Consider the following 57,671-nt stretch of genomic DNA (forward strand, 5'->3'; position numbering starts at 1 on the left):
AATTAATGAAAATAGCGAAGGAAACGAAGCTTAGTCCTGCAAACTTGTCAAAAATCATTCAATTTAGTCAATCGCATCCATCATTGAAATTTACAGCGGCGGATCTTTCTGAGTACTTACAAGTGACTCGGCGATCGACGGAAAGGCTGTTAAAGAAATTAGTTGATTACAGATATGCCAATATTTGCGGCGAGGAAATGCCCTATCAACAAGGGCGCCCTCGTGCAATATATGAGCTAAATTTACCGTTGTATTCGTTTCAAAAATTTTAACCTTCTAGTTGTGCTTTTTGTTTTTTCAGTAGGTCTGCTTTTTCAATATCAGATAGCTTCGTAATTGTGAAGCCAGTTATACCATAAATGATTGAGATAATAGGTACGATGAAATTCAATATAGCATAAGGAGCATATTCGAATGCACCGACTCCAAGTGTTGCGAGTATAAATACACCACATGTATTCCAAGGTACGAAAACAGAAGTTAATGTTCCACCATCTTCTAATGCTCTGGATAAATTTTTAGAATGTAGTCCTTTTTCTGTGTACGCATTTGCATACATTCTTGAAGGAACAACAATCGAAATATATTGTTCAGAGCAAGTAAGATTCGTTGCAAAGCAAGATGCGATGGTAGAAGCGATAAGTCCTTTTGATGATGTCGCTAATTTTAAAATTTGATTTACAATTGAGCGAAGAATGCCAGTATGTTCTAGTACTCCGCCGAAAGTCATAGCGACAATTGTCATAGAAACTGTATTCATCATAGAGCTTAAGCCACCACGGTTAAATAGTTCATCTACTAGCTTGTTTCCAGTGTCTATGACAAATCCACTTTGGAGTGCACCGACAGCTGATGAGACAGAGCCACCTTGAATAAAGACTTGTGATAAGAATCCTAAAATAACACCTACGAGAATAGCTGGTATGGCAGGGACTTTTTTAGCGACCAATACCATAACGACTACGGGTATAATTAATAGGAAAGGCGAAATAACAAAGTTTTGTTGCAATACTTGTAACGTTTGATCGATGCTTTTTGCATCGATATTGTTATCGCTGAAGCTTCTTCCTAAGAAAGCATAGACGATAAGAGTAATAATTAAACCTGGAATTGTAGTAAATAACATATGACGAATATGTGTGAATAAATCTGTATTTGTTAATCCCGCTGCTAAGTTTGTCGTGTCTGAAAGCGGTGACATTTTATCGCCAAAATAAGAACCGGAAATTATAGCGCCAGCAACCATTGGAGCTGGGATTCCCATACTTAGGCCAATTCCCATTCCAGCAACACCGATTGTTCCCATTGTAGACCAAGAGCTACCGATTGCTAATGCAACGATAGAACAAATAATTGTAATTGAAACTAAAAATAGTGATGGAGTTAAAAGTTTTAAGCCGTAATAAATCATAGTAGCGACGATTCCGCCGCCAATCCAAGCACCGATCGTTAAACCTACAAGAATAATGATAACGATAGCGGGTAATGCAAGGCGAATTCCTTTATACATCGATTCTTCAATGTCATTCCATTTGTAACCGTACCGCCAAGCGACGATCGAAGCAACGGTTGTACCGATAATAAGTGGGACGTGAGGGCTTTGTTCTAATACAACAATTGTAACCATCATAACTGCAACTGTAATGATAATAGGGATTATTGCTATGCCAAAAGGTATTTCTCTTTTCATAAACTGCCTCCTCATTATGTATGTTTGTATTTTTAGAATTGTCGCAAAATAGACGTTATTAAGTTATAATAACTAAAAATAGATGTAAGCGTCAATATAGAAACAGAAAATATCGAATCTTCTATTTGTATGGGTATCTTTATAAGATGAGTTGAAATCGGGTATTAACGGTATTAAAAAATAAACAATTGACTTTTTTCTTAAAATTCAATATGTTCATAAAAACATCTGTTTTTCATAAGTATAATTAATCTGAATGGTTTGTAATTAGGGGAAGGAGAATGAAGCTTTGAAAACATTAGAACTACAAGAGCGTTTAACTGAAATTTTTCAGCATTTACATGAAAACCCTGAAGTAAGCTGGAAGGAATATGAAACGACAGCTTATATTACTAACTTTCTAAAAGAAGAAGGAATTTCATATAAAATATTTGATGATTGCCCTGGCGTGATTGCTGAAATCGGAAGAGGGAATCCAGTTATCGCGATTCGTGCTGATATGGATGCACTATGGCAAGAAGTAGACGGAGAATTTAAAGCGAATCACTCGTGCGGCCACGATGCTCATATGACAATTGTGATGGGCCTTATTTTACAATTGAAAAATATGAGATGGGATAGTGGTACTGTTAGATTTATTTTTCAGCCGGCAGAGGAAAAAGGAAATGGTTCTTTAAAGATGGTAGAGAAGGGCGCCGTGGATGATGCTGATTTCTTATTTGGTGTTCATTTAAGGCCGGTTGAAGAACTGCCTTTGAAACAAGCAGCCCCATCTATTCGTCACGGAGCTGCAGCATTTTTAGAAGGGATAATTCATGGAGATGATGCACACGGGGCACGCCCACATCAAGGTATAAATGCAATTGATGTCATTTCGATGATCAATATTGGATTGAAAAATATATGGTTACCGCCGCAGACGTCTTATTCTGTTAAGATGACGAGATGCCAAGCTGGTGGTGATAATCTAAATATTATTCCAGGTAACGGGCACTTTAGTTTAGATGTAAGAGCAGAAAATAACATATTACTAGATGAATTGAAGCGAAAAATAGAGCAAGTAATTCAGTCAGCTGAATCAATGGGATCTAAACTTTCTTATGAGTGGATTGATCTCGCACCAGGAGCTGAAGTGTCAGAAGAAGCTGAGCGTTTCATGCGGAAAGGCATTCTTGAAGTGTACGGGGAAGAGGGATGTACTGGACCACTGTATACGACAGGAAGCGACGATTTCCATTACTATACAGTGAAAAGACCGCATTTAAAAGCTGTCATGCTTGGACTAGGGGCGAACTTACAACCTGGATTACACCATCCGTATATGAAGTTTGATCATAGCTGTATAATGGATGGAGTAGAAATATTGAAACAAACTGTATTGAAAGTATTAGAAGACAGGGGCTAGAAAGCTCCTGTTTTTTTGGTAGGAATTTGTTGTTAAGTCGATATATTTGATTTCGTGATAATATAATTTCACGTACCAATTAATTTGATTAAAATGAGCATTCAGTACGTGGTGTATAATAATAGTAATATTTCTTAATAGGAGCAAACGAATGAACGAACAATATTACGATGCTGTATTAAATATAAAAACTGTCGGTGAGCAAAAAGGATTTAATAAGTCTATGCATTATCACCGTTATGAACCGACGCCATATAGCGGATTAGATGAGTTATTGAATCAATATGAAATAACAAGTAGCGATCGAATTGTAGACTTTGGGTGCGGAAAAGGGAGATTGAATTTTTACATGCACCATAAGTGTGGTGCTTCGGCCGTTGGGATTGAAATGAATGAAGAGTTTTATAAAGAAGCAATGGATAATCGTGATCGTTATGCGCGAAAAGTGAGAAACAGTAAAGATAAAATTCGGTTTGAATGTTGTTTAGCGCAGGAATATGAGATTGATCCGCGTGATAACCGGTTTTATTTCTTCAATCCATTTTCTGTACAAGTGTTTATGAACGTAGTAAATAACATTTTGCTTTCAGTAGAAGCGGTGGAGAGAGAAATTGATATTATTTTATACTACCCTTCTGAAGATTATATTTTCTTCTTGGAGAATCAGACTGCATTTGAATTGAAGAAGGAAATAAGATTACCGGGTGCTTATGAGAAGAATGGGAATGAGAGATTTTTAGTTTATACATTAGGATTATAAAAAAAGCAGGTGCCTTGGCACCTGCTTTTTTAAAACTCACGTTTATATAATTAGTTACGGATTAAGTAATCAAATGCACCTAAAGCTGCATTCGCACCTGAACCCATAGAGATGATGATTTGTTTGTACGGATTATTTGTACAGTCACCTGCACCAAACACTCCTGGTACGTTTGTAGCGCCGTGCTTGTCTGTTACGATTTCACCGCGAACGCGTTCAACTGTTTCGCCTAACCAGTCTGTGTTTGGCACAAGACCGATTTGAACGAATACACCTTGTAATTCAACATGGTGTACTTCTTCAGTTTCACGATCGATGTAAGAAATACCGTTTACTTTGTCAGTACCAGTAATTTCTTTCGTTTGAACGTTTTTCAGAACAGTTACGTTAGGTAAGCTGTTAAGACGTTCTTGTAATACAGCATCAGCTTTTAATTCTGGCATGAATTCAAGGACAGTTACGTGCTTAACAATACCTGCTAAGTCAATAGCTGCTTCAATACCAGAGTTACCACCGCCGATAACCGCTACATCTTTTCCGATGAATAATGGACCGTCACAGTGTGGGCAGTATGCTACACCTTTGTTTTTGAACTCAGCTTCACCCGGTACACCAACATTACGCCAGCGAGCACCTGTTGAAACGATTACGCTCTTACTTTTCAGAATAGCGCCGTTTTCAAGTTCCACTTCAATAAGTTCTTTTTTCTCTAAACGTTTCGCACGTTGTAGATTCATTACATCGATGTTGTATTCTTTTACGTGCTCTTCAAGACTTGCTACTAGCTTAGGACCTTCAGTGCGTTTTACGCTGATGAAGTTCTCAATACCCATAGTATCCATTACTTGACCACCGAAGCGCTCAGCAACGATACCAGTGCGGATGCCTTTACGTGCTGCATAAATTGCTGCACTTGCACCAGCTGGGCCGCCACCAACAACAAGAACATCGTATGGATCTTTATCAGAAAGCTCTGATGCATCTGGACCGTTACCCATTTTAGCTAAAATTTCTTCAAGTGTCATACGACCGCTTCCGAAAGATTCGCCATTTAGGTAAACAGTTGGTACTGCCATGATGTCTTTACTTTCTACTTCCTCTTTAAATGCAGCGCCATCAATCATAGTATGTGTAATACCAGAGTTTAGAACGCTCATTACGTTAAGAGCTTGTACAACATCAGGACAGTTATGACAACTTAGGCTGATATAAGATTCAAAATGATATTCGCCTTGAATGTTTTTGATTTGATCGATTAATTTTTGTTCAACTTTTGGAGCACGTCCACTAACTTGTAGTAAAGCTAACACTAATGAAGTAAATTCGTGTCCTAATGGAATACCAGCGAATACGACACCAGTTTCTTCACCAGGGCGATTTACGCTAAAGCTTGGTGTTCTCTCTAGTTCAACTTTTTCTACTGTAATCTTAGATGACATAGTAGCTAATTCATCTACTAGAGATAACATATCTTTAGATACGTTATCGTCTCCTGCGCTTACTTTAAGTAAAATATCGTTCTCCATTAACTGAAGGTATTGGGATAGTTGTGTTTTTATATCTGCATCTAGTATCATTTTGATCGAACTCCTTAGATTTTGCCTACAAGGTCAAGGCTTGGTTTAAGTGTTGCAGAACCCTCTTGCCATTTAGCTGGGCAAACTTCACCTGGGTTGTTACGTACGTATTGAGCAGCTTTAATTTTGTTAACAAGGATGCTTGCGTCACGGCCGATACCGTCAGCATTGATTTCCATAGATTGGATAACGCCGTCTGGATCGATGATGAATGTACCACGAGCAGCAAGACCTTCTTCTTCCATTAAAACGTTGAAGTTTGTAGTGATTGTGCGAGTTGGGTCACCGATCATAATGTATTCGATTTTGCCGATAGTTTCTGAGCTATCATGCCATGCTTTGTGAGTGAAGTGAGTGTCTGTAGATACAGAGTATACTTCAACGCCTAAGTCTTTTAGAGTTGCGTATTGGTTTTGTAAGTCTTCAAGTTCAGTTGGACAAACGAATGTGAAGTCTGCTGGATAGAAACAAACTACGCTCCATTTTCCTTTTAAACTTTCGTCAGTAACTTGGATAAATTCTCCATTATGGTAAGCATTAGCTTTAAACGGTTTTACTTCTGTGCCGATTAATAACATATTAAAATTCCTCCTAAAGGTTGGTTTTGAGCATCGGAAATTAGTTTGCTCATAAAATATATTTTTTAATTAACTATAATAATTCTAATTCGATATTAATTATCATATAGAAGTGGTTATTTTGTCAAGAGAATAAACCAACTTTATACCAATTTAATTAATATTTATTCTCAATTAAGGCTGCTAGGGAATTAAAAGGTAATTTTCAAGTCATAAATTTTCAATGAGTGTTTGAAAGAGTAGTGTGTATGTTAGAGACATGGTGTAAGTATAAATTCTTAGGAAGGAAATATTTCTTAGAAGTTGTGGATTTGAAAAGGAACTGCTTACTTCTATTTTACAAAGAATTGTGCAATAAATAAAACAAAATGTATCGGAATCTTTGTGAACAATTATTGTCATCTTAAATATATATAATAAGAAGTATATTGCAATGAGAAATAGAAACATTGACGCTCATTTCTAACAAGATATAATAAAAGCGAGATATGTATTGCAATAGAGAAGATATAGTATAGATTGAAAAAATTTCAGTCTATTATTTTTTACGGCTTTTAGAAAACGTTTACATTTAGTATGGGGGGGAAACCATGTCTAAGTTCACGAAGTATTTTTTAATGGAAGCTAAAGATGTGATTGCATATGTGCAAGAGAAATTACCTAAGTTCGAGCATGCAAAGGGGCTAAAGTGTAAAGAAATAGGTGATGGTAATTTAAATTATGTGTTCCGCGTTTGGGATGAACAGAAGAACATGTCTGTCATTGTAAAGCAAGCTGGGGATACAGCGCGTATTTCAGATGAGTTTAAGTTGTCGACGAATCGAATCCGTATAGAATCAGATGTTTTGCGATTAGAAGGAGATTTAGCATCTGGACTCGTGCCAAATGTATATTTGTTTGATAGTGTGATGAATTGTTGCGTGATGGAAGATTTATCAGATCACACAATATTGCGTACAGCACTCATAAATCATCAAATGTTTCCGAGGCTTGCTGATGATTTAACTACTTTTATGGTAAACACTCTTCTATTAACATCAGATGTTGTAATGAATCATAAAGAAAAGAAGGAACTCGTGAAAAATTATATAAATCCTGAGTTATGTGAGATTACAGAGGACCTCGTATATTCAGAGCCATTTACAAATCATAATAAACGCAACGAATTGTTTCGATTAAACGAAGGATGGATTAGAGAGCATATTTATAGTGATAAAGAGCTTCGTATGGAAGTAGCAAAACTTAAGTTTTCTTTTATGACGAATGCACAAGCGCTGCTTCACGGTGATTTACATACTGGTTCTGTTTTTGTAAAAAGTGATTCTACAAAGGTTATTGATCCTGAATTTTGTTTTTATGGACCTATGGGATATGACGTTGGGAATATAATGGCGAATTTAATGTTTGCATGGGTGAATGCAGATGCAGTGATGCAATCTGGTATTGAGAAAGATACATATATGAACTGGATAGAATCTACCATGATAGATGTAATTGATTTATTTAAGAAGAAGTTTTTAGATGCTTGGGATATTCATGTGACAGAGATTATGGCGAAGGAAGAAGGCTTTAACCGAGTTTATTTACAATCTGTATTAGAGGATACAGCTGCAGTGACGGGTCTTGAGTTAATTCGTCGTATTGTTGGTCTAGCGAAGGTAAAGGATATGACTTGTATTGAGAATGAAGAGGCGCGCGCTAGAGCGGAGCGAATTTGTCTTCAGACAGCGAAGGAGTTTATTTTACAAGCGAATCAATATAAAACAGGTAGTAGCTTTGTAGAAACGTTAAAAAAACAGTCAATGCATAGTGCGAAATAAGGGGAGAAGATGATGGCAGAGCAATTAATACCAATTCAGTGGAAAGATGATGCTTTAGTGTTATTGGATCAAACGGTATTACCGAACGAAGTAGTCTATGAATCTTTTAAAACGGCTGAGGGTGTGTGGGATGCGATTCAAGTAATGAAAGTACGAGGAGCGCCGGCAATAGGTGTTTCAGCAGCCTACGGTGTGTATTTAGGAGTAAAGGAAGTTGCGGAAAGTTCGGCGGAAGAATTCATAGCGGAAGTAAAAAAGGTATGTGCATACTTAGCGACATCAAGACCGACGGCAGTAAATTTATTTTGGGCGCTTGAAAGAATGGAAAGTGTCGCGAAAGAGAATGCTCACTTATCAATTGCGCAGTTGAAAGATAGATTATTAGAAGAAGCAAAAGAGATTCATAGAGAAGATGAAGAAATTAACCGTCAAATTGGAGAACATGCATTAACATTATTCCATGATGGCATGGGGGTATTAACGCATTGTAATGCAGGTGCGTTAGCAACGACTAAGTATGGCACTGCGACAGCTCCAATGTACTTAGCGAAAGAAAAAGGATGGGACTTAAAAATCTATTCCGATGAAACACGCCCTAGATTACAAGGTTCAACGTTAACGGCATTAGAACTGCAGCGAGCGGGAATTGATGTAACGGTCATTACAGATAATATGGCGGCAATGGTCATGTCACAAGGGAAAATCGATGCAGTAATCGTTGGATGTGATCGTGTAGCAGCAAACGGGGATGTAGCAAATAAAATTGGAACATTAGGTGTTTCGATTTTGGCTAAATATTATAACACTCCGTTTTATGTAGCAGCACCAACGCCGACAATTGATTTGAAAACACTGACAGGAAAAGAAATTCCAATTGAAGAAAGGGATGCTTCTGAAGTGATCAATCGTTTCGGACAATACTCTGCTCCTCAAGAAAGTAAAGTATACAATCCGGCATTCGATGTCACGCCATATGAAAATGTAACAGCGATTATTACGGAAAAGGGAATTGTGAGAGCACCGTTTATGGAGAATTTAAAAAAGCTATTTCAATAAGTAGATAGTTTTTAGAAAAATAGTCATCATAAGTTTCTTACTAGGGGGATGTATATGTTACTGCAAAAAGAAAGAGAAGAAGTTGTAGCGTACGGAAAGAAAATGATTTCTAGTGGTTTAACAAAGGGGACCGGCGGTAATATTAGTATTTTTAATCGTAAACAAGGTCTTGTTGCAATTAGCCCAAGTGGTTTAGATTATTATGAAACGACGCCTGAAGATGTAGTTATATTGAATTTAGATGGTGAAGTGATAGAAGGAGAGAGAAAACCATCAAGCGAATTAGATATGCACCTTATCTATTATAGAAATCGTGAAGATATAAATGCGCTTGTACATACACATTCTCCTTATGCGAAGACAATCGCATCATTAGGATGGGAACTTCCTGCTGTATCATATTTAATTGCTTTTGCAGGTCCGAATGTTCGCTGTGCACCGTATGAAACATTTGGTACGAAGCAATTAGCAGAGGCAGCTTTCGAGGGCATGATTGATCGCCGTGCTGTTTTACTTGCGAACCATGGTTTAATGGCCGGAGCGAATAATATAAAAATGGCGTTTACTATTGCAGAAGAAATTGAGTTTTGTGCTCAAATCTATTACCAAACGAAAAGTGTTGGGGAACCAAAATTATTGCCAGAAGACGAGATGGAGAATTTGTCGAAGAAGTTTGAAGGGTATGGACAGCAGTAAAATGAAATGAAAACACCCTCAAGAAAAAATCTTGAGGGTGTTTCTTACACTTTCTTAAGCAACAAATACATAAAGTAAGGTGCACCAATTAAAGCAACGACAATACCAGCTGGAATACCGCTAGGTTCGACGATATTTCGTCCAATTGTATCCGCTAGTAGTAATAACCATCCGCCGATTAAAACGGCGATAGGGATGAATATTTGATGTCTTGGACCTACTAAAGATTTGGCGATGTGAGGAGCCATAAGTCCGATAAAGCTAATGCCTCCTGTTACGGAAACAGCAGCGGCAGCAAGTGCAACGGCTGCGATTAATAAGTATCTTCGTTCTTTTTCAATTTCAATTCCAACACCGATTGCTACTGGCTCGTTTAATGCTAGTATATTTAATCTATTTGCCTTATAGAAAACAAATGGGATTAATACGATTAGCCAAGGAAGCATTGCTAAAACAAATGTCCAGTCATCTCCCCAAATGTTTCCGGCAATCCACTTAGCGATAAAGTCTACTTTCATACGATCTGCAGATGAAATAAGTACAATCATCGCGCCAGATAGTGCAAAGGAAAAACCGATGCCGGTTAATGTTAATCTTATTGGCTGAAGGCCTGTGGATTTGCTATATGAAAATACGTAAATTAGAACAGCTGTTAGAAACGCACCGATAAATCCAACGACTGGTAGTAGGTAAAGGAATGAACCTACGTCTATCGGGAAGTATAGAAAGAAAAAAGCAACTGCAACACCAGCACCAGCGTTAATGCCGAGAATACCAGGTTCAGCTAAATCGTTTCGGGTAATACCTTGTAATACAGCACCTGATAAAGCGAGTGCCATACCAGCTAATAATGTAATGACGATTCTAGGTAGCCTTAAAGAATATAAAACGAAGTCTTCTTTAAATGAACCTTGTCCCATAAGTGTTGGGATTAATCTGTCATAGGAGAGAGCGGCAGAACCGAGTCCCATTCCAATTACAATTGTTGTGATGGTAAGTATGAGTAATGCAAGTATGATAAGGCGTTGTTTCTTTAGAATAGATTGCATCATGAGAAAGTTCTTCCTCCTTTACGTACAATAAATAGGAAGAATGGTAATCCTACAATTGCGACGATTGCAGCAACTGGTGTTTCATACGGAGCGTTAATTGTACGTCCGATTGTATCTGCGAGCAGCATAAAGGAAGCACCAGCGATCGCTGACATCGGTATAACAAAACGGTAATCTGGTCCAACGATTGGACGAACCATATGAGGTATCATTAAGCCGATAAATGCCATGTTTCCGACAAGCGCTACAGAAGCACCTGCAAGCAAGATAATAATGATAAATAAAATTGTTTTAATGACGATAATTTTTTGGCCGAGTCCAACAGCAACTTCTTCACTGAAACTAAGGACTGTCAATTTTCTCGCAAGTAAGATAGCGAGAAATATACTTATTGAAATAACCGGAATAATAATTTTTAATTGGCTCCAACTCGTTCCAATTACTCCCCCGGCAGTCCACATTGATACATCTTGTGAAATTTTAAAGTAAATGCCAACACCTTCTGAGATTGCAAGTAGAAATGCTGAAACAGCAGCACCAGCTAATACAATTCGAAGAGGGGAAAGTCCGCCCTTTTTCACCATGCCAATTCCAAATACCATAATAGCGCCAATTGCAGCACCGATAAAGCAAGCTAGTGTTAAGTAAAGGTAGCTTATAGAAGGAATGAAGGCAAGTGTTAGTGCAAGTGCAGCATTTGCGCCACCAGTTAGGCCAAGTAATCCAGGGTCGGCAAGTGGGTTTCGCGTTAATCCTTGCATAATTGCACCAGAAACAGCGAGTCCAGCTCCTACAAAAATAGCAGCAACTTCACGTGGTAAACGTATTTCACGAAGGATGGATAGCTTATCTCCTTTAGCAGAGGAAGTAAGTGCTAACCATACGTCTTTTATAGAAGTATCTGCAGCGCCTAACACCATTGCAAACATAAAAATAAGAAAGAATGCAATGATACTCAAAATTAATTTGTATGTAAAAGCGTTGGAACGTAGGTTGTCTTGCTCTTTTTTCATTCGTTTCACATCTTTTCTTTTCATAGAATAAAGGAAGAGGAATTCTTAAATTAAGAATTCCTCATGTTTGTATTATTGACCAAGAAAGCTCTTCTTGAAGAAGTCTAGTTGGAAATCTAATGTAAGTGGATCATTGAAATAGAATTCCATCATATTTGCTTCATATACACGATTATTTTTTACTGCTTGAATGTTTTTATATGATTCTGTCTCTTGGAATGAGTTATCAGTATCTTTGTTTTTACTTACGATTAAGTAATCACCAGCAAACTCAGGTAATACCTCAGTAGATAATGCGTAGTATCCTTCTTTTAAAGCTTTTTCTTTTACTTTTTCAGGCATTTTTAATTTCATTTCTTGGTAAAGAATTTCTGTTCCACGGCCCCAGTTTTCGCCGTATACGTAAAGCTGTTTGTTGAAGTTTTCAACAACAGAAACGGTTGCATCTTCACCAATCTTCGCTTTAATGTCTTTTCCAGCTGTTTGTGCGCGTTTCTTGAAATCATCAACCCAAGTTTTTGCTTCTTTTTCTTTATTTAATAATTTACCGATTTCTAAGTGTTGTGTTAAGTAATCAACTTTTCCGTAAGTGTATGTTACAGTAGGAGCGATTTTCTTTAACTTATCAACATTTTTAATATTTGATAAACCAATGATTAAATCTGGATTTAATTCAGCAATCTTTTCAACATTCTCATCTGATACTTCAGCGACATTTTTCAGTTTGCTATCGAAACGTGGGTTTTGTTTAGACCATGAATCTACCCCAACAAGATTTACACCTAATGACATTACGTTACCAGCGAATGATGATAGGACAACAACACGTTGTGGATTTGCTGGAACTTCTACTTTACCATTTTCAGATTGGTATGTAATTGTTTCTGATTTCTTACCTTTTGCGTCGTTCTTCTTGTCTGTTGAACCGTTGCTACAAGCACTCATAACAAGGACGAACAGAACTGTTAGTGAAATAAATAATTTTTTCATCGTCTTTCTCCTTTAGATAGATGATATGTGATATACAATAAATTGTTTAGCTTTGATCTTTTGAAAAGTTAGTGGTAATACAAAGGTCTTATTAACAATCTTGAACTTGAGATTTTACCATATAGTATTCACCATAGTAATAGAAGAAGATGTAATCTCACAGTTGCTAATAATTAACAAATTGATAATGATTATCACTATTGATTCTTTAAATACTATAATTTTATATAGGTGTATTGTCAATAGTGATTTTGATTGTAAAATTTATAAAAACAAGTTATATTTTATTGAGAATGATAATCAATTATTAGTAGCTGAGGAGTGACACGAATGAATCAAGAAGAATTGTTTGATGTAACTGTGATAGGCGGAGGACCTGCAGGGCTTTATTCAGCTTTTTATAGCGGACTAAGAGAGATGAAAACGAAAATAATAGAATTTCAACCACAGTTAGGTGGTAAAATACATGTTTATCCAGAAAAAATGATTTGGGATATCGGCGGATTATTACCGGTTACTGGTGAGAAATTAATTGAGCAACTTGTACAACAAGGATTAACATTTCAGCCTGAAGTTGTATTGAATACAAAAATAGAATCAATTATTCGTAATCAGGATGGCATTTTTACGTTGAAAACAAGCTCTGGGGAAGAACATTTTTCAAAAACAGTGATCGTCGCAACTGGGAGTGGTATATTGAATCCACAAAAGTTATCAATTGAAGGTGCTGAGAGATTCGAAGTCTCAAATTTAAATTATACAGTTAAATCGTTAAAACGTTTCAAAGATAAAACGGTAATTATTTCAGGCGGAGGGAACTCCGCAATTGATTGGGCGAACGAATTAGAACCAATCGCGAAAAAAGTTTATTTAACATATAGAAAAGAAGAATTATCTGGTCATGAAGCACAAGTAAAACAACTTATGAACAGTTCAGCAGAATGTTTCTTTAATACATCGATTACAAAATTAATTGCTGGTGATAACCATGAAGCGATTGAATATGTAGAATTAACAAATCATGAAACTGGAGAAGTTTCTCATTTATCTATCGATGAAGTTATTATTAATCATGGATATGAACGCGATATAACATTATTAGAAAATAGTGAGCTAGATGTTGCTATTGTTGATAATTATTATATTGCAGGGAATGCAAATAGTGAGTCCTCGGTAGACGGATTATATGCCGCTGGAGATATTTTAAAGCATGACGGAAAATTACATTTAATTGCAGGGGCATTCCAAGATGCTGGAAATGCTGTGAATAAAGCGAAACAATTTATTCAACCTGATGCAAGTGAGTACGGAATGGTTTCTTCCCATAATGAAGTATTTAAGAAGAGAAATCGAGAATTGATTAAGCAGATGATGAAATAATAAAGGAACAAGTATACCCCCATTTACATCTCTATTTCTATGGACGAGAGATACAAATGGGGTTTTTCCTGTTTACTATATTTTCAATCATTTTCATGACACCGTTTTCATTAGTTCATGTCATATGAATGTATTTCTATAAAAAGGGAACACAAAGACTTGAACATTTTATTTGTAAATCTTTCTAGGAAACAATGAATCTATAGTTGGTTTGTGCGGACCATTATTAAATTATGCTGTCCCTTTTTCCTGTTCATTAGGAAATGGGATATTTTGTATAGAAACAATATATTGTTTTCCATGTTGTCGAGCTAATGATTCTAATATTTGACGAACGCGTTTTGTAAGATTGCCTTGTTTTTTTATAGCTTCACAATATGCATCATAGAAAACGTATTTAGCCCAAAGGAAATCATCTTGTTGGAATAAGAAATGATTTTTGTACCATTCACCAATCGTATGATAACAATTATTTTCATGTACTGCTGCACTTTGTGAAAGAATACGATCGGATAAAGACTTAGATAGATGAGAAATTGTGTTTTCTGTTTCAACTCGTAATGTTTTTTCTAACATTGTAATGATGTGACGAGTAGCCATATGTTAACTCTCCTTTGTGTAAATGGGTAATACCATTCTATATTTAAAAAAATACTTACTATACTATTATACAATATATGGAATGCATCTACCTGCTTTTTAATTTGTATTTACAAAATCTTTTTTATTTGTTTACAAAAATAAAGTAAGATACATTATGTATATGAAAAAATAATAAAGGAATGAACACATTGTATATAACGATAGAAGAGGCTGCGGAGTATTTGAAATTACCAAAATCGTATGTTGAAGACTTAATTCAGCAAAAGAAAGTTCGTGCATTGTTTGATGGAGAGCAATATTTAATAAATAAGGAACAGTTTAATACACATTTAGAACAAATGGAGAAATATAAGCAGTTAGTGGAAGAAATATTAAATGAACCAATTCCAGAAGATATGGATGTTAAAGACGAAGATTAAATTTATAAAAAGCCCCCGTATTAAGATATGCAGAAATGTATCTTAATACGGGGGCTTTTTATATTAAGGGATGAAAAAGTCATCCGAAATCCTAGAGTTACTTTAAGGGAAAGAAGATTTTATGGGGATTAGTATTATTAGTTAAAAGCATATTTTTTCATAGCGGGGACAAACATAGCGAACATAACCTGTACAGATACATATACTATCAGTGCAAAAGCTTATAAATTAATGGAAGGGGTTTTCTCGTGAGTTTATTTCATTGTGATTTTTTGAAAGACTTAATTGGATCTTACGTGAGAGTAAACAGAGGTGGTCCAGAATCTCAAAAAGGAATAATGGTCGCAGTATGTTTGGATTACTTTGTATTAAAGAGTGAAAAAGGAGAGCTTTCTTACTATCAGCTTCGCCATCTAAAAAGTGTTACAAAAAATACGAAAGATTGTGAAGCAGATGATTATGGATGGTTGGAATATGAAGATGACTTTGAAAAGCTACTTCAAAGCTTCAAATATCGCTGGGTGAAAATTAATCGGGGTGGCCCAGAAAAAATTGAAGGTATTTTACAAGATGTTTCTTGTGATTATGTGACATTAATTGTAAAAGAAGAAGTTATATTAATCTCAATAACTCATATTAAGAGTGTTAGTTATAGCCCAGTAGTGTGCGGAGAGAGCGAAGAAAGTAACAGTGAAAGCAATAGTGAAAGCAATAATTCAGGTCGAACTCGTGCACAAAGACAATCAAGTAGAGGAAGATAATAAGGAAGGAGGATACGAATTTGGAGAGCGTATTATGCTGTGATCAAATTAAAGGTTTAGTCGGTGAGAATGTAAAAGTAAATCTGCGCGGACCAGAAAGTCGAGTAGGTGTACTGTTATCGTTAGGAAAAGATTACCTTACACTACAATTACCCCATGGAGAAGTAGTGTATTATCAGCTGAAACATGTGAAGAGTCTAGTCAAGAAAGTGAAAGAAACAAAATGTGACGATTACTATAGTTCATGTTTCTATTCTGATGAAGATACTTTTTTTGATGTATTAAAAGACCTGAAGTATAAGTGGATAAAGATTAATCGCGGTGGACCAGAGTGTGTAGAAGGTTTATTAAGTGAAGTGCATGAAGAATGTATTATACTAGTAAACTGTGATGAAGTTATTTATATAATTAATTATCATATTAAGAGTGTGAGTCAAGTAGTGAAATGTAAAAAGAATGAAGATGAATAATGTTTAATAAATAAGAGGGGCATTATGATTGGAAGTAAAGAACGATTTCATAGTTCGCTACAATTATGAACGATATATGAAAAGGATCTCTTACTATTAAAAGACAGAACATTGCCCTGATTATTTTTTTAGAAATGGAAGGCAGGAAAAGTAGTATTTTATAGAAAGGAGGATATAGATGAATGAGTTAAACAAAAATATTGGAGAAAATATATACGTTAAATTAATCGGTGAAAAAAGATTTAAAGGTGTATTAATTGATGTAGGAAATGATATTGTAGTTCTTTACAATGGACAAGACTATGTATATATATCTTTATACCATATCCAGTATTATAAATTTTTAAGAGAGCATGATGAAGAAATATTAAAGCCTGGTGTGGACTCTGTAATTAAGAGGGAATCACCTTCAATTTCTTTGAGAAAAGTATTAATCACATCTAAAGGGATTTTTACAGAAATTTATGTGGCAGGAAATGTTCCGATACACGGTTATGTTACAAGTGTGATGAACGATTATATTGTTTTTTATAGCCCTGTTTACAAAACTGTATATATATCTTTAAAGCATTTGAAGTGGTTAATTCCTTATAAAGAGAACCAAGTGCCTTATTCCCTCAATAAAAATGAACTCCCCGTAAATCCATTAAATATTACTCTAGCTAGAACTTTTGAAGAACAGCTTATTAAAATGTCAGGGAAAATTATGGTGTTTGATTTAGGCGAGGAATCTAATAAAATCGGAAAGATGACGAAAATTGATGAAGGGCATATTGAAATATTAAAAGCACGTGACGCAAAAATGTACGTGAATATTCAACATGTGAAATCTGTCCATTGTCCGTAGGCTAGTTGAAAGGGCTGGCTTTTTCTTTTATATATAGGGAAGAAAAGGTCGAGCCTATTTGTTTAATTCGATTTGGATATGAGGGGGAAATGAATTGAATATCATATAGGTATGTTAGTGTGATCTTTGAAGGGGCAATCTTGTACTAAAGGTGTACGAGCTACCTTTTTGTGTATTCAACTCACTTTTGAGGAAGTGCTGCTCAACTACTTTATTAAAGGGGTTTTGTTTGTGGAGCAGTTTCCAGATTCGTTTTCGATTACATTACTTGGCAGTGCTGGTGGAGCAGCAAAAGCAGTGTTAGCAATTTTGAATCAAGCGGTAGTAAATGAAAAAGATCCAATTTATGAAGTGATAAAGAATGTGAACTTCCATTTGGTGGATATAAAACAAAAAGATAAAAGTTATTATGATGAGTTGTTTCCAAATTTGAAAGAGCAATTTTTTTTATATGAAATAAACCTTCAAGATGTAGTCAAATTTAAACATCATTTAAAGGAAAAAAGAACGAAGGTTGTTATTGATGTTTCAGGTGCAGATACAATTAGGGTACTGAGTTGTTGCAATGACCTTGGCATTTGTTATATTAATTCGGCTTTGGAAAATGAGGCAGTAGATCAAGACGATAGTTTACTTGGTTTTCAGCTTACGGAAAGGTATACGAGGTTTGAGAAGGAGAAAGAAACATTTTTTACCAATACAAGAGCGATTATAGGCTCAGGTATGAATCCTGGTGTTGTTCAATGGATGGTTGTTGAGCTTATGAAAGAACGTCCAAATGAAAAGCCGCGAGCATGCTATATTGTAGAACATGATACTTCATTTTTGAATGATAAAGAGCTAATAAAACCTCATACACTTTATGCATCATGGGCAGTAGAGCGTTTTCTGGATGAAGCGATATGGAGTTATCCTATGTATATGAGTCATCATCGTCCACTTTACTTTTATGAGGATGTATATGCTTCAGAGTATAAAGTAAAGTTAGGTGAGAAAGAATTTTATGGTTGCTTAATGCCACATGAAGAAGTTTTAATTTTAGGGAAATCTTTTAATATGGAAGTGGGTTTTCTTTATCGGATCAATGAGTATACAACAAACGTAATTAGACAGAACTTAGATAAAGTGGAAGATTTATGGAATTGGAATCGTAAAGTATTTAATCCAGCAGAAGATGATATTATAGGAGAAGATTTAGTCGGTGTGTTACTCGTTTATGAACATAATGAGACATACATGTATAATGTAATGAATAGTAGCCAAGTTTTTCAAAAATATAAAACAAATGCGACGTACTTCCAAGTGGGGTGTGGAATTTATGCTGGCTTATGTAGTTTACTGTTAGATGCTTTTGGACAAGGCGCTTATTATGTAGAAGAATTATTATTAAATACTGAAAGTAAGTATGGGGAATATTTAAATTTATATATGAAGGATTTTGTAGTAGGACATAATAATTTCACAGATGGATTGCTAAATGATAGGGTAAGATGGATGTAAATTGTAACTGAAAAGGAAGGAGATGTATCTCCTTCCTTTTAGTATTAGAAGGTTACATGTTGTCCTGAAAGCAATTTCATAATTATAATTTAAAGAGATAACACTTGAAATGTTTTTTTGTATTGATCAAGAGGAGTTTTTATATGAACAAATACAAGAGCTTGATTTATGAAGAAAGAGAAGCTTTAAAAGTATTTATATTATTATTCTATATTATATTCTTTTTATATGACGTTATCTATTATTTTATTTATCCCGCTATGAATATTAATGAAGCAAGGGTAGGGTGGCCAGAAGGTGGTATGGGAATAGGTGTATATATATTAGTAATATCTTTATTTCCTATTTCAATATATCTTCAAAAACAAGGTTATGTATATTTTGTGAAATACTTATTTTTAATTGGGTACATGCTTATTGATCTTATTAATAACTTAATGATTTATTTACACAGTGATCGTGTTTTTGAAAATGGAAATATGGTTGAAATATTTTTAATTTTATTTGCACCGATTTTCGTGAACAGAAAATATTTTTATTTCGTTTCCTGTAGTGTAATTGGAAAATATGTATTTTTTACTTTGATATTACAAGATGTAAAAGTTGTGATTCCGCTTGTATTATGTATATTCTTTTTCATCATTTCGCATTCTTTATTAAAGAGATTTCAATCTTATGTAAGGACAGTTGTTGAGATGATGAACAGTATGAAAGAGACAGAAAATTTAGCGGTTATTGGGACTATGTCTACAACAATCGCTCATGAAATTCGAAATCCATTAACAGCTTTAAAAGGATTTACACAAATTCAAAAAGAAAGAAATCCTGAAGATACGATGAGCTATGAGATTATGCTGCAAGAAATTGAGAGAATTAATGGGTTTGTTAGTGAATTGATGTTATTAGGAAAACCGAAACCAACAAATTATGAATGGTGTAATATAGGGGAAATCCTTTTATATGTTGTACAGTTAATGGAAAGCTATGCGACTCAATATAAAGTGAAATTTAATTTGCAAGTAGATGGAAATTTACCCGTTATAAATGGTGATGATAAGCAATTAAAACAAGTGTTGTTAAACATCATCAAAAATGGAATTGAATCGATGCCAGGAGGCGGGAATATTCAGATTCTGGCATATGAAAAAGCTGGAGAGAACTTGTGTATTTCTGTTGAAGATCAAGGTCTTGGGATAGAAAATGAGAAAATAGAAAAGATCGGAAAAGCTTTTTATACAACAAAAGAGAATGGCACAGGTCTTGGATTAATGATTACATATAAAATTATTGAAGAACATCAAGGGAGTATCGCGATTGAAAGTAGTATGGGGATAGGAACGAAAGTGAAAATTTATTTACCAACAGTGTAGTGCATTAGACGAAATTACTTTTCAGAAAAGTGTTCTTGTTGTGTAAATATAAACATTTTATAAAATGTTTCAAGAAGGGTTTTTTTTATAAAAAACTTCGTTTATAATGGAGGAAAATATCGACATAGAGCTTTTAGCTCATGTAACGGTTCAGTAGTGTTATGAAAAGAAAAGAAGGGGTGCACGCGCATCCTTTTTTCTATGCGGATATGATGAAAGGGGTGGTATGATGGAATTAACATTAAATTCGACTGTATGTTTACACACGATTCAATTTCGAAAAGAGCAAAAGAACTATATTGTAAAAGATACGATTACAGGAGAGACATATGAAATGCCGCCACTTTGGATTGATGCACTAGCAATGATGCGTGACGGTTTTTTATTGGGAGAAATTGAGGAGAAATTAAAAGAAGAATATCCAGCAGAAGAAGTAAATATGGTAGCATTTACGAGGCAACTGTTAGAGCTAGAACTTGTCGAAATGGTAGATGGAGAAGAGATAGCTTGTACAAAGAAGAAAGATAAAGATTATTTAGCTTGGATACGCCCAAGGGTGGAGCAATTCTTTTTTAACTTAAATAAAAAATATAAAAGCAAAGGTCAAAAGTGATCTTTGCTTTTTTTGTAGACCATGTTTAAAAAATAACAGCGAATGCCCTTGCGAAAGCACCGTCACTATTTTTAATTTTTAAAGGTGCTGCTGAGAAAAAGAATCGTTTCGCTTTAATGGCATCTAAGTTTGTTAAGTTTTCAATTAAGTAAATATTATTTCCTAACAGTATGTGATGAATCGGTGATGTTTCTGTCGTTACCTCATCAGGAGAAATAAAATCTAAACCGACAGATTTTACTTTTAATTGAACTAGTTCTTCAGCTAATTCTTCGGAAAGATAAAACGCTTCTTTCTCATAAGCTTCGGTATTCCATTTATTAGATAGATTGGAATGGAAAATGACAATATCGCCTTCTTTTATGTCGACAGTATGTAATACTTCCTTAGGTAATTTTCGCTCTTGAACATGAGTCACATCGATAAGAACAGCTTCGCCTACAAATTGATTTAGGGGTAATTGATCAATAGTGGTTGCGCCTGAAATGAAATGAGCAGGCGCATCACAATGCGTACCAACATGAACGACAGAATGAAAATTCGTAACTTGATAACCTGTTTCTTCAACGCTTGTAATGGCTTCTAGTTGGATTTTTGGTGTTCCAGGAAATTGAGACATATTATTTTCAAACGTTTGTGATAGATCAATTACTTTCATTTTACATACCTCCAATATATTTTTTTCAAATAATAAAAAGCCCACCCTTCATAATCAAGAAAGATGAGCTTTACATACTAGTTGAGTTTTATCTTCCAAAATGCAATGCATTTTGCAGGAATTAGCACCTATTCAGTTTGCATAAACTGAGGTTGCTGGGCTTCAAAGGACCGGTCCCTCTGCCTCTCTTGATAAAGGTTTATTCGGTTTTAAATTCGGAATATTTGTGATATTTAAATTGTAATTCATTTCCTTTTTTCGTGCAATACAAATTAGGTGTTCACCCAAATAAAGTTGCTCGCATATTGTAGCTTATGTAAGTAGAATGCTGCGAAGGAGTGAGTGCAGTGACGGGGAATGTATTGAATTATTATGCCGGTGGAAATACAGCTAGAGGATTTCACAGCTTATACGAAGAGAATTTGAAGGGGCTAGACAGGTTGTTTATTTTAAAGGGAGGCCCAGGAACGGGAAAATCTTCTTTAATTAAGGCAATAGGTCGTGAATGGGTTGAAAAAGGATATGATATTGAACTTTTGCATTGTTCTTCTGATAATAAGTCAGTTGATGGAGTGATTATTCCGAAATTAAAAGTAGGAATTGTTGATGGAACATCACCGCATGTTATTGAGCCGAAAATGCCAGGAGTTATTGAAGAGTATATAAATTTAGGAGTTGCTTGGGACTCAGATAAATTAAGAAAGCAGAAGTTAGAAATTGAACGGTTTGTATTAGAAGCGGGCAAGGCTTTCAAATCTGCTTACGGATGTTTTAAAGAGGCGTTAGTTATACATGATGAGTGGGAGAAAATATATATTAATAACATTGATTTTAATAAAGCAAATGAACTAACAGATCAGCTAATTCAGAAATTATTTGCAGATAAAAAGGGAAAACAATCGATTGTGAAACATCGTTTTTTAGGAGCTGCTACACCGAAAGGAGCAGTTGATTTTGTTCCTAATTTAACAGAAGGATTACCACATCGTTATTTTATAAAAGGACGCCCGGGTTCTGGAAAATCAACAATGCTTAGAAAGTTATCGAAGGCAGCAGAAGAAAAAGGTTTTGACGTTGAAGTATATCATTGCGGATTTGACCCGAATAGTCTTGATATGGTTATCGTAAGAGAATTAGGATTTGCAATTTTTGATAGTACCGCACCACATGAATATTTTCCAAGTCGCGAAGGTGATGAGATTATAGATATGTATGCTCTTATTGTTAAACCAGGGACGGATGAGAAGTATGCTACAGAAATTCGTGACGTTTCCATTCAATATAAAGCAAAAATGAATGAGGCAATGTCTTTCTTAGCAAAAGCAAAATCAGTTCGTGATAAATTAGAACGAATTTATATTGCTGCTATGGATTTTTCAAAAGTGGATGCATATAAAGAGGAGATTCAAAATGAGTTTGAACGCATTGCGGCTACTGTAATGGAAAAGAAAAAATAGGTGCTTTATTGAGCTGTCAGAAATTTTCTGACAGCTGTTTTGGTATATAGTAAAATTAGTCGTATATTTGTCGAATTACCAGGGAAATAATCAAAAAATGGAGATGGTATGAAATGAGAGAGAAAATTGAATTAGAACTAGAACGAATTGAAAAAGAGAATGATGTGAAAATTTTATTTGCAGTGGAATCAGGGAGTCGTGCTTGGGGATTCCCATCGAAAGATAGCGATTATGATGTTAGGTTTGTTTATATACATCCAGTAGAATGGTATTTATCAATTCATGATAAGCGTGATGTAATCGAATATCCAATTAGTGATGATTTAGACATAAGTGGTTGGGATATTAAAAAGGCATTGCAACTGTTTGCAAAGTCAAATCCAGCGTTACTCGAATGGATTCGATCGCCGATTTTTTATTCGAAAAACTCGAACCTTCCAGAACAGCTTCAGCAAATGAGTGAAAAGGATTTTAATCCGAAATCAACGATATATCATTACTTACATATGGCTTCAAAAAACTATCGTGAATTTTTACAAGGTGAAAATGTAAAGTTGAAAAAGTACTTTTACGTATTACGTCCTATTTTAGCTTGTAAATGGTTAGAAGAGAAAGGGACATTGCCCCCAGTAGAATTTGACCGGTTAATTATGGAATTATCAGTCGAGCCTAGTGTATTAGATGAAATTGAAAAGTTGTTAATAAAGAAAAAAGCAGGTACGGAATTAGATGTTGGATTGAAAATTGAGGTGTTAAATCAATTTTTAGAAGAACAAATTGATTATTATGAGCAATACGTGAAAGGGATTGAAAAGGGATTAGGGATTGATATTGAGAGTTTGAATACATTATTTCGAAATATGTTGTTTGAAGTATATGAAAAAGAGCACAAGTGAGTTTGTGCTCTTTTTTATCCCGCATTAACGGGCAGTAAGACTCCCACCTCAAGATTCGGCTGGAGCGAAGAAGTTAGGTGGGAGGTCAACTGCCCGTAAACGCCCGATTGGTGAGGGCTGATTAAAGTTTCACTTTATTTTGTAGGAATAAAGAAAACAGATATAGCTGCGATAAGACCTGCAAAGGAGAATAAGTAAAAATTCCACGCCAAGTCATATTGCATTGTCATAATAATACCGACAAGAATAGGGCCAGCAATCGCACCAACTCGGCCAAGTCCAAGTCCCCAGCCTAAGGAGGTAGCTCGTATATGTGATGGGAAGTATTGTGTTACATAAGCATTTAATATTTGAGTAATACCGACTGATCCAATTCCAGTAAGACCAATTAAAAGATAAATGATTGTAACAGATGGTTCAATTGTTAATAGTCCAATACATATGGCTGCCATAAGATAGGAGATACTAATAACAATTTTTGCTCCTATACGATCGGCAATCGCTCCAGCAAATAATGCACCGATAGCTGCAGTAATATTTAGTATAAGTAGAAATGATAAACTAGATCCAAGAGGGTATCCTGCCTGGCGCATCATCTGTGGTAGCCAAGTATTTAAACCGTATATTAAAAACATTCCCATTATATAAGTGAGCCAAAAAAGTAGTGTTGCTTTTATGTAATCTTTTGAGAATAACGTAAGAAATCCATTTTTCTTTTGTATATTAGATGGTGTTTCAGGAATTTCATCTTTTACATGGAGTTCAATTTGAAAGCGATTAAGAATTTTATTCACTTCTTCTTGTCGATTTCGCGATAATAAAAATTGAATGGACTCAGGTAAATAACGAATAATGAAAGGAATGAGGAGTAGCGGAATCATTCCGATGCCAAACATAATTCTCCATCCGAAATCTTCTAGCATGAACATGGATAAAATAGCGCCTAACACGATACCTAAAGGATAGCCGGTAAACATAAGAGCATAAATAAAAGATTGCCGTTTTTTTGGTGAATATTCAACAGTAAGTGCTGAAGCCGTTGGGATAACACCGCCTAATCCGATTCCTCCGATAAATCGAGATAACCCAAATAATTCAGGAGAAGGAGCAATTGCAGCTAAGCCCATTGTGATAGAAAAAAGGGCTAAACAGCATATAAGTGTCCATTTTCGTCCAATTAGATCTGTAATGGTTCCAACTAGAATAGCACCAATAAACATCCCAAATAAAGCATAGCTGGCAATTGTTCCAGCGTGGGCTGGTGATAGTGCCCAGCTTTTGTCTTCTAGGAGCTTTGGCAGAACGGCGCCGTAAATACCTAAATCATATCCGTCAGCTAGAATGGCTAGCCAACAAATAAAAACAACAAGTTTTGTAATAGAACTTGAAAAGATAGTTTCTGTAGATTCTAGATGAGGTGGAGCAGAAGGTTGCATAGTATTCACTCCTTTTATTTGTAGATGAATATATTATTTTATTTAATGTTAATATTTCCCTGCGTATGTCGAAATTTATATGAAAAGGTGTCATGAAAAATAAAAAAGTTCAACAGGATTCCCGTTGAACTTTTTTGTTTTTTATTCGTTATCAACTCGCTTTAATGGTTGATCTGCTGGACCTTCCATAACATCCCCATCAATTGAAAAACGGGAACCGTGACAAGGGCAATCCCAAGTACAATCACCGCTATTCCATTCAACTTCACAGCCGAGGTGTGTGCAAGTTGTATCGACGATATGTAATTTTCCTTCTTTATCTTTATAAGCACCTGCTCGTTTACCGTTGACATGTACAACAGAACCTTCGCCAACTTCAAGATTTTCTGGCTTACGTAATGCGGTTTCAATTTTTCCTTCAATTAAGTGTTTAGCAACATCAATGTTCTGAGAGAGGAAAGTTTTTATATCCGGATTTGCATGAAAGCGTGATGGTGCAAACAGTTCTTTATATGGGCTGTGGACTTTTAGAATGGAGTCCTTCAGTAAATGAGCTGCTGCAGTTCCAGTCGTCATTCCCCATTTACGATATCCAGTTGCCACAAATATATTTGGATTCCTTTCGTTAATATGTCCGATATAAGGGAGTTTATCTAGCGTGATTAAATCTTGCGCTGACCATCTATAAGGAATTTCATCTACTCCAAAAGTAGATTCAGCAAAGGAATATAGTGCATCATAATGAAGCATCGTATTAATTCCTTGGCCTGTTTTATGGCTCTCTCCGCCAATCAATATCAACTTTTCTCCATTGCTTGTCGTATAACGTATGGAGCGTTTTGGATCATCGATACTTAAATACATGCCCCCTGGATAATCCGTTTTTGCTTTTATTGCGAGGGCGTAGGAGCGTTCTGCGTACATTCGCGTAAAGAAAAAGCTATTAGCATCATAAAAAGGAAAATGTGAACAAGAGACAATATATTTACAAGTGATGCGATGGTCACTCTTTGTAATAACTTGTGGATAATCTCCTTTTTCCACATCAATAGCTGTTGTTTGCTCATAAACCTTTCCGCCCATCTCCACAAACTTTTCTAAAAGTACTTTTAAATAAAGGAGGGGATGGAATTGCGCTTGATTTTTCATCACAAGTGCAGATTGTACGGGAATAGGAATCGACAGGGATTGAACATAGTCGCAAGGAATATTTAATTTTTGATAGGCTTCATATTCTTTCGTTAAATTTCGCAGGCCATTATTGGTAGTTGTATATAAATACGAATCTTCATTTGTGAAATTACAGTCGATTTTATATGTTTGTACAGTCTCGTTTATGAATTGTAGAGCTTTACTATTTGATTCGTAGTAAAGCCTGGCTTTTTCAACACCAAAATTGTTTATTAATTCATCATAAATAAGATCATGTTGAGCTGTTACTTTTGCGGTTGTATGCCCAGTTGTTCCATTTAAAACAGAACCAGAATCAATTAAAACGACTTTCATTCCTTCTTTAGCGAGTAAATAGGCGGTGGTAATGCCTGTAATACCAGCTCCGATAACAGCAACTTCTGTCTTTATATTTTCGGATAAATGAGGAAAAGTAGGAAATTGAGTAGATTCAATCCAATAGGATGATGGTAACTGCGGAAATGTGTCATCTGTCATTTTGAAAACCTCCAAATTAGAACAATTTTCCTTTTAATATTTCCATATTATATGGAATTCATGTATGTTGTTTTCGTAGCGTTCTATTTTTACTAAACGAAAGAAAAAATATTTTAATATAATTATTTTATTGGGGCAGTATGAAGAAGTAGGATTTATATAAAGATAAATTCAAGTGATTCCATTTGTTGATTACATAGAGAGTTCTTGAATAAGATAGAGTCTATGTTGTTTAAGTGGATATGTATATATAGCTGATAAAGCCTTATGAAATCTATGCTTTTTCTTTAGTGAAATAAAGTATAATTATAAAAATATAACCAACTTTTATTACTAGGTCATAAAAGTTGTTGACAATATAGAAATTCTATTGTTATGATTCATCATGTGGAAAGGTTGATAGAGAGTAAAGAGAGAAATGTTTTTCATTGATAATAAAAGCGAAAATTAAGTGACGATAGAGTGAGTATATTTTCCTTATGATAAATGCTTTTTGGATCACGTAGTAAAATCAATCTGGAAGCAAGAATTGATATATGCAAGTTGCGCGGGGCGCGGCATAAGAAAGGGGCAAAAGGATGAAGGAGCTTCATACGTTTGGGTGGTATGCAGCACGTGTAGCACCACATTTGCCGAAAAAAGCATTTAAACCAGTTCCTAATCGATTATTTGGTGGACTGGCTTATTTACTTGTGGCATTGGCTGGTTTAATAACGATCGGTGTATTTGAATTGAATGTGTGGGCAAATCTAGGAATTGCAATTGTTCTTGGATTATGTTTTGCTTCACTTGGATTTTTAGGACATGAAATTTTACATGGAACAGTTGTAAGAAAGGCATGGCTTCGTGATTTTTTAGGTGCGATAGCATTTATGCCATTATCAACTGGCCCAAAACTTTGGAGAAAGTGGCATAATGCAACGCATCATGTTCACACACAGCATGAAGAGAATGATCCAGATGCATGGCCGACATTTGAGAAACTGAAAAAGAGTAAGTTTTTGAGTTGGGTATATCGCATGCCTCTTCATGTACGTTCATTCTTTAGTTTCCTGTCACTAACAATTCAATTTACGTTACATTCGACTCGAATGTTCTTTCATTTTATAAAAGAATTTAAGTCATCCAATCAAAAATCTGTATGGCTTCAACTTCTTTTGCCCTGGACAGTTTGGATTAGTTTATTGTTTATTATGGGACCTACAAAGTGGTTCTTTGCATACGTGATTCCGTTGTTAATTGCTAACTTTATTGTAATGGCGTATATCGCAACAAATCACCGCTTAAATCCTATTGTTCCAGTAAATGATCCTTTAGCAAACTGTTTATCAGTAACAGTACCGCGCTGGGTAGACGTTTTACATTTCAATTTCTCATACCATACAGAACATCATCTGTTTCCTGCTATGAGTTCTAAATACTATCCATTAGTAAAAGATAAAATTAAAGAAATGTGGCCGGAACGCTATCACGAAATGCCGATGACAAAAGCTTTGGCAGCACTTTGGAATACACCACGTGTGTATTATCACGGAAGTGAATTAGTTGATCCGCATAGGGAGCATTTCTATGGTTCTTTAGGAAATGGATTGGATCCTCATAATATTTCATATCGTGAGGAACATATAGAGGAAAAAGAGACTATAAAAAAAGTAAATCAATAATAGACATATTTTACGATGAAAAAGCAAGCTCTCTTAGAGCTTGCTTTTTGTTATAAAGAGACTTCTTTCTTGTTCTTCGTCTTGACCTGGACAGAGTTATTTTCTTTTCGTTGTAGTCGTTTTTCTAGAAGACTAACAAGATAAGTAAATAGAAGAACTAGTGCGAGATAGTATACACCAACAATGATATATGTATCTAATTGCTGGAAGTTACCTGCGGCAATTGATAAACCGGATCCCCATAATTCGGACATTCCTACATAAGCGACAAGTGAAGAATCCTTTAATCCAATAATAAATTGGTTCCCTAGAGGGGGAAGAGACAGACGAAATGCTTGTGGTAATATAATCCGGCGCATCGCTAAAGGGTAAGGCATCCCTAAAGAGCGAGCAGCTTCCAATTGTCCACGATCAACGGACTGAATGGATCCGCGGAAAATTTCAGTAATATATGCACCGTTATGGATTGCTAAAGCAATTGCTCCTGCCCAAAAAGGAGTGAAGACAATAATCGATGTAATACCGAAATAGAGAATGGCAATTTGAACAATTAAAGGTGTACCACGAATAATGGCGATATATACATGAGCAATACTATTTAAAACCTTATTGTTAGAGATTCGAAAGAAAGCGACTAGTAATCCAATTAGTGAACCGAGTAATAGGGATGTTAATGTTAATTGTAATGTGACAATAGTAGCCTTTAAGAGTGTGGGATAGGTAGAGATAAAAATTTCAAACATATGTGTCACCTCATATTGTATGGATTTTAGTAGTGAATGAAGTGCCCCACATACAAAGTGGGGCATGATTTATGAAATCTCTAAATGGCTAACTTACTTTGTTTTTGCCTCGTCTCCAAGAATATTACGCCCAAACCATTTTTTACTGATCTTTTCATAAGTACCATCTTTAATGATTTCATCTAAAGCTTTATTTACTTTCTCAACCATTTCTTTATCATCTTTACGAATAGCAATTCCCATTTCATCAAGATTTAATGGTTTTCCAGCTTCTTTTATATTTGATTTACCTTCTTTGATCATACGTAAACCGACCATTTGATCAGTGATTACTGCATCAATACGTCCAGGCTCTAAGTCCATAAGTGCAGTAATATCGCTATCATATTCTGTGACTTGATCTGTATGTTTTGCAACAAGGTCTTTAAAGGTACTAGCTTTTACAACACCAATTTTCTTACCTTTCAAATCTTCTGGAGAAGAGATAGATGTATTCTTTTTAGCCACAAAAATTTGGGCACCAGAGCGATAATAAGGATTGGAGAAACTAACAGCTTTTAAGCGTTCTTCTGTAATTGCCATACTGCCCAATATAGCATCATATTTTTTCGATTGTAGACCTTGAATTAGCGTTTCCCATGGATTTGTAATAGGAGTGGGTTTCATATTCATTTTTTTCGCAAGTGCCTCACCAATTTCCACATCAAAACCGGCAAGCTTTCCGTCATTTTCTTTATAGTTAAAAGGTTTATATAAGCCACTCATCGCATAACGAAATTCTTTTTCACCATTTGAAGAAGTAGTAGCACTTTCCTTACTACAGGCTCCTAGTATGAAGGATGTACATAATGTAATACTCGCAACAATGGTTAATAGTTTTCTTTTCATAAAACCCCTCCTATATATTGATCATACGGATGGTTTTATTAAGTATGTTACTGAGATATTTTATTTGGACAATTAGTTGTGCACCGTATGGATGTATTTCTTTTCATTTGAAACAGAAGTTACATTATAAAACGTTACGTAAAAATTGTTTTGCTCGTTCATGTGATGGAGCTGAAAAGAATTGTGCTGGCGGAGCGTCCTCTACAATCTTTCCGTCATCCATAAATATGACGCGATCAGCTACATCTCTTGCGAAATTCATTTCATGAGTAACAATAATCATGGTCATTCCTTCTTCAGCAAGTTCTTTCATAACTTGCAATACTTCTCCAACAAGTTCAGGGTCTAAGGCTGAGGTAGGTTCATCAAATAGCATAATTTTAGGGTTCATAGCAAGAGCTCGTGCAATCGCAACGCGTTGTTTTTGACCACCTGAAAGTAGGTGAGGAGTTACATCCGCCTTATCTTGTAGGCCGACTTTTTGTAGGAGTTGATTCCCAACATCCTTCGCGTCTGCTGTCTCCAATTTTTTTACGTGAATAGGTGCTTCTATGATGTTTTCTAGTGAGGTCATATGAGGAAAGAGGTTAAAGTGTTGAAAAACCATACCGACATTTTCACGGACTTTGTTTAAATTTGAATGCTTCGGATCAATTCGTTCACCTTGTAAGTGAATTTCACCTTCATCGTACATTTCTAAAAAGTTAAGACAGCGAAGTAATGTACTTTTGCCGGAACCACTGGCACCGATTAAAACAACAACTTCTTTTTCTTTTACTTCTAAATCAATTCCTTTTAAAACATCAAGTGAGCCAAATGATTTTACTAGATTTCGAACTTGAATCATACAAAACCCCCAGTCAAAAATATATTTTACAAATGTTGCCCCTTATTTCTGTTATTAGTCATAAATTGTCAGAATCCTTTATTTTTTTCGGGGGATTTAATATTCAAAGAAATAATGATTTTTAAAATCCCTATATCTTTCTATAACGAAAATATGGATAATAATATATAGGTAGTACTTATATTGCTTATAAGAAGGGGGAAAGAAGAGATGGGAAAAGAAAGAAAAACATTTTCCTTTGGCTTGCGTATACAGCTTATGTTATTTACTACAGTTTTAGCTTTCATTACATATTCAACAAGTATAATTTTCATTTACGTTATATATGATTACTTTCAAGGTTATGTAAGTCAAACTGTTTATAATATTATCGTTATGTTGTTAGGTGTAGTATGGTCTGGAATTTTAGCGTATGGGGCAGCAATATTTTTAATTAAACCACTTCGAAAGTTGGAAGAAGCAGCAAGGAAAGCGGCTGAAGGTGATATTCGTGAAGATGTCCCATTGCCAAAGACCGATGATGAGATTAATTCTTTAAGTGTTGCATTTAATATGATGCTAGGGAACTTAAGGGGCATGGTAAAAAATATCGATACTACATTTTCGTATACAAATAATCAAGTTCAGCAAATTAGAAAACAAACAGGTGAAGCGACAAAGCAAGCACAAGGTGTGTCTGAAACTCTTGCGGAGATTTCTTCCGGTGCCGAGCAATCAGCAGCATCGATTCAAGCGATCGTTTCTACTGTTGATACAACGACTTCTATTGCAAATGAAGTAGAAGGAAAAGCAAAACAGTCTGACGAGTTGTCTTCAGAAATGGTTCAAGCTTTAGGACAAAGTACACGTGTCTTTACTTCTTTAATTCAAGGCATTCAAACATTGGCGAGAGAAAATGAAGATTCGATGGAAAATGTACAGAAATTAGAAGAGCGAATGAAACAAGTTGAACACATTGTTTCTGTTGTGAGTGAGATTGCTAGCCAAACAAATTTATTAGCACTCAACGCTTCTATTGAGGCAGCTCGTGCAGGAGAGCATGGAAGGGGCTTTGCGGTTGTAGCAGAAGAAGTACGTAAACTTGCTGATGAAAGTGATCATTCCGCAAGAAACATATCGCAGTTATTACGGAATATGCAAGATGAAGTACAGCAAGTCGCATTGAAAATGACAGAGCAGGTGAAGACAGCTAAAGAAGAGGCGAAACGCGGAGAAGCTACTGAATTAATTTTAAAAGAAATGTCATCGAGTATTATGGAAGTTGCCGATGCAACTAAGCAAATTAGTAGCTATATGAACGAACAAGTGAGTCACATTCATCAAACAGGAGCACAGACGAAGGCTGTAGCAGCAATTGCGGAAGAAACGTCAGCTGGTTCACAAGAAGTGGCACGTGTGACATTGCAACAGTCTAAAAATATGATAGCAATCGATCAATTATTAAAAGACTTAGAGATGCAATCAGCGGATTTGAAACAAACGATTGAACGATTTTCAATGTAAAAGAGAAGAACAGAATGCTGTTCTTCTCTTTTTTAGCTAGATTTAATATCTACAGTTAAAAAGTATAAACTATGAACGTTTCCGCAACATTCGTTTCTGTCCCTTTCGGATGAAAATTATAGCGAGCTATAATATTAAAAGGGGTGTCTTTTATGAAAAAAGAAAAAAGACAACGATTAATTAAACAATTTGTAAAGGAGTATGAAATAGAGAAGCAAGAAAGATTAGTAGAATTGTTAGCAAAAAAAGATGTATTAGTAACACAAGCTACAGTTTCTCGAGATATTCGTGAGTTAAACTTAACGAAGGTACCTTCTCAAGAAGGATTAATGATATATAAATTTTTCTCAGAAGAGCATTTACAAACTGATATAAAGTTAAAGAAAAAATTACGAGAGGTTGTTGTAAAAATTGATTGTGTAGATCAATTAATGGTTATTAAAACATTACCCGGTAATGCACATGTTATTGGTGCTTTGTTTGATGAGTTAGATTGGAAAGAAAAAATAGGATGTATATGTGGAAATGATACATGCCTTATAATTTCTCAGTCGAAATCAGATAGGGAGATTTTAGAAGAAAGGTTAAATTTAATTATTTAGATGCAAAATCCTGTTTTTAATAAAAATTAAAAACAGGATTTTTTTAAAAATACGGAAGTTAAATATTCAGCATATATGCGTAATATATGTATTTTTTTATTGAAAAAGCGGGATGGAATGTTATAAAAATACAAATTTATATGATTTTAAAAAAATAACTTGTTTAATATTTCACAATGATAATGTGGATGTTTTCACAAATATGAAAGCGCGTAGCATTTATTATGTACTTGTAAGACATCAAACATATTTAAAAGGAGGTACAACAAATGAAGCATCCGATACATGTTACTTCAGAAATTGGGGAATTACAAACAGTTTTATTAAAACGACCTGGTAAAGAAGTGGAAAACTTAACGCCAGATTATTTGCAACAATTATTATTTGACGATATTCCATACTTACCAATTATTCAAAAAGAGCATGATTATTTTGCACAAACATTACGCAATCGGGGTGTTGAAGTTCTTTATTTAGAAAAACTAGCTGCTGAGGCATTAGTAGATAAAAAACTTCGAGAAGAATTTGTTGATCGTATTTTAGAAGAAGGACAGGCTGACGTAAATGTTGCACATCAAACTTTAAAAGAATATTTACTTTCCTTTTCAAATGAAGAATTAATTCAAAAAATTATGGGTGGTGTACGGAAAAACGAAATTGAAACAAGTAAGAAGACACATTTATACGAATTAATGGAAGATCATTATCCGTTTTACTTAGACCCAATGCCTAATTTATATTTTACTCGTGATCCAGCAGCTAGCGTGGGCGATGGTTTAACGATAAATAAGATGAGAGAACCGGCGCGTAGACGTGAATCATTATTCATGGAGTACATCATTAAGTATCATCCAAGATTTGTAAATCACAATGTGCCAATTTGGCTAGATCGTGATTATAAGTTTCCAATTGAAGGTGGCGATGAGCTAATTTTAAATGAAGAAACAATTGCAATTGGAGTATCTGCCCGTACGTCAGCTAAAGCAATTGAACGTTTAGCTAAAAATCTTTTTAGCCGACAAAATAAAATTAAGAAAGTGTTAGCAATAGAAATTCCAAAATGCCGAGCATTTATGCATTTAGATACAGTGTTTACAATGGTTGATTATGACAAGTTTACAATTCACCCAGCCATTCAAGGGCCAAAAGGAAATATGAATATTTATATTTTAGAGAAAGGTCCAGATGCGGAAAATCTTAAAATTACACATCGTACTTCTTTAATGGAAGCATTAAAAGAGGTATTAGGTTTAAGTGAATTAGTTCTTATTCCTTGTGGAGGAGGAGATGCAATTGCTTCCGCCCGTGAACAATGGAATGACGGTTCTAATACATTAGCAATTGCGCCAGGTGTAGTTGTTACATATGATCGCAACTATGTATCCAATACTTTATTAAGGGAGCATGGTATAGAAGTCATTGAGGTGCTAAGTTCGGAATTATCTCGTGGTCGTGGGGGTCCACGTTGCATGAGTATGCCAATTGTTCGTAAAGATATTTAGTATAAATAACGGAGAAAGTAGGGATGAAGTATGTTAATGACTAGACCAAATTTAAAAGGAAGAAGTTTTCTAGCTGAAAAAGATTTTACACAAGAAGAATTATTATATTTTCTAGATTTAGCAGCAGAATTAAAAGAGAAAAAGAAAAACGGTGTCCCACATCATTATTTAGAAGGTAAAAATGTAGCGCTATTATTTGAAAAAACCTCTACTCGTACGCGATGTGCATTTACAGTAGCATGTACGGATTTGGGGGCGAACCCTGAATATTTAGGGAAAGGTGATATTCAGCTTGGGAAAAAAGAATCCGTAGAGGATACAGCAAAAGTGTTAGGACGCATGTTTGACGGAATTGAGTTTCGTGGATTTAATCATGAAACTGTAGAATCTTTAGCACAAAATTCTGGTGTGCCGGTTTGGAATGGATTAACAGATATGTGGCATCCAACACAAACACTTGCAGATTTATTAACAATTAGAGAACATGTAGGGAAATTAGAAAATGTGAAGCTCGTTTACGTTGGAGATGGACGAAATAATGTTGCTAATAGCTTACTAGTTGGTGGAGCGATCGTTGGAATGGATGTACGTATTTGTACACCGGAATCTTTATGGCCAGAGCAAGAAGTAATTGATTTAGCAAAAAAGTATAATGAACAGGTAATGATAACAAGTAATGTGGAAGAAGCTGTTGCGAATGCAGATGTAATTTATACAGATGTATGGGTGTCTATGGGTGAGGAAGAAAAATTTGCTGAACGTGTCGAGTTATTGAAACCTTATCAAGTAAATATGAAAATGATTAAAGAAACAGGAAATGAAAATGTGATTTTCTTACATTGTTTACCCGCATTCCATGATGTTGAAACGATGTATGGTGAGGAAGTTTATGAGAAATATGGGTTGAGGGAAATGGAGGTAACTGACGAAGTATTCCGCAGTAAACATTCAAAAGTATTTGATCAGGCTGAAAATAGAATGCATACAATTAAAGCGGTTATGGCAGCTACTTTAGGAAACATGGAGTAAAGAAGAAAGGGAGTCTTCCTTTCTTCTTTCTCCTCCTTTAGACACTATCATTCACTATGGCTTTCGTATTGTTATTGCAATTAAAGAGAGGTGAGTGGAATGGATGAAGATAAGAAATTAGGGTTGTTTACATTAACGGCGCTTGTAGTGGGGTCTATGATTGGCGGTGGAGCATTTAATTTAGCAAGTGATATGGCAAAAGGTGCTGGTGCTGGAGCCATTATTATTGGTTGGGTTATAACAGGAATTGGGATGATTGCGCTTGGATTATCTTTTCAAAATCTAACTGTAAAACGGCCAGATTTAGATGGCGGTATTTTTAGCTATGCAAAAGCAGGATTTGGTAATTTCATGGGATTTAATAGTGCGTGGGGATATTGGCTATCTGCCTGGCTTGGTAATGTAGCTTACGGTACATTATTGTTTTCTTCATTAGGGTATTTCTTCCCCATCTTTGAAGGCGGTCAAAATGTAGCATCCATTATTGGTGCAAGCGTATTATTATGGTGTGTTCACATGTTAATTTTACGTGGAGTTCAATCAGCAGCACTTGTGAATTTAGTAACTACAATCGCAAAATTAGTACCTGTATTTGTATTTATTGTTATAGGGATCTTCGCGTTTCATATTGATACGTTTCTAGATGGATTTTGGGGACAAACTGGTTCTTTTTCATGGGGAGCGGTTGGCAGCCAAGTTAAAAGTACAATGCTTGTAACTTTATGGGTGTTTATTGGGGTAGAAGGGGCTGTTGTTTTATCTAGTCGAGCAAAAAATAGAAGTGATGTAGGGAAAGCAACGGTTATTGGCTTAATTGGTACACTCATCATTTACATTTTAATTACATTACTGTCTCTTGGACTTATGCAGCAAGCAGATATTGCTAATTTGAAAAATCCGTCTATGGCTTATTTATTTGAAAGTGTTGTTGGAAAATGGGGGGCTATCTTTATTAATTTAGGTTTAGTCATCTCTGTATTAGGTGCTTGGTTAGGCTGGACTTTACTCGCATCTGAAATTCCATATTTGGCGGCTAAAGACGGAGTATTTCCAAAATGGTTTGCAAAAGAAAATAAAAATAAGGCTCCAATAAATTCATTATGGATAACAAATGGCTTAATTCAAATGTTCTTATTAACATTCGTCGTTTCCGATCAGGCGTATAACTTTGCATTCTCTTTAGCATCTTCAGCTATTTTAATCCCATATGCTTTTTCAGCATTTTATCAACTGAAGCATAGCTTAAGGTCTGAAGAAGTGGATCGAAATAAAAATATAATAATTGGTTTGATAGCAAGTATTTATGGTGTGTGGTTAGTTTATGCAGCTGGTTTAGAGTATTTATTATTAACAATGACTTTATATGCGCCAGGTATTTTTATTTTTTACAATGTTCAAAAGCAAAAGAGTTCGAAGCAAATATTTACTCGAGTGGAATTAGCATCATCGGTAGCAATTGGTGCTTTAGCATTCTTTGCGATTTATGGATTAATTACAGGCAGTATTACTTTATAAAGCGCTGTGAAAGCGAAATTAACTGGAGGGCTGAAATATGGCACGAAGAAAAATTGTAGTTGCACTAGGGGGAAATGCGATACAGTCTGGAAAAGCTACTGCAGGGGCACAGCAAGAAGCATTAGAAAAAACAGCGGAACAACTTGTGAAAATAATGGAAAATGATGTAGATATAGTAATTGCGCACGGAAATGGCCCGCAAGTGGGGAATATTTTATTACAGCAAAAAGCTGCAGAAACGGAAAAGACACCTGCAATGCCATTAGATACTTGTGGTGCAATGAGCCAAGGGATGATTGGATATTGGATGGAAAATGCGATTGAAAAGGCATTGAAAAAACGGAATATAAAAAAAGACGTAGCAACGGTTATAACACGCGTTGTCGTGGATGAAAAAGATGAGGCATTTAAAAATCCAACTAAACCAATTGGTCCTTTTTATACGGAAGAAGAAGCAAGAAGATTAATGGAAGAAACAAAAGCAGTGTTTAAAGAGGATGCTGGCAGAGGGTGGAGACGTGTTGTTCCATCACCGAAGCCTGTAAGTATTCATGAGCATAAAGTAATTAATTCTTTAGTTGAGGATGGAAATATAGTGATTGCTGTTGGTGGTGGTGGAATTCCAGTAATTGATTCCGAAGAAGGGTTAAAAGGAACTGAAGCGGTTATCGATAAAGATTTCGCTGCGCAGAAATTAGCTGAATTAGTAGATGCTGATACGCTCGTAATTTTAACTGCAGTTGATCATGTGTATGTAAATTATAATCAACTGAATCAAAAGAAATTAGAGCATGTCACAGTGAATCAATTAGAAGAATACATTGTGGAAAAACAATTTGCTGCGGGAAGTATGCTTCCAAAAATTGAAGCTGCTATTAATTTTGTTAATACAAATCCAAAAAGAAAAACAATTATTACGTCTTTAGAAAAAGTATATGAAGCACTAGAAGAAAAAGCTGGTACTATTATTTCTAAACAGAATGTATGCATGTATGTTTAAATAATTGTGTGCGCTATTTATTAATAAAAAAAGAATGAAGTTAGTAACTTCATTCTTTTTATTTATTAATATGTTTTGTACTCATTGTTCATAAAGTTTTCATGATGAAATCCGAATATGTAAGTTAATTATGATAAAATTTAATTTGAATACGCTTTCTTAATTTTTCGCTCCAACATACAGCAAGAGAGAGGGAATTTTATGAATAGACGGAACGTAGTTAAAGACTTAAAACAATTTGAATTATTTGCTCATTTAACAGAAAAGAAATTGAAAGGTTTGGCGGAGTTTGTCTATTGGCGAACTTATAAAAAGGGTCAATTTTTATTTTTAGAAGGGGATTCAAGAGAAAGAATTTACTTCATGTTAGATGGTTTTGTAAAGTTAGAGCGGGTAAATCAAAGTGGAAATTTATTATATGATGACTATGTAAAGCGGTATTCTATTTTTCCTTATGGTGGTATGTTTACAGACAGAGGATATAACTATACGGCAGAAGCGATGACAGATGTAGAGGTATATTATATTCCGACAGTAATTTTCGAAGATATGGTGAAATCTAGTAGGACGCAATTAATGTACGTTGTTCAGCAATTATCATCAATATTAAAACTAAACGAAAATCGAGTGCAAAATATTACAATTCCTAATGCACAAGATCGAGTCATTCAAACATTAAATTATTTAATGCAGGATTTAGGAGAACAGAGTGGCGAAACGATTGTAATTTCATGCCCACTTACAACAATTGAAATATCAAAAATATCTGGGACGTCCCGAGAGACGGTTAGCGGCGTATTAAAACAATTAAAAAACGATAGTATTGTTACAATTCTGGATAAAAAAATTACAATACATAATCCAACATATTTTGAGGAGGTCTCTATGTGAAAATTGCATATTGATTTTCTAATTCATATTGTATATTAATAAGGTTCTTTATATATTTATAAGGGACTTTTTTACGTTATCCTCTATAAAATGATTGTATATTATGGTAATAATAGCTAAAATCGATAATAAAAAAGCAAAAGGAAGGGGAGAAGGAATGGTTCGAATTGAGTATGATCGATTAGTAGCTATTTGTTACAGTATAGGGGTTTTGTTATTATTAAAAATTCCAAACGATAATGAATTAATTGGGGAAAAACTATTCAATTTCTATAAGGTTCCGGTATATACATATATTTATATGGGTTATAAAGTTTCAAATATATTAATTGTTTCTTTCGTACTACATATAATCGCATTTATATTATTTGTAAAATGGCTAGTAAAAAAGAAATCTAGTACATTTAGAACAATGAATAAGATAAAAGTAGTAGGCATTGGTATTTTGATTTTAATGATGCCGTTTATTTTAAATAACATTCTCCATACATTGAATAAAACATGGTACTACGCAGGAAAAACAGGGGTAGAGGCGATAGAATATAAAAAAGAAGATAGCCAGTGTAGAATGGAGAAAAATGGAGAGGGTATCGAACAAAAATGCATTGTGACTTTAAAAAATTATCGTAATCATTCACAGGCATTAAAAGTTGTTTTATATGATAATGCAAACGAGAATTCAAAAGGTTATCCAGTACCGAAACCAGTCTATTTACAAAAACATGAGACAAAACAATTCGAATTTCAAATTCCTGTTGCTTATAATAGCGGTATTGAAAAAGATAAAGTACCAAATATTAAATTACATTCATTGCATAAAAATGATGAGAAATACAATTAATCCGTAATTGAAAGTTTATGAGTAGGAGCAATAATTTGAAAAGATATAGAAAATCAACTTGAATCATCCAACATGCTGTGAGGTAACGGCATATTGGATGGTTTTTTATTTTATCCCCTTTTTTACGTATGAAAGGGTGGGATACTTTGTTGAAAACGAAAAACATTACAAGGGTCATATGCTGTCTTCACTTTACGCAACCTTTGAAAATTAGAGCCATAATAACTAGTTTGCCAATTTTTTATGTCGATATCGGGCCAATTGACATAGTCTCCTAGTGTGTAAGGATCTAAGCTTTCTCTTAAATCTTTAACCCAGCGTATATTTCGATTTTCTTCATCGTTGCATTTCCAAGAAGTAATATATTCTTGAGCAATAATTGCCTTACGGTGGAAATAAGCTGTTTCATTAGGCGAAATGTTTTCCACAGCACCTACGAGTGATTGGTGCCAAATACTCGCATCTTTATTTGGTGCATGAGAAAGAAAATATTGTAAGATTTGAATACCTTTAAGAGGGATAGGTTTATATACGTAGGAACCAGAGCGTTTGAATTTTTCAGGAATATTGCCGCTATTAAAGAATTGAACAGCCTTTATATACGGGACTTCATCTATAAAGAGAGAAGGATTACCAGTTTCAAGAAGAGGAGATAATAGAGGATAGAGTTCAGAAGGAGAGCCGACAAATTCACCTTTCACCTCGATTTTATTTCGTTGTTTAGAGAATAATTCAATTGATGAAGTGAGACGTTCATCTATATAAGGTGCCCAGTTTTGCCAAGCTTGAAATGCAGCAATAAAGTCTTTCCATTCCCATGTAAGTGAGAAAATTGATACGTTTTTAATAGGGTGGACTCGAAAGGTTAAGGAAGTAATAATCCCGAAATTTCCACCGCCACCGCCACGGCATGCCCAAAATAGGTTAGGGTTTTCTTGTTCATTTGCACGAATGATTTTTGCACCAAATTTCCCGCACGCTTGTACCATTTCGACTTCTACTAATTGATCACATGTTAGTCCAAATAAGCGTGAAAGCATGCCAATGCCACCGCCGAGTGTTAACCCCACAATTCCGACACTTGCACTTGTGCCAGCTGGTATTGTAACACCATATTTCCAAAGTTCTTTATACACAGTGCCAAGATTTGCACCCGCTTCAATTGTTGCTGTTAATTTTCCTGTACTAACCGTAATTTGCTTCATTTCACTCACATCAATAATAAGCCCGCCATTTAAAAGAGAGAAATTTTCGTAGCTATGTCGTCCACTTCTTAAGCGAAATGGTATATGACGCTCACGTGCCCATTTTAAGGCGTTACACACATCATTTTTATTTTGACAAAAAACAATAATACAAGGAAATTTTGGAATGCTTAAATTTAAATTTATTCGGGCTATGTCATACCCAGGATCCGAGGGAACGACGATACGACCAGTTAATTTTGTTTGTTTCAATTTATATCTCCTTTCTGAAATAATATGAGCTTGTATTAGTATATGAAGAGTGTATTTAACACGCATGGACGAGAAGAAGAGAAGGGTTAGATTTATCCCGTTATTTGCGAGCGGTAAGACAATCCGGCTGAAAAAAAGAAGATAGGGCTGCTCGTAAAATCTCGATTGGTAAGGGCTAATAATCAGCGGGGAATGGACACCTCCTTAACGATTAAAGTTTCACTTTATCTTTGTGAGAAATAAATAAGGCATAAGAATAAGGAAACTACATAGAGTTCAATGAAAACAGTTGCAAACTATTCATATTTTGTTATGATAGTGTTACGAAAACGTTTGCATAAAAAATCCGATGGGATGCAAAAGGAGAGAATTAGTATGAATAAGACATGGTGGAAAGAAGCTGTCGCTTATCAAATTTATCCACGTAGCTTTATGGATTCAAATGGTGATGGTATTGGAGATTTACAGGGGATTATTGCAAAGCTGGATTATTTAAAAGATTTAGGTATAGATGTAATTTGGATTTGTCCAATGTATAAATCACCTAATGACGATAATGGTTATGATATTAGTGACTATCAAGATATTATGGATGAATTTGGTACGATGGAAGATTTTGATATGCTACTAGATGAAGTTCATAAGCGTGACATGAAGCTTATTATTGATTTAGTTATTAATCATACAAGTGATGAACATCCATGGTTTATTGAATCAAGTTCTTCTAAAGACAATCCGAAGCGTGATTGGTATATTTGGCAGGATGGTAAAGACGGCGCGGAACCAAACAATTGGGAAAGTATCTTTAATGGTTCTGCATGGGAATATGATGAAGTGACAGAGCAATATTATTTACATTTATTCTCGCGTAAACAACCAGATTTGAACTGGGAGAATAAAGAAGTTCGTGAAGTTTTATATGATACTGTTAATTGGTGGCTTGATAAAGGTATTGATGGTTTCCGCGTCGATGCGATTAGTCATATAAAAAAAGAAGATGGCCTCAAGGATATGCCAAATCCAAAAGGGTTAAAGTATGTGCCTTCTTTTGACAAACATATGAATGTAAATGGTATTCAGCCATTACTAGAAGAATTAAAAGAAAACACATTTGCTAAATACGATATTATGACTGTTGGAGAAGCAAATGGTGTGAAAGTTGAAGATGCTGATCTTTGGGTTGGAGAAGAGAATGGTAAATTCAATATGGTATTCCAATTTGAGCATTTAAGCTTATGGGATGCAGAAAAGAAGAAAGATCTTGATGTTGTTGAGTTGAAAAAAGTATTAACAAAGTGGCAAAAAGGTTTAGAAAATAAGGGATGGAATGCTTTATATATTGAAAATCATGATAAGCCACGTATTGTGTCTACTTGGGGAAATGATAAAGAATATTGGCGTGAAAGTGCAACGGCTTTAGGAGCGATGTATTTCTTTATGCACGGCACACCGTTTATTTATCAAGGACAAGAAATTGGTATGACAAATGTTCAGTTCCCAAATATTGAAGATTACGATGATGTAGCAATTAAAAATTTATATCGTGAGAAAATTGCAGAGGGCGTATCACATCAAGATATGATGGAAATTATATGGGCTTCTTGCCGCGATAATTCACGTACACCTATGCAGTGGAACGATGAAATGAATGCTGGCTTCACAACAAGTACACCTTGGTTTAGCATGAATCCAAATTACAAAGAAATTAATGTTGAAAAGCAAAAAAATGAAGAGAACTCTATTTTCAATTTCTATAAGAAAATGATTGCCTTGAAAAAAGAGCACGATGTACTGAACTACGGTACGTACGATTTACTTTTAGAAGACGATCCACAAATTTATGCATATACACGTACGTTACAGGATGAAAAAGTCATTGTAATTAGTAATATCTCAAAAGAGGAAGCTGTGTATAATACGAGTTTATTCGCATTAGAACGCAAACGTTTGCTTTTAAATAACTATAAAGTTGCGGAACATGAACAAATAACTACAATCACGTTAAAACCTTATGAAACAAGGGTTTATCGCATTTCATAATGAAAAAGGATGCTCCTTGAGCATCTTTTTTTATGGAAAAAAATAAATTTCTATTGCAATGTGAAAACGCTTTTATTAAAATAGATTTATGAAAACGGTTGCGTAAAGAGAAAAAAGTAACATAAGGAATCGTTTTCATAAGAGAAACAGAAATTATAATTTAAATCATTATGTTGTTATAAATAAAGGGGAGGAAGAACAGATGAAAATTACGTCTTTTGATTTTTGGCAAAAGTTCGGGAAAGCATTATTAGTGGTTGTAGCTGTAATGCCAGCAGCTGGTTTAATGATTTCCATCGGTAAGTTAATTGGGATGTCTGCTGGGGATATTAACGCAGTTCATACAATTGCTCGAGTAATGGAAGACATCGGTTGGGCAATTATTACAAATCTACACATCTTATTCGCAGTAGCAATTGGGGGATCTTGGGCGAAGGATCGAGCAGGTGGTGCATTTGCAGCACTATTAGCATTCGTCTTAACAAACAGAATTACAGGAGCTATATTTGGCGTAAACGCTCAAATGTTAACGGATTCAAAAGCGACAGTTTCTTCATTTTTAGCAGGAGATTTACTTGTAAAAGATTACTTTACTTCTGTACTTGGTGCACCAGCATTAAACATGGGAGTTTTCGTAGGGATTATCACAGGTTTCTTAGGAGCTACTTTATATAACAAATACTACAATTATAATAAACTGCCACAGGCATTAGCATTCTTTAATGGAAAACGATTCGTACCATTCGTTGTAATTGTTTGGTCTACAGTCACTGCGATTGTATTATCACTTGTATGGCCATTTATCCAAAGTGGATTAAATGAATTTGGTCGCTGGATTGCAGCATCTAAAGATAGTGCACCAGTTATTGCACCGTTTGTATATGGAACGTTAGAACGTTTATTATTACCATTTGGATTACATCATATGTTAACAATTCCGATGAACTACACAGAGCTAGGCGGAACATATACGATGTTAACTGGCTCAAAGGTTGGACAAATTGTAGCGGGACAAGATCCGTTATGGCTTGCATGGATTACAGATTTAAATAACTTATTAGCAAATGGAGATACGAAAGCATATAATGATTTATTAAATAACGTTGTACCAGCTCGTTTCAAAGCTGGACAAGTTATCGGCTCAACGGCAGCGTTAATGGGGATTGCGTTTGCGATGTTCCGTAATGTTGATAAAGAAAAACGTGCAAAATATAAACCAATGTTCTTATCAGCTGCATTAGCAGTATTCTTAACAGGTGTAACAGAACCAATTGAATTCATGTTCATGTTTATTGCACCAGTATTATATGTTGTGTATGCGATTACAACAGGACTTGCATTCGCATTAGCGGATTTAATTAATTTACGTGTTCATGCATTTGGATTTATTGAGTTAATTACTCGTACACCAATGATGATCAATGCAGGTTTAACGAGAGATTTAATCAACTTTGTCATTGTTTCATTAGTGTTCTTCGGCCTTAACTTTACGTTATTCAACTTCTTAATTAAAAAATTCAATTTACCAACGCCAGGGCGTGCAGGAAACTATATTGATAATGAAGATGAGTCAACAGAAGGAACAGGAAATGTACAAGATGGTTCATTAGCAACAAAAGTTATTGATTTATTGGGCGGAAAAGATAATATTGCTGACGTAGATGCTTGTATGACACGTTTACGTGTAACAGTAAAAGATTTAGATGCCGTTGCACCAGAAGCAAAATGGAAACAAAATGGTGCTTTAGGACTTATTGTAAAAGATAAAGGTGTACAAGCAGTATATGGCCCGAAAGCTGACGTATTAAAGTCAGATATTCAAGATATGTTAGGTGCGTAATAATATGAAATTGCTAACTTTAAATTGTCACTCTTGGCAAGAAGAGAATCAAATTGAAAAAATAAAGTATCTTGCTAAAGCAATTCAAGAAGAAGATTATGATGTGATCGCATTGCAAGAAGTAAGTCAGTCTATACAAGCTGAAAATGTATGCGGTAACAAGAAAAAAGATAATTTTGGACTTTTACTGCTAGAAGAGTTAAGAGCATTAAATGTAAAAGAATACAATATTATTTGGGATTTCTCTCATATTGGATATGATGTGTACGAAGAAGGATTAGCAATTATAACAAAGCACAACATTGTAAAGGAAGATACGTTCTTTGTCTCAGAAAATAAGGATACAACGTATTGGAAAACACGCAAAATTGTAAGTGCAACAATTGCTTATAATGATAAGAATATAACGTTTTATTCTTGCCATCTCGGTTGGTGGAATGATGAAGAAGAATCATTCAAAGACCAAGTTGATCGTTTAATGGAGCGTGTAAATAGCAATGAACTTTCCTTCTTAATGGGTGATTTTAATAACAATGCTCGTTTGGAAGGAGAGGGTTATGAGTATATGATGCAAAAAGGTTTATATGACACATATGAACTAGCGATAGAGAAGGATGAAGGAACAACTGTCCAAGGAGAGATTGCTGGTTGGGATGAAAATAAACAAAACTTACGAATCGACCTAATATTAAGCAATCAAAGTAAAACAGTTACTTCTTCAAAAGTCATTTTTAATGGAACAAATCGAAATGTAATTTCTGACCATTTCGGTGTAGAAGTACAATTAGATATATAATAGAAGAAATCCTCACAGATAATGAAAAGCTGTGAGGATTTTTTGATAAATACAAGTATTCCCAAGAGAAAATACTTGTATTTTTTATGACATTTCCTATATATTTGTTATTATTGAATGTAAAACTAATTTGGTCATTTTGTATGCATACTTTTTTTACTTCGTTATATAATGAAGTAAGTGAAATATTTAATGGGAAAAATAGTATGTTTTCGTTTAATCCACGATGTAGAAAGTGATATAATTACAAAATGTATGTATCATTTTCTAAAGAAGGAAAAATATATAATTAGGTGATAACTTTTATGAAACAAATTTGGCGTATTTATAAGACAGATTTACGGAATGTAGCCAAACATTGGGCTGCAATTGTTATTGTTTTAGGGTTAATGATTTTACCATCGTTATATGCATGGTTTAACATTAAAGCTTCTTGGGATCCTTACGGAAATACGAAAGGAATCCAAATTGCAGTTTCTAACCAAGATGTTGGATCAAATTTAAGAGGGAAAGATATTAACATCGGGGAAGAAATTGTAGATTCACTTAAGAAGAACAAAAATTTCGGGTGGAAGTTTGTTGATGAAAAGCAAGCAATTTATGGAGTAGAGCGTGGAGATTATTCCGCAAGTATTACTATTCCAAAAGATTTTTCTGAAAAGATTGCAACGGTCTTGAATGAAAATCCACAGAAACCAGAACTTGATTACTATGTAAATGAAAAAGTAAATGCGATTGCACCGAAAATTACAGCTAAAGGTGCATCGGGTCTTACAGAAGAGGTTAGTAAAAACTTTGTTAAAACAGCAAACGGTGAGATTTTTAAAATCTTCAATGACCTTGGAATCGATTTAGAAACTAACTTACCGAGTATTGAGAAGGTCAAGGATCTCGTATTTAAGTTAGAAGCACAGTTCCCAGAAATGAATACACTTGTGGATAAGGCATTAGATGATGCGACTCGGGCAGAAGATGTTGTGAAAGTAGCGCAGAAAGAGTTGCCAGTTGTAGAAAGTGTTATGAATGATGGGCAAGAAGCGTTAGGGAATTTAGATAAATTCTTTGCGAGAAATGATGAAACCTTGAAACGTGCACCTGGAACAATTAAGAATAATTTAATTGTAATGCAACAAGGTTTAGATAGTGCGGCAGCAATTACGGATTTCTTAAAAAATCCATCATTTGATTCTAATCTGACACTTCCAGATCCGGCTAAATTCCCAGTGTTGCCTAATATAACTATTCCGCAAGTACCACAAATACCAGAAATTCCAGCGTTACCGCAAGTGAATGGTGAGGGGTATAAAAATATTGCTAAAAATATTGATCAAACTGTAAATAATGTTTTTAGTTCGATACGTGTCGGAACAACTTATGCACAAGGTGTTATAAACGGGTTGCAAAATGGTAATTTGGATCCGGAAAAAGCGAAACAAGATCTTAATAAGGTTTCTGAGACGCTGCAAGGTCGAGCAGATAGTGTTTCATATTTAATTGATGTCTTTACTAAATTTAAAGAGTCTGCATCAACTGATTTTGGAAAAGAATTCTTCCAAAAGAGAATAGAAAAATTAACAAACCTTAAATCAGCTATTGAAAATGCAAATGGTGGCGTTAAAGATATTGCCAATATTATTGGTACAGGGCAAGAAGTGAAACAAGATGTAAGAGACGCTACTAATAAAAAATTAGATGCAATAAATAACTTGGTAAATCAAGCAGAAGCAGATTATAATGCTACGTTTGTAGCAGATTTCGAAAAAGCAGTAAGCACAGCTGAGCAATTGAAAAACAAAGCTGAAAATGTAAAAGAAGATGCTCAGCAGTTAAGAGGGAATTTAAATCAAGATATAAAAGCAGCAAATGATTTAGTAAACCAAACAAATGAAGCATTAGACAATGGTAGAGAAAAATATGATAAGGCTGTAAATGATTACAGCAGATTAAAAACGGAGCTTGAAAAAGCAAGAGAAGACTTAAGTAACAAAGGTGTTAATGGATTAGATTCTACAAAAGTAGCCTTAAATGATTTAAATGGACAGTTCAAAGCAGGATGGAATTTAGTTAATGATATGATTCCGGTTATGGAAAGTACAAATAAAGTTTTGGGCGATGTGAATAGTGATAAAAATCTTAATGGCACAATTGCTAAGTTAAATAAAGCAAAAGATGGTTTGCAAAAAGGAATCGATTTAACTGATAAAGGAATTGACGCTATTAATAAAGGTCAAAAACCAGCAGCAGATGTTATTGAAAGTATTAACCAAGTGTCTAAAAATGTTTCGGGCCAAATTGGTGACATTTTAGCTAAATATGACTCAGAAATCACTCCAAATTTCAATGCAGCAATTGCTCGTACAAAAGAGATGTCTAAAAATACATCTCAAATTTTAGGCGAGGCAGATAAGAAGCTTCCAGATGTGAAAAAATTACTTGAAGATTCATCAAAAGGCTTAGTAGATGGTCAAAAGAAAATTGCAGACATTAAAGCTGAAATGCCGGAGACTGAGAAAAAGATTAAAGAATTAGCAGATAAAATTCGTGATTTTGAATCTGAAGAGGATATAAAAGACATCATACGCTTATTGAAAAACGATGTTGAAAAGCAAAGTGACTACTTTGCAAATCCAGTAAATTTAAAAGAGAATAAATTATTTGCAATGCCGAACTACGGTTCAGCAATGTCACCATTCTATACAGTGCTTGCATTATGGGTAGGCGCATTATTAATGGTTTCATTATTAACGGTAGAAGTACACGAAGAGGGCGCGAATTATAAGAGCCATGAAGTTTACTTCGGACGTTTATTAACATTCTTAACGATAGGTCTTTCACAAGCGTTTATCGTATCAATGGGAGATATATTCTTACTCGGTACGTACGTAGTCGATAAGTTCTGGTTTGTGTTATTTAGTTTATTTATTGGGGGAGTCTTTGTTTGTATCGTATACTCACTCGTTTCTATTTTCGGAAACGTTGGGAAATCGATGGCGATCATTTTACTTGTACTGCAAGTAGCAGGATCAGGCGGAACATTCCCAATTCAAATGACACCACCGTTCTTCCAAGCGATTTATCCGTTCTTACCATTCACATATGCAATTAGTGCAATTCGTGAAACAGTTGGCGGAATGCTTTGGGATATAGTAACTAGAGATTTACTTGTGTTAAGTGTTTTCGTAGTAGTTATGATTGTTGCTGCGTTATTACTGAAAACACCAATTAACAAATCAAGTGAAAAATTCGTTGAGAATGCAAAAGGAAGTAAAATCATTCATTAATAAAAAGGTTCCTACCGATAGTGGTAGGAACCTTTTTGTTTAATCAAATTTTAATTTCTTTAATGCTTCTGCGAATGGATTGTTTAATGGTTCTTCTTCTTTGTTCTGTTGTTTCATATATTTTTGAACGTCGCGTTTATCAGCTTTGCTGCCGGATTCTTTTTTACGTCTCTCTTGGAATGTAGAAAGTTTCTCACGATAGCCACATTTACATGCGAAAATTTGGCCCGCTCCTTCACCACGAAGTTCTAGTTTCTTTTTACACTGAGGACAGCGTGCGTTTGTAGTGCGGGATACATTTTTACGGTGACCACATTCGCGATCTTGGCATACAAGCATTTTACCTTTTTTACCGTTTACTTCTAACATCGGTTTACCACAGTCTGGACAAGACTTCGTTGAAATGTTGTCGTGTTTATATTTTTTATCACTCGATTTAATTTCAGCAACAATTTCTTTCGTATAGTTCTTCATTTCTGAAATGAATACTTCTTTCTTTAATTTTCCTTTAGCGATAGCTTCTAACTTTTGCTCCCATTCACCAGTTAGTGTAGGAGATTTCAGTTCTTCTGGCACTAAATCAAGTAACTGACGGCCTTTTGAAGTAATATGAATATCTTTACCACGTTTTTCAAGCAAGAACGAATTGAATAACTTGTCGATAATATCAGCACGCGTTGCTACAGTACCTAATCCACCAGTTGACTTTAACGTGTCAGCAAGTTGTTTGTTTTGCGTATCCATGTATTTTGTTGGGTTTTCCATTGCTGAAAGTAATGTTGCTTCATTAAAGCGTGCAGGTGCTTTCGTTTGACCTGATGTTTGGACAATTAGTTTTATGTTTAATGTATCGCCTTTTTCGATGCGAGGTAAGATTTGTTCTTTTACATCATCGCTTGCATCATCATCTTCAAACCGATTTGCATAAAGCTCTTTCCAACCAGCATGTAAAATCGTTTTTCCGCGTGCGATGAACGTTTCGTCACCAATTTTCGTGCGCAATGTTAGTTGTTCATATTCAAAGGCCGGGAATAAAACAGCTAAGAAACGTTTTACAACTAAGTCATAAATTTTACGTTCTTTATCTGTGAAAGCTGAGAAGTTTACATAGCTCTCTGTTGGAATAATTGCGTGATGATCACTTACTTTACTATCATCAACAAATGATTTATTAGATTTTACAGGTTTCTGCAATACTTTATGTGCTAAAGGACGGTATTCTCCAACTCCGCAAGCCTTCAGACGCTCTGGAAGTGTTCCGACAATATCAGATGAAATATAGCGTGAATCTGTACGAGGGTACGTTAAAACTTTATGCTGTTCATATAATTTTTGCATAATGTTTAATGTTTCTTTCGCAGAGTAACCAAATATTTTATTCGCATCACGTTGTAGTTCAGTTAAATCGTAAAGACCAGGGGCGAACGATTTCTTTTGTTTTTTATCAATGTCTACAACAGTAGCATTTTGCTTACTAATTTTGTTCACGATTGCATCAGTTTTTTCTTTATTAAAGCTACGGCTATTTCCTTTTGTATCTTGCCAAGTTAGCTTTAATCTCTCAGCTGTTTGAGCTTCGATACCATAGTAAGTTTGAGCTTTGAAATGTTTGATTTCATCTTCACGGCTTGCAATCATGGCTACAGTAGGTGTTTGAACACGACCACAATTTAGTTGGGCATTAAAGCGAGTAGTTAATGCTCGAGTCGCATTAAGTCCGATATACCAGTCAGCCTCTGAACGTGCGACAGCTGAAGCGTATAGATTGTCATATGCTTTTCCTGGTTTTAAATTTGCGAAGCCATCTTTAATTGCTTTATCGGTAACAGATGAAATCCATAGACGTTTAATCGGTTTCTGCATTTTAACTTTATCGATAATCCAGCGTGCGACCAACTCCCCCTCACGACCGGCGTCAGTAGCTATAATGATTTCATTTACATCTTTTCTAAGAAGCTGACTTTTTACAGCGTTAAACTGTTTCCCTGTTTGTTTAATAACGGTTAGTTTTAAACGCTCCGGTAGCATTGGTAAATCTTCTAAATTCCACTGTTTATAGTTCACATCATAGCTTTCTGGATCAGCTAATGTAACAAGGTGACCTAAAGCCCAAGTAACAATATATTTACTACCTTCAAGATAGCCGTTCCCTTTTTTATCACATTTCAGTACACGTGCGATATCACGTGCAACAGAAGGTTTTTCAGCAATTACAATACTTTTTGCCATGTTTAAAAACATCCTTTCAAATTTCCATACGTTAAATATAGCATACATCTTTGTTCTATTCAGTCTTGCTGACGGTTTGAGTTATTTGTGGTGAAATATACGTGTGAGAGTTTTACTTATATAAAGGCGAAGAATGGTTGAACCAGGAGAGTTCTGATCTCTATCATTCTATAAAAGTAAAGAACTTGTTATTTTACTAGAATAAGAGTAGACTTTGAAGTAGATGAATAATAAACACATGGGAGTTTGTGGATGCAAACTGAGAGTATGACTAGTCCGTCATTGACCATTTGAACCTGTTGGATAATGCCAGCGTAGGGAGAGTGTAAAAGCACATGTTCAGGCACTTTGCGTACGCGCAAAGTGCCTTTTTGTGTATCTCCCATCATTAAAGTTAGGAGATGAAAAGGATGAATATGAAAGAAATTAGTAAAGTAGTGGATTTGGTGAGAGAGTCTAATCCACTCGTGCATAATATTACAAATGTTGTTGTAACAAATTTTACAGCAAACGGTTTGTTAGCATTAGGAGCATCACCTGTAATGGCGTATGCAAAAGAAGAAGTAGCAGAAATGGCTAACATTGCGGGAGCCCTTGTTTTAAATATGGGTACACTTCGTCCTGAAGAGGTAGAAGCGATGTTACTTGCTGGTAAATCAGCAAATACGAATGATGTACCAGTATTGTTTGATCCAGTTGGGGCAGGAGCAACTTCTTATCGAACAGAAGTCGCGAGATATATTCCAGCTGAAATCGATTTAGCTGTTATTCGCGGAAATGCAGCTGAAATAGCTAACGTTATTAATGAAAAATGGGAAATTAAAGGTGTAGATGCTGGTACTGGCAACGGTAATGTTGTAAATATTGCAAAACAGGCAGCGGATGAATTAAATACAGTTGCGGTAATTACTGGAGAAGAAGATGTTGTTACAGATGGAGAGCGAACTATTCTTATTCGAAATGGCCATCCTATTTTAACGAAAGTTACTGGAACAGGTTGTTTACTAACTTCTGTAATAGGAGCATTTGTAGCGGTAGAAAAGGATTATGTAAAGGCAGCAGTAGCCGCATTAACATTCTATGGAGTAGCAGCAGAAATAGCGGCTTCGAAAACAGTAGAGAATGGACCAGGAAGCTTTCAAATTGAATTTTTAAATCAGTTAGCGAATACAACTTCAGATGATATTGAGAAGTATGGAAAGATTGAGGTTATACAGTAAGGAGGGGAACTAGATGTCGCGCATTACAATGGATGAAATGTCTAGGTTATTACGAGTATATTTTATTATGGGAAGTAACAATTGTACGAAGGAGCCACTACAAGTATTGAGAGATGCACTTGAAGGCGGTATAACAATTTTTCAATTTCGTGAAAAGGGGGAAGGGGCTTTAACGGGAGAGAAACGTATTGATTTTGCGAAAGAACTGCAAGCGCTTTGCAAGGAGTACGATGTACCATTCATCGTAAATGATGATGTGGAACTAGCCCTCGAGTTAGATGCAGATGGCGTGCATGTTGGACAAGATGATGAAGGAATTACATCTGTTCGTAAAAAAATGGGAGATAAAATTATTGGAGTATCTACACATACAATTGAAGAAGCACGCTGGGCGATTGAAAATGGAGCCGATTATTTAGGAGTTGGTCCAATTTTTCCGACGAGTACGAAAAAAGATACAAAAGCGGTTCAAGGAACGAAAGGTCTAAAGTATTTTAGGGAACAAGAGATTACAATACCGATCGTTGGGATTGGTGGGATTACAATTGAAAATACAGCTTCTGTTATAGAAGCGGGTGCGGATGGTGTTTCAGTTATTTCAGCGATTAGCTTAGCGGAATCTGCGTATGAAAGTACGAAGAAATTAGTTGAGGAAGTAAATAAGAGTTTGTAGAAAAAGCCCATGTAATATTTTAAATGCTATATGGAGGAATAGACTGCCAAAAAAGTTTAAACAAACGTTTGATTAAAAAAGCACAAACCTTTTTAAATAAAGGTTTGTGTTTTTTCTTTAAAACATAATTGAAATTAAGAGCATTCCAATTCCAATAGAAGTAAAGGTTGCGATCAGGCCCGGAATCATAAAGCTATGATTTAAAACATATTTACCAATTCCTGTTGTACCAGTACGGTCAAAGTTAATTGCAGCAACGATTGTCCCGTAGTTTGGAATGAAGAAATATCCATTTACTGCAGGGAACATCGCAATAAGTAATGCCGGTGGAATACCAAGTGATAGTCCAAGTGGCACTAAAGCACGAACTGTTGCTGCTTGGCTATACAGTAAAATAGATAGAATGAATAGTGCAATAGCAAATAACCATGGTGCACCTGTCGCTAAGTGTTGAATTGATCCTTGAATTATATTTAAGTTTCCGTTGAAGAAAGTATCTCCCATCCAAGCGATACCAAAAATAGCAACAACTGCTGTTGCGCCTGCTTTAAAGACGTTACCAGTTACAATGCTTTCCACATTTGGTTTACAGAAAATAATAATAAGAGCAGCAATGGTTAACATGACCATTTCAATTGTGTTTGGCATGGAAAGACGAGCTAACTTCCCGTCAACCATCCATCCCGGACGAAGGGCTTCAAATGAACCAAGAAGTACGACAAGGAAAGTTCCTACTAGGAAAAGGATAACTGATAATTTTGCGCCTTTTACACCCGAAAATTCTTTTTTCTCTTCAAGTTTAGGGATCATTCCCTCTTTTAATCGCTTCAAGTATTCAGGGTCTTCATTTAATTCTTTTCCCATTTTACTAGCAACGAATGCAGCTACCATACAAGCAATAAAAGTAGAAGGGATACTGACTTTTAAAATATCTAACAAGGTGATTTTATAGTCGGCTAACATTGCTAAAAGCGCAACTGTTGCAGCCGATATTGGACTAGCTGTAATTGCCTGCTGGGAAGCGATAACGGCAATTGACATTGGTCGTTCAGGTCTAATTCCTGATTCGCGAGATACTTCGGCGATAACGGGAAGTACAGAATAAGCGACATGACCAGTTCCCGCGCATAGCGTGAATAAATAAGTAACAATAGGAGCAAAAAATGTAATACGCTTTGGATTTTTTCGTAATGCTTTCTCAGCAAGGTAGACAAGGTAATCCATTCCTCCAGCAGCTTGCAAAGCACCGGCAGCTGTAATTACTGATAAAATCATAAGCATTACATCAATAGGAGGGGCTGTAGGTTGTAAGTGGAAGACGAAAACAAGTATTGCCATACCAACGCCACCCATTACTCCTAGACCAACTCCGCCTAGGCGTGCGCCAATAAAAATGCAGAGTAGTAACGTAAGAAATTGTAGCCAAAACATGATAAACTACCTCCGAAATTCGTAAGTTAAGATATATTCGAATAATTTAATTTGAATGAAAATTAAATAAACATCCGTAATACTCCTTATTTTATATACATTTTTTATTATATAACACAAGAAATGTAACATTCACGTACTTTGTTAAATTATTTCGAAAAAATAATCCGTTAAAACTTTATATTTATATGTATAAATGGGTGGACATTTTAATTTTTATGTTGTAATCTTTGAAAGAGAATATTGTAATTCTCATAGAACTCCCATATCGTTCAACTCGTTCAGCGAGAAAGGCAAACTTATGGAAACATGAGGACGCAAAACTACAGGAGCTAAGGTCGAAAGGCTATGCTAGCCAGTTGCCGGACGGATAGGGTTGGTCTTGGCCAATGCTTTTACATTGGTCTTTTTTTATTCTCGAACATATTGAGAATCATTTTCAAACAAAATATTCGTATATTTTGTTTTTTTTGTTTTTAATTTTGATAATTAAGGAAGGTGAATATTAGTGAAAAAGTATTGGCATAAGTTATCATTTCTTCAAAAGAACGTCCTATTAACTGTCTTAGTTATTTTGACGCTTGTTGGAAGTATGGGTGCATTAAGCTTCAACATGTTTCAAAATAGTATGATGTCTTTATTTGAAAGACAGTCTATTGAAACGGGAGAGATAGTGCTAAAAAAACTGGATGTAGAATTAGTTAGAGACATGACGAAAGATCCTACAGCCGAAAGAGTGAAAAAAGAAAAGTTAACAGGGCAATTAGATGAAGTGTCAAAAGAATTGAAAAGTGTTGGACAAACGTATGTTACAGGAGCAAAGGCGAATGAAAAGCGAGAGTTACAACTCGTTGGTTTGACTACAGAGTTAACAAATGCAGTCCCTGTAAAGCCGGGAGATTATTATGAACAACCCGCTCATTGGATGAATGCATACGATAAAGTGATGGATACGAAAAGGGCTCAGATGACAGAAGTATATGAAGATGAATTAGGTTCGTGGGTGACAATATTAGAGCCAATTACAGATGGAGAAAACAATATTGTTGCAATTGTTGCGGCTGACTTAGATGCTTCTATCGTTCCTAGTACAAAGAAGGATTTTGTGATACAGGGTATACTCTTTATTATTATTTCATTAGCAATTGCAACTATTACTCAATTCTTTATCGTACGTCACTCGTTAGCTCCATTAAAAGATTTACGAGAGGGATTACGTAAGATTGGTGAAGGTGATTTAAGTATTAAATTAAAAGAAAGACCAGATGATATTGGAATTATTAATGTATATTTCAATAATACGATTGATAAATTTAAAGGGATTATAGATAAAGTAAGGCAGACTGCTGAGCAAGTTTCTTCTTCTTCACAAGAATTGTCGGCAAGTACAGAGGAAAACAGTATGGCAGTTCAAGAGATTGCAAGTTCTATTGAAGGTTTAAGAGTAGGAGCGCAATCTCAAGAAACTTCAGTACAACAATGCCTAGGAATTGTACATGGAATGGAAAATAAGGTAGAAGAGATAACTGGGGCCGCGAAACAAGTTGCAGTTGCTTCAGAAGGTATGGAGCAACATTCAATTGAAGGTAATGAAGTCATTGGACAAATTATTAATCAAATGAGTTTAATCCAAAATGCAGTACAAGATTTATCTTCTATCATCTATTCGTTAGAAACAAGGTCAAAAGAAATTAGTGATATTGTAACTGTAATTACAGGTATTTCAAATCAAACAAATTTATTAGCCTTAAATGCTTCTATTGAAGCTTCACGTGCTGGAGCAGCTGGAAGAGGGTTTGCAGTTGTTGCTGATGAAGTGCGCAAATTAGCAGAACAAACTGAAACGTCAGCGAAAGATATAGCGAAATTAATTAGTGAAACGCAGACTGAAACAGAAGAGGCTGTAGTTTCAATGCAGAAAGGTTCAAAAGAAGTAGAATCTGGAATTACTCTTGTTCAAAGTAGTGGTGCGTTCTTCGAGAAAATTTCAAAGTCAGCACAGTCTGTTACAGATCAAGTTAGGGCTGTTTCTAGCAACTCAGGTGATATTTTACAAAATAGCCAGAATATCGTTCAAGTCGTAAATGAATTATCACATATCGCGAATACTTATGCGAATAGCAGTAGTAATGTTGAAGAAAGTATGAAGGAGCAAGAAATATCAGTACAAGATATTGCAGAATTAGCTACATCTTTAAGTTGGCTTTCACAGGAGCTACAAGAGTTGATTGGAGAATTTAAAAGTTAATAAAAAATATAAGGTGTAGATATAATCTGCACCTTTATTTCTTTAATTAACAGTCTAATATCTAAATTTAAGGATGTTAGAAGTGAAACTTTAATCAGTGGGGGATGAACACCCTTACTGATTAAAGTTTCACTTTATTTTATGGAGAGCGAGAGGATTCAGTATGAGTATTTTCTTAAAACGTTCATATGTGGAGAGATATGAACAATTTTTGCAACAAAATTATGAACCACTTATGATACCGAAGGATTTTCAAGTAAACGAATATAAGCAGATGAAAATTGAGGATATACAAGCGATCGAACATAGTAAGTTAGATATAATAGTCGCTACTTTTGTATGGTTGCATCATGTTAGTAATGAAAAATGTATAGTGATTCCTCATCATATGGAACAGAGTAGTTATCCGTTATGTATTACGATTTCAGAGGAACTTTCTTATGAAGAGCTAAAAGTAGAAATTAATGATCAAATTGTGCAGTTAGAAAACATGGAAGAAGTACAAAAAGTATTATTACAATATGATGAAGGAAAATGGGGGAAACCTGCAGTTACAGTAGGAAAAAAGAATAGAAATAGTCAGTTGAACTTTATTGAATTAAAGAATAATTACTTTGAGGTTTCTTATAATAAAATGCAATTGGAAGAAAAAACAGCGACTCGTTATATAGAGCAAATTGAGTATGTATTACAGCAAGGAATTACAAACGAGAAGC

The 57,671-nt window shown here is 35.1% G+C and carries 49 protein-coding genes, 1 pseudogene and 3 riboswitches (2 of these 53 cut by a window edge); of the genes and pseudogenes, 34 read left to right on the plus strand and 16 right to left on the minus strand.

The annotated features are described in order from the left end of the window. Window positions 1-272 carry the end of a hypothetical protein gene (locus tag MR066_RS21250; protein ID WP_016126495.1) on the plus strand. It extends 1,006 nt beyond the left edge of the window, so 272 of the gene's 1,278 nt are visible here — the last part of the coding sequence; its start codon lies beyond the left edge, outside the window; the stop codon is at window positions 270-272. Here MR066_RS21250 and nhaC read toward each other — a convergent pair. Then, entirely contained in the window at window positions 269-1,690 is a 1,422-nt protein-coding gene (gene nhaC / locus MR066_RS21255) for a Na+/H+ antiporter NhaC (protein WP_242248434.1), read from the minus strand. The two genes, MR066_RS21250 and nhaC, sit on opposite strands and share 4 nt — an antisense overlap. A gap of 289 nt (window positions 1,691-1,979) precedes the next feature. Here nhaC and MR066_RS21260 point away from each other — a divergent pair, with 289 nt between their 5' ends. Beyond that, complete coding sequence (locus MR066_RS21260) at window positions 1,980-3,095, plus strand: M20 peptidase aminoacylase family protein (RefSeq protein ID WP_242248436.1); 1,116 nt, start codon at window positions 1,980-1,982, stop codon at window positions 3,093-3,095. A 151-nt stretch (window positions 3,096-3,246) separates the two neighbouring features. Next, the gene (locus MR066_RS21265; RefSeq protein ID WP_016103219.1) at window positions 3,247-3,855 is read left to right on the plus strand and encodes an SAM-dependent methyltransferase; all 609 of its coding nucleotides are present in this window, start codon (window positions 3,247-3,249) and stop codon (window positions 3,853-3,855) included. Window positions 3,856-3,905: 50 nt separating this feature from the next. Here MR066_RS21265 and ahpF read toward each other — a convergent pair whose 3' ends face one another. Together ahpF and ahpC are read right to left on the minus strand one after the other, a co-directional pair. Further along, window positions 3,906-5,432, minus strand: coding sequence for an alkyl hydroperoxide reductase subunit F (gene ahpF / locus MR066_RS21270; protein ID WP_012260245.1), 1,527 nt, complete (start codon window positions 5,430-5,432; stop codon window positions 3,906-3,908). A 14-nt stretch (window positions 5,433-5,446) separates the two neighbouring features. Then, window positions 5,447-6,010: an alkyl hydroperoxide reductase subunit C gene (ahpC, locus tag MR066_RS21275; RefSeq protein WP_000924420.1), complete on the minus strand. Its 564-nt coding sequence runs from the start codon at window positions 6,008-6,010 to the stop codon at window positions 5,447-5,449. A gap of 590 nt (window positions 6,011-6,600) precedes the next feature. On the opposite strand from ahpC, the gene mtnK reads away from it, so the two are divergent. From mtnK to MR066_RS21290, 3 genes are read left to right on the plus strand one after another with little or no spacing between them, the layout of a single operon-like run. Further along, a complete protein-coding gene (gene mtnK, locus MR066_RS21280; RefSeq protein WP_242248438.1) occupies window positions 6,601-7,830 on the plus strand; it encodes an S-methyl-5-thioribose kinase in 1,230 nt (409 codons plus the stop codon). A gap of 12 nt (window positions 7,831-7,842) precedes the next feature. Then, window positions 7,843-8,886 (plus strand): S-methyl-5-thioribose-1-phosphate isomerase, encoded by a 1,044-nt coding sequence (mtnA, locus tag MR066_RS21285; protein ID WP_242248439.1) that lies wholly within the window; start codon window positions 7,843-7,845, stop codon window positions 8,884-8,886. Window positions 8,887-8,940: 54 nt separating this feature from the next. Further along, the gene (locus tag MR066_RS21290; RefSeq protein ID WP_242248440.1) at window positions 8,941-9,582 is read left to right on the plus strand and encodes an L-fuculose-phosphate aldolase; all 642 of its coding nucleotides are present in this window, start codon (window positions 8,941-8,943) and stop codon (window positions 9,580-9,582) included. 44 nt (window positions 9,583-9,626) lie between these two features. Here MR066_RS21290 and MR066_RS21295 read toward each other — a convergent pair whose 3' ends face one another. Genes MR066_RS21295 through MR066_RS21305 form a run of 3 tightly spaced genes read right to left on the minus strand, consistent with a single transcriptional unit; the run spans window position 9,627 to window position 12,637 of the window. Then, window positions 9,627-10,634, minus strand: coding sequence for a FecCD family ABC transporter permease (locus MR066_RS21295; protein ID WP_242248441.1), 1,008 nt, complete (start codon window positions 10,632-10,634; stop codon window positions 9,627-9,629). Next, window positions 10,631-11,671: a FecCD family ABC transporter permease gene (locus MR066_RS21300; RefSeq protein ID WP_242248442.1), complete on the minus strand. Its 1,041-nt coding sequence runs from the start codon at window positions 11,669-11,671 to the stop codon at window positions 10,631-10,633. Before MR066_RS21300 ends, MR066_RS21295 begins: the two co-directional genes overlap by 4 nt. A gap of 48 nt (window positions 11,672-11,719) precedes the next feature. Continuing rightward, window positions 11,720-12,637 carry an iron-hydroxamate ABC transporter substrate-binding protein gene (locus tag MR066_RS21305; RefSeq protein ID WP_242248443.1) on the minus strand — a complete coding sequence of 306 codons (918 nt, stop codon included), beginning with the start codon at window positions 12,635-12,637 and terminating at the stop codon, window positions 11,720-11,722. Window positions 12,638-12,967: 330 nt separating this feature from the next. On the opposite strand from MR066_RS21305, the gene MR066_RS21310 reads away from it, so the two are divergent. Further along, a complete protein-coding gene (locus tag MR066_RS21310; protein ID WP_002091284.1) occupies window positions 12,968-14,017 on the plus strand; it encodes an NAD(P)/FAD-dependent oxidoreductase in 1,050 nt (349 codons plus the stop codon). 231 nt (window positions 14,018-14,248) lie between these two features. Here the strand turns inward: MR066_RS21310 and MR066_RS21315 are convergent, their stop codons facing one another. Then, entirely contained in the window at window positions 14,249-14,617 is a 369-nt protein-coding gene (locus tag MR066_RS21315; RefSeq protein WP_002010187.1) for a hypothetical protein, read from the minus strand. Window positions 14,618-14,799: 182 nt separating this feature from the next. Here MR066_RS21315 and MR066_RS21320 point away from each other — a divergent pair, with 182 nt between their 5' ends. From MR066_RS21320 to MR066_RS21350, 7 genes are all read left to right on the plus strand, one after another. Next, on the plus strand, window positions 14,800-15,039 hold the full coding sequence (locus MR066_RS21320) for a helix-turn-helix domain-containing protein (protein WP_002010190.1): 240 nt from the start codon (window positions 14,800-14,802) through the stop codon (window positions 15,037-15,039). A gap of 248 nt (window positions 15,040-15,287) precedes the next feature. Continuing rightward, on the plus strand, window positions 15,288-15,800 hold the full coding sequence (locus MR066_RS21325) for a spore coat protein (RefSeq protein ID WP_242248444.1): 513 nt from the start codon (window positions 15,288-15,290) through the stop codon (window positions 15,798-15,800). A 20-nt stretch (window positions 15,801-15,820) separates the two neighbouring features. Beyond that, window positions 15,821-16,270: a spore coat protein gene (locus MR066_RS21330; protein WP_242248445.1), complete on the plus strand. Its 450-nt coding sequence runs from the start codon at window positions 15,821-15,823 to the stop codon at window positions 16,268-16,270. A gap of 178 nt (window positions 16,271-16,448) precedes the next feature. Continuing rightward, window positions 16,449-17,117, plus strand: a complete 669-nt coding sequence (locus tag MR066_RS21335) for an LSm family protein (protein ID WP_002016710.1) — start codon at window positions 16,449-16,451, stop codon at window positions 17,115-17,117. 231 nt (window positions 17,118-17,348) lie between these two features. Further along, window positions 17,349-18,617, plus strand: coding sequence for an S-adenosylmethionine decarboxylase related protein (locus tag MR066_RS21340; RefSeq protein WP_242248446.1), 1,269 nt, complete (start codon window positions 17,349-17,351; stop codon window positions 18,615-18,617). Window positions 18,618-18,760: 143 nt separating this feature from the next. Continuing rightward, a complete protein-coding gene (locus MR066_RS21345) occupies window positions 18,761-19,987 on the plus strand; it encodes an ATP-binding protein (RefSeq protein WP_242248448.1) in 1,227 nt (408 codons plus the stop codon). Between the two features lie 229 nt (window positions 19,988-20,216). Next, on the plus strand, window positions 20,217-20,600 hold the full coding sequence (locus MR066_RS21350) for a hypothetical protein (RefSeq protein ID WP_033708170.1): 384 nt from the start codon (window positions 20,217-20,219) through the stop codon (window positions 20,598-20,600). Between the two features lie 25 nt (window positions 20,601-20,625). Here the strand turns inward: MR066_RS21350 and MR066_RS21355 are convergent, their stop codons facing one another. Then, entirely contained in the window at window positions 20,626-21,258 is a 633-nt protein-coding gene (locus MR066_RS21355) for a cyclase family protein (protein WP_002091277.1), read from the minus strand. An 85-nt stretch (window positions 21,259-21,343) separates the two neighbouring features. Beyond that, window positions 21,344-21,456: riboswitch (SAM riboswitch) on the minus strand. A 149-nt stretch (window positions 21,457-21,605) separates the two neighbouring features. On the opposite strand from MR066_RS21355, the gene MR066_RS21360 reads away from it, so the two are divergent. Next, complete coding sequence (locus tag MR066_RS21360) at window positions 21,606-22,715, plus strand: PRK06851 family protein (protein WP_242248450.1); 1,110 nt, start codon at window positions 21,606-21,608, stop codon at window positions 22,713-22,715. A gap of 113 nt (window positions 22,716-22,828) precedes the next feature. After that, a complete protein-coding gene (locus tag MR066_RS21365; protein ID WP_002191799.1) occupies window positions 22,829-23,611 on the plus strand; it encodes a nucleotidyltransferase domain-containing protein in 783 nt (260 codons plus the stop codon). Window positions 23,612-23,745: 134 nt separating this feature from the next. On the opposite strand, the gene MR066_RS21370 is transcribed toward MR066_RS21365, so the two are convergent. Then, a complete protein-coding gene (locus MR066_RS21370; RefSeq protein ID WP_242248452.1) occupies window positions 23,746-25,047 on the minus strand; it encodes an MFS transporter in 1,302 nt (433 codons plus the stop codon). A 141-nt stretch (window positions 25,048-25,188) separates the two neighbouring features. After that, window positions 25,189-26,715 carry an FAD-dependent oxidoreductase gene (locus MR066_RS21375; protein ID WP_242248454.1) on the minus strand — a complete coding sequence of 509 codons (1,527 nt, stop codon included), beginning with the start codon at window positions 26,713-26,715 and terminating at the stop codon, window positions 25,189-25,191. 578 nt (window positions 26,716-27,293) lie between these two features. Between MR066_RS21375 and desB the strand changes: the two genes are divergently transcribed. Then, window positions 27,294-28,379 carry a Delta(10) desaturase DesB gene (gene desB, locus MR066_RS21380; protein WP_002091268.1) on the plus strand — a complete coding sequence of 362 codons (1,086 nt, stop codon included), beginning with the start codon at window positions 27,294-27,296 and terminating at the stop codon, window positions 28,377-28,379. A gap of 50 nt (window positions 28,380-28,429) precedes the next feature. Here the strand turns inward: desB and MR066_RS21385 are convergent, their stop codons facing one another. From MR066_RS21385 to MR066_RS21395, 3 genes are all read right to left on the minus strand, one after another. Then, the gene (locus MR066_RS21385; RefSeq protein WP_002169270.1) at window positions 28,430-29,122 is read right to left on the minus strand and encodes an amino acid ABC transporter permease; all 693 of its coding nucleotides are present in this window, start codon (window positions 29,120-29,122) and stop codon (window positions 28,430-28,432) included. Between the two features lie 93 nt (window positions 29,123-29,215). After that, a complete protein-coding gene (locus MR066_RS21390) occupies window positions 29,216-30,010 on the minus strand; it encodes an ABC transporter substrate-binding protein (RefSeq protein ID WP_242248456.1) in 795 nt (264 codons plus the stop codon). A gap of 124 nt (window positions 30,011-30,134) precedes the next feature. Further along, window positions 30,135-30,857 carry an amino acid ABC transporter ATP-binding protein gene (locus tag MR066_RS21395; protein ID WP_002029539.1) on the minus strand — a complete coding sequence of 241 codons (723 nt, stop codon included), beginning with the start codon at window positions 30,855-30,857 and terminating at the stop codon, window positions 30,135-30,137. Between the two features lie 375 nt (window positions 30,858-31,232). Here MR066_RS21395 and MR066_RS27505 point away from each other — a divergent pair. The 9 genes and pseudogenes from MR066_RS27505 to MR066_RS21435 form a co-directional block, all read left to right on the plus strand. After that, window positions 31,233-31,418, plus strand: a pseudogene (locus MR066_RS27505) (HAMP domain-containing protein); the annotation flags it as partial. 15 nt (window positions 31,419-31,433) lie between these two features. Next, on the plus strand, window positions 31,434-32,360 hold the full coding sequence (locus tag MR066_RS21400; protein ID WP_472927094.1) for a methyl-accepting chemotaxis protein: 927 nt from the start codon (window positions 31,434-31,436) through the stop codon (window positions 32,358-32,360). A gap of 152 nt (window positions 32,361-32,512) precedes the next feature. Continuing rightward, entirely contained in the window at window positions 32,513-32,962 is a 450-nt protein-coding gene (argR, locus tag MR066_RS21405; protein ID WP_033708744.1) for an arginine repressor, read from the plus strand. A 269-nt stretch (window positions 32,963-33,231) separates the two neighbouring features. Next, a complete protein-coding gene (gene arcA / locus MR066_RS21410) occupies window positions 33,232-34,464 on the plus strand; it encodes an arginine deiminase (RefSeq protein WP_242248459.1) in 1,233 nt (410 codons plus the stop codon). A 30-nt stretch (window positions 34,465-34,494) separates the two neighbouring features. After that, window positions 34,495-35,493, plus strand: a complete 999-nt coding sequence (gene argF / locus MR066_RS21415; RefSeq protein ID WP_002029543.1) for an ornithine carbamoyltransferase — start codon at window positions 34,495-34,497, stop codon at window positions 35,491-35,493. 99 nt (window positions 35,494-35,592) lie between these two features. Then, window positions 35,593-37,008 (plus strand): arginine-ornithine antiporter, encoded by a 1,416-nt coding sequence (arcD, locus tag MR066_RS21420; protein ID WP_242248460.1) that lies wholly within the window; start codon window positions 35,593-35,595, stop codon window positions 37,006-37,008. A gap of 37 nt (window positions 37,009-37,045) precedes the next feature. Next, the gene (gene arcC, locus MR066_RS21425; RefSeq protein WP_242248461.1) at window positions 37,046-38,008 is read left to right on the plus strand and encodes a carbamate kinase; all 963 of its coding nucleotides are present in this window, start codon (window positions 37,046-37,048) and stop codon (window positions 38,006-38,008) included. Window positions 38,009-38,209: 201 nt separating this feature from the next. Continuing rightward, complete coding sequence (locus MR066_RS21430) at window positions 38,210-38,899, plus strand: Crp/Fnr family transcriptional regulator (RefSeq protein WP_088038295.1); 690 nt, start codon at window positions 38,210-38,212, stop codon at window positions 38,897-38,899. A gap of 157 nt (window positions 38,900-39,056) precedes the next feature. Further along, window positions 39,057-39,740, plus strand: a complete 684-nt coding sequence (locus MR066_RS21435; protein WP_219300400.1) for an ABC transporter permease — start codon at window positions 39,057-39,059, stop codon at window positions 39,738-39,740. A gap of 122 nt (window positions 39,741-39,862) precedes the next feature. Here MR066_RS21435 and MR066_RS21440 read toward each other — a convergent pair whose 3' ends face one another. After that, window positions 39,863-41,197 carry an FAD-binding oxidoreductase gene (locus tag MR066_RS21440; RefSeq protein WP_201051107.1) on the minus strand — a complete coding sequence of 445 codons (1,335 nt, stop codon included), beginning with the start codon at window positions 41,195-41,197 and terminating at the stop codon, window positions 39,863-39,865. A 375-nt stretch (window positions 41,198-41,572) separates the two neighbouring features. Here MR066_RS21440 and MR066_RS21445 point away from each other — a divergent pair, with 375 nt between their 5' ends. From MR066_RS21445 to MR066_RS21460, 4 genes are all read left to right on the plus strand, one after another. Continuing rightward, window positions 41,573-43,237, plus strand: coding sequence for a glycoside hydrolase family 13 protein (locus MR066_RS21445; RefSeq protein ID WP_061688654.1), 1,665 nt, complete (start codon window positions 41,573-41,575; stop codon window positions 43,235-43,237). Window positions 43,238-43,439: 202 nt separating this feature from the next. Continuing rightward, window positions 43,440-45,077: a PTS transporter subunit IIBC gene (locus MR066_RS21450; protein WP_061688653.1), complete on the plus strand. Its 1,638-nt coding sequence runs from the start codon at window positions 43,440-43,442 to the stop codon at window positions 45,075-45,077. Between the two features lie 4 nt (window positions 45,078-45,081). Next, window positions 45,082-45,873 carry an endonuclease/exonuclease/phosphatase family protein gene (locus MR066_RS21455; RefSeq protein ID WP_061676160.1) on the plus strand — a complete coding sequence of 264 codons (792 nt, stop codon included), beginning with the start codon at window positions 45,082-45,084 and terminating at the stop codon, window positions 45,871-45,873. A gap of 305 nt (window positions 45,874-46,178) precedes the next feature. Beyond that, a complete protein-coding gene (locus MR066_RS21460) occupies window positions 46,179-49,154 on the plus strand; it encodes a YhgE/Pip domain-containing protein (RefSeq protein WP_242248462.1) in 2,976 nt (991 codons plus the stop codon). A gap of 39 nt (window positions 49,155-49,193) precedes the next feature. On the opposite strand, the gene topB is transcribed toward MR066_RS21460, so the two are convergent. After that, on the minus strand, window positions 49,194-51,383 hold the full coding sequence (topB, locus tag MR066_RS21465; RefSeq protein WP_242248463.1) for a DNA topoisomerase III: 2,190 nt from the start codon (window positions 51,381-51,383) through the stop codon (window positions 49,194-49,196). A gap of 228 nt (window positions 51,384-51,611) precedes the next feature. Next, window positions 51,612-51,721: riboswitch (TPP riboswitch) on the plus strand. Between the two features lie 72 nt (window positions 51,722-51,793). Here topB and thiM point away from each other — a divergent pair. Next, window positions 51,794-52,603: a hydroxyethylthiazole kinase gene (gene thiM / locus MR066_RS21470; protein ID WP_242248464.1), complete on the plus strand. Its 810-nt coding sequence runs from the start codon at window positions 51,794-51,796 to the stop codon at window positions 52,601-52,603. Between the two features lie 13 nt (window positions 52,604-52,616). Beyond that, complete coding sequence (gene thiE / locus MR066_RS21475; protein WP_215553025.1) at window positions 52,617-53,276, plus strand: thiamine phosphate synthase; 660 nt, start codon at window positions 52,617-52,619, stop codon at window positions 53,274-53,276. 117 nt (window positions 53,277-53,393) lie between these two features. On the opposite strand, the gene MR066_RS21480 is transcribed toward thiE, so the two are convergent. Further along, window positions 53,394-54,707, minus strand: a complete 1,314-nt coding sequence (locus MR066_RS21480) for an anaerobic C4-dicarboxylate transporter family protein (protein WP_242248465.1) — start codon at window positions 54,705-54,707, stop codon at window positions 53,394-53,396. A 282-nt stretch (window positions 54,708-54,989) separates the two neighbouring features. Continuing rightward, window positions 54,990-55,074: riboswitch (cyclic di-GMP riboswitch) on the plus strand. Between the two features lie 141 nt (window positions 55,075-55,215). On the opposite strand from MR066_RS21480, the gene MR066_RS21485 reads away from it, so the two are divergent. Both MR066_RS21485 and MR066_RS21490 read left to right on the plus strand, forming a co-directional pair. Next, window positions 55,216-56,955, plus strand: a complete 1,740-nt coding sequence (locus MR066_RS21485; protein ID WP_242248467.1) for a methyl-accepting chemotaxis protein — start codon at window positions 55,216-55,218, stop codon at window positions 56,953-56,955. Between the two features lie 163 nt (window positions 56,956-57,118). Further along, window positions 57,119-57,671 carry the beginning of a non-ribosomal peptide synthetase family protein gene (locus MR066_RS21490; protein ID WP_277929083.1) on the plus strand. It continues 3,020 nt past the right edge of the window, so 553 of the gene's 3,573 nt are visible here — the first part of the coding sequence; its start codon is at window positions 57,119-57,121; its stop codon lies off the right edge, out of view.

The organism is Bacillus cereus group sp. BfR-BA-01523 (assembly GCF_022662615.1).
Taxonomy (GTDB): Bacteria; Bacillota; Bacilli; order Bacillales; family Bacillaceae_G; genus Bacillus_A; species Bacillus_A mycoides.

What these genes read in the sequence shown, in the direction of transcription:
- nhaC (WP_242248434.1), bottom strand. Translation starts at nt 1,690, where the DNA reads ATGAAAAGAGAAATACCTTTTGGCATAGCAATAATCCCTATTATCATT.
- MR066_RS21265 (WP_016103219.1), top strand. Translation starts at nt 3,247, where the DNA reads ATGAACGAACAATATTACGATGCTGTATTAAATATAAAAACTGTCGGT.
- ahpF (WP_012260245.1), bottom strand. Translation starts at nt 5,432, where the DNA reads ATGATACTAGATGCAGATATAAAAACACAACTATCCCAATACCTTCAG.
- ahpC (WP_000924420.1), bottom strand. Translation starts at nt 6,010, where the DNA reads ATGTTATTAATCGGCACAGAAGTAAAACCGTTTAAAGCTAATGCTTAC.
- mtnK (WP_242248438.1), top strand. Translation starts at nt 6,601, where the DNA reads ATGTCTAAGTTCACGAAGTATTTTTTAATGGAAGCTAAAGATGTGATT.
- mtnA (WP_242248439.1), top strand. Translation starts at nt 7,843, where the DNA reads ATGGCAGAGCAATTAATACCAATTCAGTGGAAAGATGATGCTTTAGTG.
- MR066_RS21290 (WP_242248440.1), top strand. Translation starts at nt 8,941, where the DNA reads ATGTTACTGCAAAAAGAAAGAGAAGAAGTTGTAGCGTACGGAAAGAAA.
- MR066_RS21295 (WP_242248441.1), bottom strand. Translation starts at nt 10,634, where the DNA reads ATGATGCAATCTATTCTAAAGAAACAACGCCTTATCATACTTGCATTA.
- MR066_RS21300 (WP_242248442.1), bottom strand. Translation starts at nt 11,671, where the DNA reads ATGAAAAGAAAAGATGTGAAACGAATGAAAAAAGAGCAAGACAACCTA.
- MR066_RS21305 (WP_242248443.1), bottom strand. Translation starts at nt 12,637, where the DNA reads ATGAAAAAATTATTTATTTCACTAACAGTTCTGTTCGTCCTTGTTATG.
- MR066_RS21310 (WP_002091284.1), top strand. Translation starts at nt 12,968, where the DNA reads ATGAATCAAGAAGAATTGTTTGATGTAACTGTGATAGGCGGAGGACCT.
- MR066_RS21315 (WP_002010187.1), bottom strand. Translation starts at nt 14,617, where the DNA reads ATGGCTACTCGTCACATCATTACAATGTTAGAAAAAACATTACGAGTT.
- MR066_RS21320 (WP_002010190.1), top strand. Translation starts at nt 14,800, where the DNA reads ATGAACACATTGTATATAACGATAGAAGAGGCTGCGGAGTATTTGAAA.
- MR066_RS21335 (WP_002016710.1), top strand. Translation starts at nt 16,449, where the DNA reads ATGAATGAGTTAAACAAAAATATTGGAGAAAATATATACGTTAAATTA.
- MR066_RS21345 (WP_242248448.1), top strand. Translation starts at nt 18,761, where the DNA reads ATGAACAAATACAAGAGCTTGATTTATGAAGAAAGAGAAGCTTTAAAA.
- MR066_RS21350 (WP_033708170.1), top strand. Translation starts at nt 20,217, where the DNA reads ATGGAATTAACATTAAATTCGACTGTATGTTTACACACGATTCAATTT.
- MR066_RS21355 (WP_002091277.1), bottom strand. Translation starts at nt 21,258, where the DNA reads ATGAAAGTAATTGATCTATCACAAACGTTTGAAAATAATATGTCTCAA.
- MR066_RS21365 (WP_002191799.1), top strand. Translation starts at nt 22,829, where the DNA reads ATGAGAGAGAAAATTGAATTAGAACTAGAACGAATTGAAAAAGAGAAT.
- MR066_RS21370 (WP_242248452.1), bottom strand. Translation starts at nt 25,047, where the DNA reads ATGCAACCTTCTGCTCCACCTCATCTAGAATCTACAGAAACTATCTTT.
- MR066_RS21375 (WP_242248454.1), bottom strand. Translation starts at nt 26,715, where the DNA reads ATGACAGATGACACATTTCCGCAGTTACCATCATCCTATTGGATTGAA.
- desB (WP_002091268.1), top strand. Translation starts at nt 27,294, where the DNA reads ATGAAGGAGCTTCATACGTTTGGGTGGTATGCAGCACGTGTAGCACCA.
- MR066_RS21385 (WP_002169270.1), bottom strand. Translation starts at nt 29,122, where the DNA reads ATGTTTGAAATTTTTATCTCTACCTATCCCACACTCTTAAAGGCTACT.
- MR066_RS21390 (WP_242248456.1), bottom strand. Translation starts at nt 30,010, where the DNA reads ATGAAAAGAAAACTATTAACCATTGTTGCGAGTATTACATTATGTACA.
- MR066_RS21395 (WP_002029539.1), bottom strand. Translation starts at nt 30,857, where the DNA reads ATGATTCAAGTTCGAAATCTAGTAAAATCATTTGGCTCACTTGATGTT.
- MR066_RS21400 (WP_472927094.1), top strand. Translation starts at nt 31,434, where the DNA reads ATGGTAAAAAATATCGATACTACATTTTCGTATACAAATAATCAAGTT.
- argR (WP_033708744.1), top strand. Translation starts at nt 32,513, where the DNA reads ATGAAAAAAGAAAAAAGACAACGATTAATTAAACAATTTGTAAAGGAG.
- arcA (WP_242248459.1), top strand. Translation starts at nt 33,232, where the DNA reads ATGAAGCATCCGATACATGTTACTTCAGAAATTGGGGAATTACAAACA.
- argF (WP_002029543.1), top strand. Translation starts at nt 34,495, where the DNA reads ATGTTAATGACTAGACCAAATTTAAAAGGAAGAAGTTTTCTAGCTGAA.
- arcD (WP_242248460.1), top strand. Translation starts at nt 35,593, where the DNA reads ATGGATGAAGATAAGAAATTAGGGTTGTTTACATTAACGGCGCTTGTA.
- arcC (WP_242248461.1), top strand. Translation starts at nt 37,046, where the DNA reads ATGGCACGAAGAAAAATTGTAGTTGCACTAGGGGGAAATGCGATACAG.
- MR066_RS21430 (WP_088038295.1), top strand. Translation starts at nt 38,210, where the DNA reads ATGAATAGACGGAACGTAGTTAAAGACTTAAAACAATTTGAATTATTT.
- MR066_RS21435 (WP_219300400.1), top strand. Translation starts at nt 39,057, where the DNA reads ATGGTTCGAATTGAGTATGATCGATTAGTAGCTATTTGTTACAGTATA.
- MR066_RS21445 (WP_061688654.1), top strand. Translation starts at nt 41,573, where the DNA reads ATGAATAAGACATGGTGGAAAGAAGCTGTCGCTTATCAAATTTATCCA.
- MR066_RS21450 (WP_061688653.1), top strand. Translation starts at nt 43,440, where the DNA reads ATGAAAATTACGTCTTTTGATTTTTGGCAAAAGTTCGGGAAAGCATTA.
- MR066_RS21455 (WP_061676160.1), top strand. Translation starts at nt 45,082, where the DNA reads ATGAAATTGCTAACTTTAAATTGTCACTCTTGGCAAGAAGAGAATCAA.
- MR066_RS21460 (WP_242248462.1), top strand. Translation starts at nt 46,179, where the DNA reads ATGAAACAAATTTGGCGTATTTATAAGACAGATTTACGGAATGTAGCC.
- topB (WP_242248463.1), bottom strand. Translation starts at nt 51,383, where the DNA reads ATGGCAAAAAGTATTGTAATTGCTGAAAAACCTTCTGTTGCACGTGAT.
- thiM (WP_242248464.1), top strand. Translation starts at nt 51,794, where the DNA reads ATGAATATGAAAGAAATTAGTAAAGTAGTGGATTTGGTGAGAGAGTCT.
- thiE (WP_215553025.1), top strand. Translation starts at nt 52,617, where the DNA reads ATGTCGCGCATTACAATGGATGAAATGTCTAGGTTATTACGAGTATAT.
- MR066_RS21480 (WP_242248465.1), bottom strand. Translation starts at nt 54,707, where the DNA reads ATGTTTTGGCTACAATTTCTTACGTTACTACTCTGCATTTTTATTGGC.